49 protein-coding genes (2 of these 49 only partly in view) are annotated in these 57,671 nt (G+C 44.6%); 32 read left to right on the forward strand and 17 right to left on the reverse strand.

All coding sequences use genetic code 11. The features are described from left to right. The 5 genes from cyoB to J4N43_RS18750 all read left to right on the forward strand — a co-directional run. On the forward strand, window positions 1-1,154 hold the 3' portion of the coding sequence (cyoB, locus tag J4N43_RS18730) for a cytochrome o ubiquinol oxidase subunit I (protein ID WP_005375781.1). The gene continues 883 nt to the left of window position 1, outside the view; only the last 1,154 of its 2,037 coding nucleotides appear in the window; the start codon falls outside the window, past its left edge; its stop codon occupies window positions 1,152-1,154. Then, entirely contained in the window at window positions 1,144-1,746 is a 603-nt protein-coding gene (cyoC, locus tag J4N43_RS18735; RefSeq protein ID WP_062730957.1) for a cytochrome o ubiquinol oxidase subunit III, read from the forward strand. The genes cyoB and cyoC overlap by 11 nt, the downstream gene beginning before the upstream one ends. Next, the gene (cyoD, locus tag J4N43_RS18740; protein ID WP_012842490.1) at window positions 1,746-2,057 is read left to right on the forward strand and encodes a cytochrome o ubiquinol oxidase subunit IV; all 312 of its coding nucleotides are present in this window, start codon (window positions 1,746-1,748) and stop codon (window positions 2,055-2,057) included. The genes cyoC and cyoD overlap by 1 nt, the downstream gene beginning before the upstream one ends. After that, window positions 2,018-2,932 (forward strand): heme o synthase, encoded by a 915-nt coding sequence (gene cyoE, locus J4N43_RS18745; protein ID WP_033906955.1) that lies wholly within the window; start codon window positions 2,018-2,020, stop codon window positions 2,930-2,932. Before cyoD ends, cyoE begins: the two co-directional genes overlap by 40 nt. A 670-nt stretch (window positions 2,933-3,602) precedes the next feature. Continuing rightward, on the forward strand, window positions 3,603-4,709 hold the full coding sequence (locus J4N43_RS18750) for an NADH:flavin oxidoreductase (RefSeq protein WP_062730958.1): 1,107 nt from the start codon (window positions 3,603-3,605) through the stop codon (window positions 4,707-4,709). An 80-nt stretch (window positions 4,710-4,789) separates the two neighbouring features. Here the strand turns inward: J4N43_RS18750 and J4N43_RS18755 are convergent, their stop codons facing one another. After that, window positions 4,790-5,680 (reverse strand): LysR family transcriptional regulator, encoded by an 891-nt coding sequence (locus J4N43_RS18755; protein WP_005375788.1) that lies wholly within the window; start codon window positions 5,678-5,680, stop codon window positions 4,790-4,792. A gap of 155 nt (window positions 5,681-5,835) precedes the next feature. Here J4N43_RS18755 and J4N43_RS18760 point away from each other — a divergent pair, with 155 nt between their 5' ends. From J4N43_RS18760 to J4N43_RS18790, 7 genes are all read left to right on the forward strand, one after another. Next, window positions 5,836-6,234, forward strand: coding sequence for a RidA family protein (locus tag J4N43_RS18760; RefSeq protein ID WP_005375789.1), 399 nt, complete (start codon window positions 5,836-5,838; stop codon window positions 6,232-6,234). 73 nt (window positions 6,235-6,307) lie between these two features. After that, on the forward strand, window positions 6,308-7,768 hold the full coding sequence (locus J4N43_RS18765) for an aldehyde dehydrogenase family protein (protein WP_005375790.1): 1,461 nt from the start codon (window positions 6,308-6,310) through the stop codon (window positions 7,766-7,768). 69 nt (window positions 7,769-7,837) lie between these two features. Continuing rightward, a complete protein-coding gene (locus J4N43_RS18770; protein WP_053303711.1) occupies window positions 7,838-8,827 on the forward strand; it encodes a membrane dipeptidase in 990 nt (329 codons plus the stop codon). A 109-nt stretch (window positions 8,828-8,936) separates the two neighbouring features. Next, entirely contained in the window at window positions 8,937-10,538 is a 1,602-nt protein-coding gene (locus J4N43_RS18775) for a BCCT family transporter (RefSeq protein WP_062730959.1), read from the forward strand. A 101-nt stretch (window positions 10,539-10,639) separates the two neighbouring features. After that, on the forward strand, window positions 10,640-12,376 hold the full coding sequence (locus tag J4N43_RS18780) for a hypothetical protein (protein WP_053349977.1): 1,737 nt from the start codon (window positions 10,640-10,642) through the stop codon (window positions 12,374-12,376). Next, window positions 12,373-13,104 (forward strand): DUF3726 domain-containing protein, encoded by a 732-nt coding sequence (locus J4N43_RS18785; protein ID WP_025767672.1) that lies wholly within the window; start codon window positions 12,373-12,375, stop codon window positions 13,102-13,104. Before J4N43_RS18780 ends, J4N43_RS18785 begins: the two co-directional genes overlap by 4 nt. A 142-nt stretch (window positions 13,105-13,246) precedes the next feature. Next, on the forward strand, window positions 13,247-13,624 hold the full coding sequence (locus tag J4N43_RS18790) for a nuclear transport factor 2 family protein (protein ID WP_005390944.1): 378 nt from the start codon (window positions 13,247-13,249) through the stop codon (window positions 13,622-13,624). An 82-nt stretch (window positions 13,625-13,706) separates the two neighbouring features. Here J4N43_RS18790 and J4N43_RS18795 read toward each other — a convergent pair whose 3' ends face one another. Next, window positions 13,707-14,702: an ABC transporter substrate-binding protein gene (locus J4N43_RS18795; protein WP_053349976.1), complete on the reverse strand. Its 996-nt coding sequence runs from the start codon at window positions 14,700-14,702 to the stop codon at window positions 13,707-13,709. A gap of 141 nt (window positions 14,703-14,843) precedes the next feature. After that, the gene (locus J4N43_RS18800) at window positions 14,844-17,078 is read right to left on the reverse strand and encodes a hypothetical protein (protein ID WP_053349975.1); all 2,235 of its coding nucleotides are present in this window, start codon (window positions 17,076-17,078) and stop codon (window positions 14,844-14,846) included. A gap of 426 nt (window positions 17,079-17,504) precedes the next feature. On the opposite strand from J4N43_RS18800, the gene artP reads away from it, so the two are divergent. The 5 genes from artP to J4N43_RS18825 all read left to right on the forward strand — a co-directional run bounded on the left by artP (window position 17,505) and on the right by J4N43_RS18825 (window position 21,130). After that, on the forward strand, window positions 17,505-18,233 hold the full coding sequence (gene artP / locus J4N43_RS18805; protein WP_102970230.1) for an arginine ABC transporter ATP-binding protein ArtP: 729 nt from the start codon (window positions 17,505-17,507) through the stop codon (window positions 18,231-18,233). Between the two features lie 88 nt (window positions 18,234-18,321). Further along, entirely contained in the window at window positions 18,322-19,065 is a 744-nt protein-coding gene (locus tag J4N43_RS18810) for an arginine ABC transporter substrate-binding protein (RefSeq protein ID WP_053303704.1), read from the forward strand. Window position 19,066: 1 nt separating this feature from the next. Further along, the gene (artQ, locus tag J4N43_RS18815; protein ID WP_053349973.1) at window positions 19,067-19,756 is read left to right on the forward strand and encodes an arginine ABC transporter permease ArtQ; all 690 of its coding nucleotides are present in this window, start codon (window positions 19,067-19,069) and stop codon (window positions 19,754-19,756) included. After that, window positions 19,753-20,421: an arginine ABC transporter permease ArtM gene (artM, locus tag J4N43_RS18820; protein WP_005375809.1), complete on the forward strand. Its 669-nt coding sequence runs from the start codon at window positions 19,753-19,755 to the stop codon at window positions 20,419-20,421. Before artQ ends, artM begins: the two co-directional genes overlap by 4 nt. A gap of 136 nt (window positions 20,422-20,557) precedes the next feature. Beyond that, window positions 20,558-21,130: a dioxygenase family protein gene (locus J4N43_RS18825; RefSeq protein WP_031778904.1), complete on the forward strand. Its 573-nt coding sequence runs from the start codon at window positions 20,558-20,560 to the stop codon at window positions 21,128-21,130. Between the two features lie 9 nt (window positions 21,131-21,139). Here J4N43_RS18825 and J4N43_RS18830 read toward each other — a convergent pair whose 3' ends face one another. Further along, entirely contained in the window at window positions 21,140-21,970 is an 831-nt protein-coding gene (locus J4N43_RS18830; protein WP_005375813.1) for a LysR family transcriptional regulator, read from the reverse strand. Between the two features lie 118 nt (window positions 21,971-22,088). On the opposite strand from J4N43_RS18830, the gene J4N43_RS18835 reads away from it, so the two are divergent. Beyond that, the gene (locus tag J4N43_RS18835; RefSeq protein WP_005375815.1) at window positions 22,089-22,736 is read left to right on the forward strand and encodes a glutathione S-transferase family protein; all 648 of its coding nucleotides are present in this window, start codon (window positions 22,089-22,091) and stop codon (window positions 22,734-22,736) included. An 84-nt stretch (window positions 22,737-22,820) separates the two neighbouring features. On the opposite strand, the gene J4N43_RS18840 is transcribed toward J4N43_RS18835, so the two are convergent. Then, window positions 22,821-23,492, reverse strand: a complete 672-nt coding sequence (locus tag J4N43_RS18840; protein WP_005375824.1) for a type 1 glutamine amidotransferase domain-containing protein — start codon at window positions 23,490-23,492, stop codon at window positions 22,821-22,823. A gap of 117 nt (window positions 23,493-23,609) precedes the next feature. On the opposite strand from J4N43_RS18840, the gene J4N43_RS18845 reads away from it, so the two are divergent. After that, window positions 23,610-24,494 carry a LysR family transcriptional regulator gene (locus tag J4N43_RS18845; RefSeq protein WP_053349971.1) on the forward strand — a complete coding sequence of 295 codons (885 nt, stop codon included), beginning with the start codon at window positions 23,610-23,612 and terminating at the stop codon, window positions 24,492-24,494. 59 nt (window positions 24,495-24,553) lie between these two features. On the opposite strand, the gene J4N43_RS18850 is transcribed toward J4N43_RS18845, so the two are convergent. Continuing rightward, on the reverse strand, window positions 24,554-26,215 hold the full coding sequence (locus J4N43_RS18850) for an electron transfer flavoprotein-ubiquinone oxidoreductase (RefSeq protein WP_062730961.1): 1,662 nt from the start codon (window positions 26,213-26,215) through the stop codon (window positions 24,554-24,556). A 137-nt stretch (window positions 26,216-26,352) separates the two neighbouring features. Here J4N43_RS18850 and J4N43_RS18855 point away from each other — a divergent pair, with 137 nt between their 5' ends. Beyond that, a complete protein-coding gene (locus J4N43_RS18855) occupies window positions 26,353-27,318 on the forward strand; it encodes an electron transfer flavoprotein subunit alpha/FixB family protein (RefSeq protein WP_017821214.1) in 966 nt (321 codons plus the stop codon). Between the two features lie 67 nt (window positions 27,319-27,385). On the opposite strand, the gene J4N43_RS18860 is transcribed toward J4N43_RS18855, so the two are convergent. From J4N43_RS18860 to pdhA, 3 genes are read right to left on the reverse strand one after another with little or no spacing between them, the layout of a single operon-like run. Then, the gene (locus J4N43_RS18860; RefSeq protein WP_054701354.1) at window positions 27,386-28,534 is read right to left on the reverse strand and encodes a dihydrolipoamide acetyltransferase family protein; all 1,149 of its coding nucleotides are present in this window, start codon (window positions 28,532-28,534) and stop codon (window positions 27,386-27,388) included. Further along, window positions 28,531-29,514: an alpha-ketoacid dehydrogenase subunit beta gene (locus J4N43_RS18865; protein WP_017634235.1), complete on the reverse strand. Its 984-nt coding sequence runs from the start codon at window positions 29,512-29,514 to the stop codon at window positions 28,531-28,533. Before J4N43_RS18865 ends, J4N43_RS18860 begins: the two co-directional genes overlap by 4 nt. After that, on the reverse strand, window positions 29,507-30,601 hold the full coding sequence (gene pdhA, locus J4N43_RS18870) for a pyruvate dehydrogenase (acetyl-transferring) E1 component subunit alpha (protein ID WP_252094203.1): 1,095 nt from the start codon (window positions 30,599-30,601) through the stop codon (window positions 29,507-29,509). Before pdhA ends, J4N43_RS18865 begins: the two co-directional genes overlap by 8 nt. Before the next feature lie 65 nt (window positions 30,602-30,666). Here pdhA and J4N43_RS18875 point away from each other — a divergent pair, with 65 nt between their 5' ends. The 3 genes from J4N43_RS18875 to J4N43_RS18885 all read left to right on the forward strand — a co-directional run bounded on the left by J4N43_RS18875 (window position 30,667) and on the right by J4N43_RS18885 (window position 32,531). After that, on the forward strand, window positions 30,667-30,861 hold the full coding sequence (locus tag J4N43_RS18875) for a hypothetical protein (protein WP_127891143.1): 195 nt from the start codon (window positions 30,667-30,669) through the stop codon (window positions 30,859-30,861). Window positions 30,862-31,257: 396 nt separating this feature from the next. Continuing rightward, window positions 31,258-31,578, forward strand: a complete 321-nt coding sequence (locus J4N43_RS18880) for a DOPA 4,5-dioxygenase family protein (RefSeq protein ID WP_158159373.1) — start codon at window positions 31,258-31,260, stop codon at window positions 31,576-31,578. Window positions 31,579-31,904: 326 nt separating this feature from the next. Continuing rightward, window positions 31,905-32,531, forward strand: coding sequence for a hypothetical protein (locus J4N43_RS18885; protein WP_154203902.1), 627 nt, complete (start codon window positions 31,905-31,907; stop codon window positions 32,529-32,531). 350 nt (window positions 32,532-32,881) lie between these two features. On the opposite strand, the gene J4N43_RS18890 is transcribed toward J4N43_RS18885, so the two are convergent. The 4 genes from J4N43_RS18890 to J4N43_RS18905 all read right to left on the reverse strand — a co-directional run bounded on the left by J4N43_RS18890 (window position 32,882) and on the right by J4N43_RS18905 (window position 38,787). Continuing rightward, complete coding sequence (locus tag J4N43_RS18890; protein ID WP_031781211.1) at window positions 32,882-34,663, reverse strand: sodium:solute symporter family transporter; 1,782 nt, start codon at window positions 34,661-34,663, stop codon at window positions 32,882-32,884. A gap of 684 nt (window positions 34,664-35,347) precedes the next feature. After that, complete coding sequence (locus J4N43_RS18895; RefSeq protein WP_158159372.1) at window positions 35,348-36,064, reverse strand: 3'-5' exonuclease; 717 nt, start codon at window positions 36,062-36,064, stop codon at window positions 35,348-35,350. Then, complete coding sequence (locus J4N43_RS18900; RefSeq protein WP_017634232.1) at window positions 36,064-37,926, reverse strand: putative nucleotidyltransferase substrate binding domain-containing protein; 1,863 nt, start codon at window positions 37,924-37,926, stop codon at window positions 36,064-36,066. Before J4N43_RS18900 ends, J4N43_RS18895 begins: the two co-directional genes overlap by 1 nt. A gap of 141 nt (window positions 37,927-38,067) precedes the next feature. Further along, window positions 38,068-38,787 (reverse strand): FadR/GntR family transcriptional regulator, encoded by a 720-nt coding sequence (locus J4N43_RS18905; RefSeq protein ID WP_005388529.1) that lies wholly within the window; start codon window positions 38,785-38,787, stop codon window positions 38,068-38,070. 560 nt (window positions 38,788-39,347) lie between these two features. Here J4N43_RS18905 and J4N43_RS18910 point away from each other — a divergent pair. The 3 genes from J4N43_RS18910 (at window position 39,348) to J4N43_RS18920 (ending at window position 42,784) form a co-directional block, all read left to right on the forward strand. Further along, window positions 39,348-40,064 carry a FadR/GntR family transcriptional regulator gene (locus J4N43_RS18910; RefSeq protein ID WP_017634231.1) on the forward strand — a complete coding sequence of 239 codons (717 nt, stop codon included), beginning with the start codon at window positions 39,348-39,350 and terminating at the stop codon, window positions 40,062-40,064. 189 nt (window positions 40,065-40,253) lie between these two features. Beyond that, a complete protein-coding gene (locus tag J4N43_RS18915; RefSeq protein ID WP_025998585.1) occupies window positions 40,254-41,543 on the forward strand; it encodes an MATE family efflux transporter in 1,290 nt (429 codons plus the stop codon). 197 nt (window positions 41,544-41,740) lie between these two features. Beyond that, on the forward strand, window positions 41,741-42,784 hold the full coding sequence (locus J4N43_RS18920; RefSeq protein ID WP_054578992.1) for a polysaccharide lyase family 7 protein: 1,044 nt from the start codon (window positions 41,741-41,743) through the stop codon (window positions 42,782-42,784). Window positions 42,785-43,012: 228 nt separating this feature from the next. Here the strand turns inward: J4N43_RS18920 and J4N43_RS18925 are convergent, their stop codons facing one another. Then, the gene (locus J4N43_RS18925) at window positions 43,013-44,758 is read right to left on the reverse strand and encodes a LamG-like jellyroll fold domain-containing protein (RefSeq protein ID WP_062730962.1); all 1,746 of its coding nucleotides are present in this window, start codon (window positions 44,756-44,758) and stop codon (window positions 43,013-43,015) included. A 568-nt stretch (window positions 44,759-45,326) separates the two neighbouring features. Here J4N43_RS18925 and J4N43_RS18930 point away from each other — a divergent pair. Beyond that, window positions 45,327-46,100, forward strand: coding sequence for an oligogalacturonate-specific porin KdgM family protein (locus J4N43_RS18930; RefSeq protein ID WP_017634227.1), 774 nt, complete (start codon window positions 45,327-45,329; stop codon window positions 46,098-46,100). A gap of 76 nt (window positions 46,101-46,176) precedes the next feature. Then, window positions 46,177-47,742, forward strand: coding sequence for a polysaccharide lyase family 7 protein (locus tag J4N43_RS18935; protein WP_017821221.1), 1,566 nt, complete (start codon window positions 46,177-46,179; stop codon window positions 47,740-47,742). 471 nt (window positions 47,743-48,213) lie between these two features. Here J4N43_RS18935 and J4N43_RS18940 read toward each other — a convergent pair whose 3' ends face one another. The 3 genes from J4N43_RS18940 to J4N43_RS18950 all read right to left on the reverse strand — a co-directional run bounded on the left by J4N43_RS18940 (window position 48,214) and on the right by J4N43_RS18950 (window position 54,621). After that, entirely contained in the window at window positions 48,214-49,965 is a 1,752-nt protein-coding gene (locus tag J4N43_RS18940) for a polysaccharide lyase family 7 protein (protein ID WP_158159371.1), read from the reverse strand. A gap of 322 nt (window positions 49,966-50,287) precedes the next feature. After that, on the reverse strand, window positions 50,288-52,453 hold the full coding sequence (locus J4N43_RS18945; protein WP_158159370.1) for a heparinase II/III domain-containing protein: 2,166 nt from the start codon (window positions 52,451-52,453) through the stop codon (window positions 50,288-50,290). Between the two features lie 2 nt (window positions 52,454-52,455). After that, window positions 52,456-54,621: a heparinase II/III domain-containing protein gene (locus J4N43_RS18950; RefSeq protein WP_158159369.1), complete on the reverse strand. Its 2,166-nt coding sequence runs from the start codon at window positions 54,619-54,621 to the stop codon at window positions 52,456-52,458. A gap of 420 nt (window positions 54,622-55,041) precedes the next feature. Between J4N43_RS18950 and J4N43_RS18955 the strand changes: the two genes are divergently transcribed. The 4 genes from J4N43_RS18955 to J4N43_RS18970 form a co-directional block, all read left to right on the forward strand. Beyond that, window positions 55,042-55,377, forward strand: a complete 336-nt coding sequence (locus J4N43_RS18955) for a cupin domain-containing protein (protein WP_005450851.1) — start codon at window positions 55,042-55,044, stop codon at window positions 55,375-55,377. Window positions 55,378-55,411: 34 nt separating this feature from the next. After that, window positions 55,412-56,344: a 2-dehydro-3-deoxygluconokinase gene (gene kdgK, locus J4N43_RS18960; RefSeq protein ID WP_005437155.1), complete on the forward strand. Its 933-nt coding sequence runs from the start codon at window positions 55,412-55,414 to the stop codon at window positions 56,342-56,344. Between the two features lie 78 nt (window positions 56,345-56,422). Continuing rightward, a complete protein-coding gene (locus tag J4N43_RS18965; RefSeq protein WP_005388506.1) occupies window positions 56,423-57,046 on the forward strand; it encodes a bifunctional 4-hydroxy-2-oxoglutarate aldolase/2-dehydro-3-deoxy-phosphogluconate aldolase in 624 nt (207 codons plus the stop codon). A gap of 452 nt (window positions 57,047-57,498) precedes the next feature. Then, window positions 57,499-57,671 carry the 5' end (the start) of a sodium:solute symporter family protein gene (locus J4N43_RS18970; RefSeq protein WP_053349961.1) on the forward strand. Its footprint extends 1,585 nt past the window's final position, so only the first 173 of its 1,758 coding nucleotides appear in the window; it begins with the start codon at window positions 57,499-57,501; its stop codon lies beyond the right edge, outside the window.

Here is a 57,671-nt window from a genome sequence, read left to right on the forward strand (position 1 = left end):
TTGGTGTGTTCTCAGAAGTCACCGCAACCTTCTCACGTAAAAAGTTGTTCGGTTACACATCGCTAGTTTGGGCTACCGTAGTTATCACGATTCTTGCGTTTGTCGTTTGGCTACACCACTTCTTTACGATGGGGTCTGGCGCGAACGTAAATGCCTTCTTCGGTATTGCCACGATGATCATTTCTATCCCAACAGGGGTGAAGATCTTCAACTGGCTATTCACCATGTACAAAGGCCGCATCCGCTTTACGACGCCAATGATGTGGACGGTGGGCTTCCTTATCACCTTTACTGTTGGTGGTATGACGGGCGTACTAATGGCTGTTCCGGGTGCAGATTTCGTTCTGCATAACTCAGTATTCCTTATCGCTCACTTCCACAACGTTATCATCGGTGGTGTGGTGTTTGGATGTTTCGCTGCGATCACTTACTGGTTCCCGAAAGCGACCGGTTTCACCATGAATGAAACTTGGGGCAAACGTGCGTTCTATCTTTGGATTATTGGTTTCTTAATGGCGTTCCTGCCGCTTTACGCGCTGGGCTTTATGGGGATGACTCGTCGTTTAAGCCAAGACATCAACCCAGAATACTTCCCACTGTTGTCGATTGCCGCAGCAGGTACGGTTGTGATTGCGCTGGGCGTATTGTCTCAGTTCATCCAAATTTACGTGAGTATCCGTGACCGCGAGCAAAACCGTGATCTAACTGGTGACCCGTGGGGTGGTCGTACTCTTGAGTGGGCAACATCGTCTCCACCGCCGTTCTACAACTTTGCGCACCTACCAAAAGGTGATGTGCTAGATGCCTTCTGGTACCAGAAACAAAGTGGCGAGTTCGATCCAACTAAAGAAGTGGAATACGAACGTATTCATATGCCAAAAAACACGGCAACAGGCATCTACGTGTCGGCTTGGTCGCTCCTATTTGGCTTCGGCATGATTTGGTACATCTGGTGGCTAGCGGCGGCAAGTTTGGTCGGTATTATCGTGACGTGTATTCAGCATAGCTATAACGATGATGTGGATTACTACGTGGAAGTTGAAGAGATCAAAGCAATTGAGGCCGAACGTCGAGCTCAGCTTGAAGAAGCGAAGAAAAACTCAGTGAAAGACAGCGAAAGTAAAGATGATCTGGAGGTGACGTATGCAAACTAGTATCGCAGCACATCACGACCATGATCACCACCATGACACGAATGGCAACAAGCTATTTGGCTTCTGGGTTTACCTGATGAGTGACTGTGTACTGTTTGCGACCTTGTTCGCGACATACGCTGTGCTGTCGAGCAATTCAATTGCGGGCCCAACAGGTAAAGACATTTTCGAACTCCCATTCGTGTTTGTCGAAACCATGCTGCTGCTGTTTAGCAGTATCACATTTGGTTTTGGCATTATCGCGATGAAGCGCAACAACGTTGCTGGTCTCAAACGTTGGATGTTAGTCACGTTCGCGCTTGGTCTTGGCTTTATCTGTATGGAGGTCTATGAGTTCCATCACCTGATTGAAGAAGGCTATGGCCCACAAACCAGTGCATTCCTGTCGGCATTCTTTACGTTGGTTGGTACGCACGGCCTGCACGTAACCTTTGGTCTGATTTGGTTAGCGGTAGCATACCATCAACTGTCGACGAAAGGTCTGAACGACAATATGGCAATGCGCTTTAACTGCTTAAGCCTATTCTGGCACTTTCTAGATATCGTTTGGATTTGTGTCTTTACCATCGTTTACTTACTGGGGGTAATGTAATGGATCAACATGTAGAAACCAGTGCGTCAGATTACGTGAAAGGCTTTATTGCCTCACTGATTCTGACGGTAATTCCGTTCTACTTTGTTTGGACGAAATCATTACCAGATACAACGACCTATGCGATTCTATTTGGATGTGCATTAGTGCAGATATTTGTTCACTTTAAATACTTCTTGCACATGGAAACAAAAACATCCGACGGACGTTGGAACCTTGTATCACTGATGTTTACCGCCATTGTTGTACTTATCCTTATCGCTGGCTCGGTATGGATCATCTACAACATGAACGTCAACATGAAGTTGTAGGTCAAGGTATGCTGAAAAGTTATTTGTCTATCACTAAACCGGGCATTATTTTCGGCAACCTGATTTCTGTTGCGGCGGGGTTCTTCCTCGCCGCAAAAACAGAACCAGCCAGTCTAATGCTGTTCGTTACGACGTTAGTTGGTGTTGGGTTAGTCATCGCTTCAGGTTGTGTGGTGAATAATATTTTCGATCGTGATATCGACCAAAAGATGGCACGTACACGAAATCGTGAAACAGTGAAAGGCAACATCAATATCGATATTGCGTTTGTTTATGCACTTGCTTTATTGCTGGTAGGAACCGCACTGTTATTTATCCGAGTGAACCCACTATCCGCTGTCGTCGTGTTGCTTGGCTACGTGTATTACGTGTTCTTTTACACGATGTGGTACAAACGTAACTCGGTGTATGGAACCTTAGTGGGAAGTATCTCAGGCGCAGTTCCGCCATTGGTGGGTTACTTAGCGGTAACAAACTTCATTAGCTTGGAAGCGATTTTACTCTTTACCATGTTCTGTCTCTGGCAAATGCCGCACTCGTATGCCATTGCCATGTTCCGCATGCAAGACTACCGAGAAGCCGGGATTCCCGTATTGCCAGTTAAAGAGGGCATTCATAAAGCTCATCGACACATGAAAGCGTATGTCGTGGCGTTTGGAGCAGCATCATTGGGGTTATTTTTACTAGGTGAAGCCGGGTATGAATACTTAGCGGTTGCAGCGGTTGTTTGCTTTATGTGGACGAAAGTGACCTTTCGCAGCATTGATGACAACAACTATATCGCTTGGTCAAAGTCGGTGTTTAAAGTCTCACTGCTAGTGGTGATGGGGATCAGTGGTGTGCTTGGTGTCGAGTTGATTCCTCTAGCTCTGTAACAACCAAACCTAAGCGTTTGCTAAGCGCCAATATCTTTTGCTGCTGAATGCATGAATGGCCTTACCTAGAAGTAAGGTCATTTAACTTTCTATTGTTCTTTATTTTCCCTGTTTTTCCTGCTCCTCCTCTAGCTTCACTATCACGTATTCATATCTAAAAGCAAAAACAACCAGTGTGTAAAACATAGTGAAGCACGTTTTCGCTGACGCGTAATAATGCCAAGAAATAGTGACTATTAAGCTAAAAAGTATAAACAGCGCAATAACTCTATTTGCCATATGAAAATTCAATATCGATAGTTTGTAATGTAAACATTTGGGGAGAGTGCTAGTTCCCATAGCAGCATACAAACTAACAATGTGAATGTTTGAGTTGAATCACCAGCTAGCGAAATACAAAAGTTTTACGACTGAAAGTGGGTGAGGAAGCACCTTAGCTCCAGTGAAATGAACACGATTAAGAATCATCCTTTTACATAATCTAAAAACTCACCAAACCTTAACCCAGATTAAAGTTTTGTCGTCTCCGAGGCATTAAGGTGCGCCTGTAGTTTGCAGGTCTCAAGGATTCAGAGAAGGAACAGCCATACATCGTGTATCGCTGTTCCTTTTTCGTTCTTGTTTACTTGCGAAAAGATAAAACATAAAGACAACTTTAAGAGGACTGGTTTTGAGCATTTTGTTTTCCGAAGCCCGAATTGGCAACATGACCCTAAAGAACCGTTTTGTGAGAAGCGCAACGTGGGAGAACATGGCGACCGAAGATGGTCACATGACGGTAAAGCTTTACGATATTTACGAAACGCTTGCGAAAGGGGAAGTTGGGCTTATTGTTACGGGTTATGCCAATATCGTTGAAGAAGAGAAACCCAACGCAGGTATGATGGGGATCTACAACGACTCTTTTATTGAAGAATACAAAAAGCTAACAGAGCTAGTACATCAACAAGATTCTAAAATCGTGATGCAAATTGCTTACGGTGGCACCAAAACCACCCATAACGTCGGTGAGCGTGTCATCTTCGCTCCGAGTGACGTGCCTGAGCGTGGTACAAATACGCAAGGCAAAGCGATGACAAAGGACGAAATAGACTACATCGTAAAGGCATTCGCATTGGCGAGTAAACGTGCTCAAGACGCTGGTTTTGACGGCGTAGAGATTCATGCGGCGCACACTTATTTAATTAACCAGTTTTTAAGCCCGTACTATAATCGTCGAGAAGACGAATATGGTGGTGACTTAGAAAATCGCATGCGCTTTCTTTTAGAAATTTATTCTGAAACCAGAAAGCTGGTTGGAAGCGAATTTCCCATCCTCGTTAAACTGACGGCAACAGAGTTCTTTGACGGCGGTTTAACGTTCAACGAAACTCGCGTCGTCTGCAAGAAGCTTGAAGAAATAGGCGTTGATGCGATCATCGTATCTGGCAATGTTCACGGCAAAGCAAACGAACTTGTTGGTCAAACGTTCGATGGTTACACACTACAAGAAGAAGGTTACTTTCACGAATATGGTCACGTGATCAGTCAGGACGTTAGCATACCGGTGATTACTGTCGGCGGGCTGAGCGACATTGATGCGATTGAGAAAATTGCAGAAAACACAGGTATCCAATTTTTTGCTGTGTCACGCCCTTTATTGGCTGAGCCACAGTTGATCAAACGTTGGAAAGAAGGCAATCGCGCACCAGTAGATTGTGAACGTTGCTCAAAGTGTCGTACCAAGCGTGGTAACTTTTGCGTGGTGTATAAGAACCGAAATCGTCGCAAAAAATAGAACGAAGCGAATACACAAATACAAATTAGCCTCCACTCTGAATATGGAGGCTTTTAATTATCCGCATGTTAATCGAACCATTATTTATCTTCTTTTTGATAGTTTAAATAATGCACACAAAGATCGTGAAATGCTTTAGCTTGAGGCGAGATCGTGCGATCGGTTAACGTAAATATACCAATTTGCCTTTCAAGTGGTGGATCGATAAGCGGAATCCAAACCAAGCGTGTTTCATTGGTTGGGAAAGCAAGCTTCGGTAGTGTCGTGACACCAATCCCAAGTTCTAAGACAGAAAACAGCGAAGTAATATTTTCGACCGAATAGAGCGCTTGCTGACTCAGAGCTCTTGCTGGGGTTGGATCGAGAAGTGTACAAGTGCCGTTACGGATAAAGGGTTGTTCCAACAAAGTTTGCCACTCGATTCCTTCTGGATGACTCGCAATAGGGTTGTCCTTTAAACACACCACGCCTATTGGATCGGCTAACAGCGGCGTAAAGTCAATGCCGCCCTCATCGAGGTGAGAGGGGTTACCGAGCGCTAAGTCGACCTCACCGGAGAGTAGGCGAGCCTCGACGCCAGCGGCATTATCGTCTATCAAGCTTACTTCTACATTTGGATACTGTTCGCAAAAGGCGCCCAACACGCTAGGAATGAGCTTCGCTGCAACAGAAGGAACGCTCGCAATTCGCACTCTCCCTTGCTGTCCGGCAGCGGCTGCTTTGAGATCGTTGTCTAGTGCACTGTAGATATTGAGAAACTGAACCACTTTGGGAAGACAAATTTCACCAAACGGGGTCAATTTGGTTTTGTTTCCGGGTTCAAACAGCGTTTGCCCTAGAATTTTTTCAAGCTCTTTTATCGATGTTGACAGTGCCGCCTGAGAACGATTTGCACGATGTGAAGCGGCTCGAAAGCCTCCTTCCTCGACTACCATCACAAAATGCATTAATTGTTGAAGCTTAATACTCATCCCTAATGCCTCCTAATCCCTTTATTTACGTTATTTTAAACAGGGTGATAAGTTTAATTTATCAAATGTCAAAAATTTACCGTTAGATTTATCGCCTGTCAATGTGCATCATTTAACCATATTGAAACAAAGCTGTTACAAAGGTTGAAAGGCACGTGAATACTCCTACTAAAAAACACCCAGTTAAAACCAGTCTATTTGCTTCTAAAGCGCCGCTTGAATGGGCGATAGTCAACAACGGAACCCTGTATACGGCTCAAATTCCTATTGATGACACAGGCGCGGTTGTGGAAGGCGGTATCGAAGCACAAACACGTCAAACCTTTAACAATCTCATTCACACCCTGGAGTGTGCAGGGGAGTCTTTGGACTCGGTGTTGCAGGTCCTGATTTATGTGACTGACAGAGAATACTTAAAGACCGTTAACCAAGTGTACGCGGAATATTTTGAAGCACCGTACCCAAATCGCGCCGCCATGGTGGTTGCAGGGTTAGCGCGAGAAGAGATGTTGGTGGAGTTTGTCGTCTACGCGTCGGCAAGCCAACCAGAATAAATCCAATAAGAACAATTAGAGATCAGTGAGTGGGTGGCTTGCCATCACAAATCGGAAGAACAAGGAAAGAACCATGACTTTTATTAACAATGTTCAAGCAGAAAAATCCCTCTATATAGCGGGTGAGTGGCAATCGGGCATGGACACCATCGCCAATATTAACCCTTCTGATATCAGCGAAAACATTGGCGATTTCGCACAAGCGAGTGTGTCGCAAGTAGAGCAAGCGATTCAAGCGGCTAAATCAGCGCAGCCAGAGTGGGAAAAAACACCAATCGAGCGCAAGCAAGCAGTGCTACAAGCGATTGGTGATGAGCTCATTGCACGATGTGACGAATTGGGCACCTTACTTTCGCGTGAAGAAGGTAAGCCATTTGCTGAAGGTCGAGGTGAGATATACCGTGCTGGCCAATTCTTCCAATACTTTGCTGCTGAGGTTCTGCGTCAAATTGGCGATAACGCTGCTTCCGTCCGTCCAGGTGTCTCCGTTGAAGTTACTCGTGAAGCCGTCGGCGTTATCGCCATTATCTCTCCTTGGAACTTTCCAACAGCAACAGCGGCTTGGAAAATCGCGCCAGCACTTGCGTTTGGCAACAGCGTCGTCTGGAAGCCTGCCAACCTAACCCCAGCAAGTGCCGTTGCGCTGACAGAGATTATCCATCGCCAAGGTTTACCTGCCGGCACGTTTAACCTCGTTTTGGGTAGCGGTTCGCAAGTCGGTAATACCCTTATCAATTCGAAGGATGTGAACGGCGTGAGCTTCACTGGTTCTGTGGACACAGGCCGTAAAGTTGCAGCGGCAACGGCACCAAATTTTGTGCGTTGTCAGCTAGAGATGGGTAGCAAAAATGCGCTCGTAGTGGCAGATGATGCAGACATTCAAATTGCCGTTGAAGCGACAATCGCAGGCTCATTCTCGGGTGCAGGTCAAAAGTGCACCGCGTCTTCTCGTCTTGTGGTTATGGACGGAATTCACGACGCGTATGTTGAAGCGCTAATCCAACGCATGAGCGAACTTAAAGTGGGTCACGCACTGGAAGAGGGCGTGTTCATGGGCCCTGTGGTTGATGGTAACCAGCTGAATGCGAACTTTGAGTGGATCGAAAACGCACGCCAAGCAGGCGCGGAGCTGGCTTTCGGTGGTGAGCGTCTGAGCCTAGAGCATGACGGTTACTACATGTCACCAACTCTGTTTTTAAATACACAGAATGGCTGGGAAGTGAACCAAGAAGAAGTCTTTGCGCCAATGGCGAGCGTGATTCGCGTTTCTGATCTGGATGAGGCAATTGCAGTCGCGAACGATACGCGCTTTGGCCTGACAGGCGGCATTATCACGCAAAGCTTGCGTAATAGCGCGATCTTCAAACAGCAAGTCCAAACGGGCTGCGTCATGGTTAACTTGCCAACTGCGGGTACAGATTATCACGTTCCATTTGGTGGCCGTAAAGAATCTAGCTTTGGTCCTCGTGAGCAAGGTCAGTACGCCAAAGAGTTCTACACCGTAGTGAAAACCGCTTATCAGCGTCCTTACTAAGATCGGCAGGGTAACTGATGGTGTCAGTTGCCCGCACGAAAAGGCTAAGAAATTGTTTAAGGAGTGGTTATGTACCAACAACGGATTGTGATTGACGGATTGCAGTACTGCAATTGGGATCGAGAGTATTTCCAAACGCTTAAGGCGAGTGGCATTACCGCCGTTCATGCCACCATCGTCTACCACGAAACTGCGCGCGAAACCTTAACGCGTTTTGCTGAATGGAACTTGCGCTTCGAGCAAAATGCGGACCTCATCATGCCTATTTATTCAATGGCAGATGTAGAAAAAGCCAAAGCAGAAGGTAAAGTCGGCATCTTCTTCGGCGCGCAAAATTGCTCACCTATCGATGATGAAATTGGCCTGATTGAAGTGATGCGCCGCCAAGGTCTGCTGATCATGCAACTGACTTACAACAACCAAAGCTTACTGGCGACAGGTTGTTACGAACAAAACGATTCCGGCGTAACTCGCTTTGGTAAACAAGCGATTGAAGAGATGAACCGAGTCGGGATGATCATTGATATGTCCCACAGCGCGGAGCGTTCGACGTTGGAAGCTATCGAGCTCTCTTCGCGTCCAATTTGTATCAGCCATGCTAACCCGACATTTGCGCATGACGCACTGCGCAACAAGTCCAACACCGTGATCAAAGCACTGACGGAGCGCGGTGGTTTGATTGGATTCAGTTTATATCCATTCCATTTGCCAAATGGCAGCCAGTGCACGCTGGATGATTTCTGCCAGATGGTTGCGAAAACCGCAGACATGTTTGGCGTTGACCATTTAGGTATCGGTAGCGATTTGTGCCTAAATCAGCCGCAACAAGTGTTGGAGTGGATGCGCAACGGGCGTTGGTCAAAAGCGATGGATTACGGCGAAGGTTCTGCAAGTAACTCGGGATGGCCAGATGCGCTGCCATGGTTCTGCGGCAGCGCAGGGATGGAGAACATCTACAACGGATTAATGGGTCACGGATTCAGTGAATCTGAGGCTGGAAAAATATTGGGTGAAAACTGGTTCAACTTCCTTAAAGAAGGATTAGAGCCTATTTCATAGCATTCCCCAAAGTAGGAACCGCCTGCCCACATAATAACAATACGGCAGGCGTAAAACTCACATTTGTAGCCAGTCTTTGGCTGCTGCAAAGAACCTCTGGAGCCAGAGTATGTCTGATTTAACCAATAGCATGAAAGCTTCCACGATGAGCGTGTCATCGGGCAAGTCGAAAGCAAAACACAACACATCAACAACAGAAAACACGACGGACAAATTAGGACTGAGTAACCCGGCCTTTTGGTATAGCGGTGGTTTCATCGCGTTGTTCGTTGCTATTGCACTTTATGACGGCGAGCTGTTATCTACGATCGTTAACGCTGGCTTTGGCTGGGCAGTTCAGGTATTTGGTCCATACTGGCAGTTACTGCTGCTTCTCACTTTTCTTATTGGTCTTGGCTTGGCTGCAGGGCGAACAGGCAAGGTGATGTTGGGCGGGATTGCAAAACCAGAAATGGATTCTTTCCGCTGGATGGCGATTATTTTCTGTACCTTATTGGCTGGTGGTGGTGTTTTCTGGGCCGCGGCTGAGCCTATCGCGCATTACGTTAGCCCACCCCCTTTGTACGGCGCGCAAGATAACCCGCAGCAAGGTGCGGTGAATGCGTTGTCGCAATCCTTTATGCACTGGGGCTTTCTGGCTTGGGCGATTGTAGGTAGCTTAACTTCCATCGTGGTGATGCACCTACATTACGACAAAGGTTTACCACTAAAACCCCGTATTTTGCTTTACCCAGTCTTGGGCGAACGAGCACTTAAAGGCCAACTCGGTGCATTGATTGACGCGTGCTGCATTATCGCGGTAGCCGCAGGCACCATCGGGCCAATTGGGTTTCTAGGCTTACAGGTTAGCTACGCGTTAAATGCGCTGTTTGATATTCCTGATGGCTTTACCACTCAGCTTATCATCATTTTGTTTGCGATTGCGCTTTACACCTTGTCAGCGCTCAGTGGATTAAGCCGAGGCATGCAACTGCTTAGTCGTTACAACGTGATTCTGGCAATGGCATTGATGGTTTACATCCTGTTTTTTGGCCCTACGAATTCTATCTTTAACGGATACATTCAAGGTGTAGGGAGCATGCTGGATAACTTTATCCCAATGGCGACCTATCGCGGTGACGAAGGTTGGCTAAGTTGGTGGACAGTATTTTTCTGGGGCTGGTTCCTGGGTTATGGTCCGATGATGGCAATCTTTATTGCGCGTATTTCCCGTGGTCGCACTATTCGCCAAGTTATTTCAACCATCAGTATAGTGGCTCCGTTAACCACTTGTTTTTGGTTCACGATTGTGGGCGGCTCAGGCCTTGCGTTTGAAATTGCTGAACCGGGTAGTGTGAGTGCGGCGTTTGAAGGCTTTAACTTGCCAGGTGCTTTGCTTGCGGTGACTCAGCAACTACCAATGCCAATGCTGACTTCAATTCTATTTCTGATTTTAACCACGATCTTCATCGTCACGACGGGCGACTCAATGACCTACACAATCAGTGTCGTGATCAGTGGTGAAACGGAGCCGAATGCGATCATCCGTACCTTCTGGGGAGTAATGATGGGTGTGACGGCATTGATCCTAATTTCCCTTGGCTCTGGCGGCATCTCTGCTCTGCAATCTTTCATTGTTATTACCGCGGTTCCGGTTTCGTTGATTCTGTTACCGTCACTTTGGAATGCGCCACAAATTGCAATCAAAATGGCGAAAGAGCAAGGGCTATAACAATTATCCAATTCAAACAACGTGGAGCTTGTGCGGGTGTTTTCCTCCTGCATCCGCACAAACCCTAGTATTCTTACAATAACAAATAGGTGGTGAGCAAAATGGATGCACATCGTTCTACTTATACGGAAGCAACTATGCGCGATGCAGCGATTGTCATGGCAGCCGAAAGGCTTGGCGCAATGCACCAAAACCGAATCAGCTTTGTTCGCAGTCTGATTCGTAATATGGCAAGCCAAAACTGGCAAGTAACCAAGCATGAGTGGCAGCTTTGTCCTCGTGGTTATGGTCATGTGATTTACAAATTGACCACGCCAGAGCACGTTTATCATTTGGTGGTATTCTGTGATGAAATTGCCGACGACGAGCGTAATGATCGCGTAATTGCTGAAAAGTGGGATGTCACATTTGCACTGGTTCAAGGCGATGTTGATGTTACTTTGTTGGAAAGATTGCGAGAAAATGTACCGCTGCAAGAAGCGGGACGTAATCCAAACAACGTACTTGTTCTTGCTCGCGCAAACAAAAGTGTGCGCGTGTTTGAGCACATTGTTAGCGCGCTTTCTCAAGGCGAGCAGCCTGAGCCGAAAGAGTTAGCGGAAGTGGGTTATATCCTGCGTACCACAGCTGTTTATGGTAACGGAAAGTTTGGTATCGCCGATTTCAAACTGTTAGAGAACAACTCAGATTTCAGCCAGTCTTTTAGTGCGCAAATGTGTGCGGTATATATGTTGCGTGAATTCAGCCTAGATTGGGTGCACTATCTGGCACTTCAACAAGGTGGCGACAACGCGGTGGCTTTGCATCGTGGCTTGCAGCGCTACCTTGGTGTCGGCAATGCTACTGGCTTAGGCATGGCTCCATACTTGATTAATCACCCGTGTATTGTTGACCAATGGATGACCTCTCGCGAGCGTGCGGTAGCGCGAGTCTTTGCCATGCCGTGTGAAGCGTCGTTCCATGCTCCTTTGCAAGGATTGCTGCAAAAAGCACAGCGTCATTTAGAGCAAGTCATCACCATCAATGAACATCAAGACAGGCTCAATCATCAAGCGATAGCAGACATCAAACAACTGCTATCGGAGCTAACAACGTTAATGGCATTACATCCGAACTGGGCGAGTTTGGTCGAGCATAAGAAAACAATGAGTGTGGAAGCCCAAGAAATCCTCACCTCTTGCTTGATTGAACTCTACCCATCTTTAGTGGATGAATTTGCTAGCCAAATGAATACGGATGAAACGTTATCTATTCCGGGCGGGAAAAAGATCCAAGATTTACTGGAAGTGTTGCAAAGCAAGTACCGCTGGGCGATTTATGCGGATTACTCACTAGCCGAGAACAACTACTGGTTCTGGTATCGCTCACAAGACAAAGAAGAGCCAAGGCTTGGTGTCCGCGGGGAAGAGGCTGGAGAAGAAAAAGAATTGCCGCTTGATATCGGCAGACAAGTGAATCGCTTGTACCAGGCCTTGCTTGACTGTGATGTAGAAATGTCCGTAGCGGAGTTTCTATTGCAAAAACCGGCTTATCGTTCGATCACACGTCGCGTATGGACGTTAGGCAACCGTGCGATGGGGGATATTCAAATGAATGTGCTGCGTAAAGATGCGTTACCAATGCACTTACTGCGCTGTAAGTTGGCTATCTTTGGTGCGACTAAGTTTGATCCGCGCTCGGATCGTTGGGTTCGAGTAACTTTCTTCCAAGGTGCGCCATTGTTAGATGAAATTCACGACCCTAAACTGGCAGACACATGGATTTTCCCTAGCATGCCGCCGCGTGACGAAATTGCGCAAAGTGATAATCAAAAAATCAGTGGAGGATTTGAATTATGATCGTCTCTCACAACGAATTGGTGGCCGCCGTTAATAAGGCATTTCTTGGCATGCGCCGTCACTGTGGTGAGGCGGATGTCATTGCGAACATGGTGGCGGACTTGCAAATGGTTGGCTTACATGGAGTTCGCCATTTTAATAACGCCAGTCTGTTTCTTGGGTTAGATTCAGACTGCGCCGTATCGGTGACCAACAGCACGCCGTCAAGCATAGAGGTAGAACTGCACAACGGGAGTGTAGCGTGTCATTTACCCGCGGTGTTGGATTTCGCGCTCGAGAAAATGATTAACCGTAAGTCGATTACTATCACGTTGAAGCAGTGCCATAACCGTTGGCTAGGTTTCAGTGAGTTGTTGAAGCTCTCTGCGAAAGGCATCGCGTGTCGCGCACAATGGGTCAATGGTTCTAGTCCCAAGCGAACACTTTATGTGTTAAACCGTGGACGAATCGCACCAGAAGTCTTTTTCTCGGATCAGTTTGATGGGCATGATACGGATTTGCATAGTATGGTTATCGAGCTCTCCGTGAACGATTTCGATATCGAGAAAAGTGCACAAGGGTATACCACCCACATTGAAGGTGATGAGTTAAGCCGCACGCAACAAGCTTCTTGGCAAAATGGTATCTTTGTCGAAGACCAAGAATGGGAAACACTGAAACAAACCGCAACCGCGTTGCTGGTGGAGAACAGTGAGCGTTCTATGCTCGGTGCTGGCGGTGTGGTTTAAGCGATGAAAGGCGATGATTCCAAGTAGAAGTGATGAAGGCTGCTCTTTAGCGGCCTTTTTTGTGCGCGAAGTTTGGTCACTTCTGAAGTTCAAAGACTATGATTACCGTTATCCGCAAGATGGAGCAACACAGGTAAGAAAAATGGATCTGCAAGAGAATAAAAGAAATGCCATTGCGTTTTACGAAACCGCCTATAGAGGTAACCCAAGAAAGGCAGTTGAAGACTACGTAGGTGATGAGTACATCCAGCACAATCCATTAGTTGGAAATGGCCCCGAGGCTTTTATCGAGTATTTTGAGCGGATGCAAAACGAGTATCCCAATAAAGACATTACGTTTGTGCGAGCCATTGCTGAAGGGAATTTGGTGGCACTACACACTCACCAAACATGGCCTAATGATATTGAATACGTGACGATGGATTTCTTTCGTTTTGATCATAATGGGAAAATCGTCGAACACTGGGACGCTCTGCAAGAGATCCCTAAAGAAACATTGAATGGTCACACCATGTATTAACGAGTCGTTGATTAGTCTCCCATGCCGTTTATTCAAACGGTATGGGAGGTTAAATGATTTGTGGCACTCGAAGTATTAATCATCAAAGCGCTTTTTCGATTCTCACCGCGACGTCTTCAGATACCCAGCCTTTCCACAAGTCAGGGTAGGTATTAAAGAAGTAAAACATCGCTTCTTCACCGTCCGCGTAGTTATCTTCCATCCAGGCCAGCATTTCACTCATTTGCTCGTTGGTAAATCCGCGTTTCTGCAAGTACGCGAATGCTTGGGGTTCTTTGCTCGCAAACGCCTCAGTTGTTACTGTGCGAACTGGAGAAGGTGGGTACATTGTTACTTTTGGTGAAGCGCAATCAGGCTGAGTGGTACAGTTGCGATACTCTTCCAAATCTGTTCCGCTACCAAAATCCACTTTGACCATATCATACTTGCCCAATACGGGTGTTGGTGACCAGTAGTAACCAAACCAAGGCATTTTGCGATCATAGGCTTTGGCGATGGTACTAGCTAGTGCAGCGCCAGAGCCTGGGTCAACCATCTCAAAGCCGTGCTCACTTAACCCTAATGCATTAAACAAGTGACCGGAGGTGATTTGGCATGTCCAACCAGCAGGGCAGCTATAAAAGGCGAACTTGTCATCATCCTCTGGGTGTTCAAATAGTTTGGCGTGCTTGATGACGCCTTCTATCGTCGCGAGCTCTGGATACTGTTTTACCAGATAGGCGGGAACCCAAAACCCTTCTTCACCGCCATTGACAAGCGATTCACCAGCGATACGCAAGCGTTTATCCGCAATCCCTTTATCAAGTGCTTCTTTAATGCCGTTTGTCCATAACTCTGGCGCAACGTCAGGTTGCCCCTTTTCAATCATTGAGGTGCCTGTAGGAACGCTATCACCAGGGATCAATTCCGCATCACACTGGTAGCCTTCATTTAAGACAAATTGGTCGATGTGCGCCATTAAGCTGGCCGAATTCCAATTCATGTCTGCGATGGTTATTTTTCCGCATTCGTCCGCATTTGCATGAGTAGATAATGCTGATAGCAGCAGAACAGAGAGCATTGAAGGTGTCGTCTTCATGTGACTGAATTTCCTTGTCGTTGTCATTTACTTCAGTATATACATCGGTTTATAAAGATTCAGTGAACAAGTTTTTTTCAGTGACGTTAAGCATAAAAACGGTGATTTATGAAGCGTTTGGTGAGAGGGGTTTAAAGGGCGTTAATACAGCAAGAACACTCCTTCGTAGCCGCCAATCTCAATATGAGAAACATAGTCGCCGATGTTACCGTCTTGATCTACAGGTCGCATAGGCTCTGGAAGTGCGATAGTTATCTTCGGTGAGGAGAAGTAATCGATATTTTTGCCAAAGAAATCAGTCCGATACAGCACTCGGCCTTTGGTGAATTCGCGGGCTAACACCATCTCTGTAGGGCCATGCATCACTACCGTATCGTCTGAGTGATACGCAAAGTACGTATGGGTTGGTAACAAATCGATAGCGCCATTAGGCAAGTCAGGATGAGCCACTTTGCTCATAGAAGCATCTCCAATCACCGTGTAATCGGCGGAATAGGGCGTGCTGGTGGACATCATTAGCGGAGTCGCCTGATACCCATCTGGGATTTGATTGGTTGGCGTACCTAAATCGATGGCAAGCAAGGTGCTAGGTTGATAAGCAATATTCTTTGGTACGCCTGCCTTCCAGAAGTTGTCACTTGTTGTGTTATTACTTCCATATAAGTAGCCATTGTTCCACTGATTAAAGTAACTGCGCTCAGGGTGATAGTTTAAGTAGAACACCGCTAGTGCAGAGTATTGGTCCTGTTTCCAATTGTTTTCTGTGTTACCAAAGTATTGAACGCGACCATAACGCGTGGTCGCTTGATAAATCACTTTCTGGCCCGCTTTGGCGAGTGCAGAGTTATCCCAAAATGTAGCCAAGCCAGCATAGCCACTAAAGCCGGTAGCAGGGAAAAGGTAGTGCTCGCGCAAGTACAAGGAGCCAGCGTTAACCAAGTGGTTTTGCCCATTACGACCGAATAAGTTTGCCGTACCTATGTTGAGGCCAATTAACGCATCTTCATCCAGCGTTGCCAGTTTATTCAAGAACGCCGAGAATTGCGCTTTGTAAGCATCGTCAGCAGCTTGGCTACCCGCCACCAAACCAAGTTCATCCACTGTGCCTCCGGAATATATGTAGAACTGATTTGCACCGAGTAACTTATTCGTATCGTCGTTGTACGCACCATTTAAACCTTGTTTCGCCCATTCAGCTTGGTAATAGTGGCGCATTGTATTGGTAAAAACGGGATTACCGAGATTGGTCAATGCCCAAGAAGAGGTTTGATTCCACATACGACCAAATGGAATAACCCGTGACTCCCAACGAAATCGGGCCGTTGCATTCTTATTCGAACGGTTTTTGTATTCATTCCAAGAAAGATAATTGTCTTGGTTTCGATCTGCAGATTTGTCGAAGCCACGAATTTTACGCCAGCGTTGAATGGTTTGACCTTCCGGTGTCTCCGTTGGTGCTCCTGAGATATTGACGGCAGGGAAGCTATTTTTGAGTTGAATGTTTTCGAGACGTGGGCGGTTTTCTATGTTGTCGTCATGCCAAGTAATTTTCGCAAAGTAAAGGCGGCCGCCGTCGCGTAAAAAGGTGGAGCCAAAGTACTGACCGCCACCATAAGTTTTTCCGCTACCATCATGCGTTGTAGCGCGAACCCAATCCGAAGGAACAGACCAGTTTACTGTTTGGTTTTTAGTCATGTTCTCAGTTTTGTCTTTTTTAATCGCGAAGCGTTTCCATTCTGTTACCCGACCAAACGAGTCGATAGCAGAAGGGTATTCAATCGTGAAGCTGCCGCCTTGAGCAAACTGAGAAAACGTAAAAGTTAAGCGGTCGAACTTCTCTGAGTGATAAACATAGAGGGCACCACCATTATTCGCCTGACCGAATACATCAGCATCCCATGGCGGTGGTTGATATAGCCAAAAACCGGCGTGGTCAGCACTAGCCGTATAACCAACAATCATCGGTTTTCGATTGAGTAATGTATTTTCACCATGGCTTGAGTCGACTTCAGCTAGGATAGTGTCTTCAGAAAAGTGGAGAAAGAAATCTTCGTAGTCAATTCCATTCAGTTCTGCTTGGTTACGTATATCGTTTTCCAGCCAACCTGAGTTAAGTTCCAGCTTTTGGTTGTACATGTAACCAAGTGCTTGTACACGCTCATTATGACTTTTACTTTCGTAAGCGCCGAATAAGATATCAGCATAATCCAGTTCCCATTCACGTGTAGCCGCAGCAGAGATAGGCTTACCTTGAAGATCAATACCCTGTTCATGCAACCCAGGTAATACGATTGCTGTTCTACTCCAAACGTTGGGTACAGAAAGCAAGCTCAAAGAAATGAGTGTAACGAGAGAAAAACAATGCGACTTCAACATGGAGTTATCCCATTAATACTTAGATGACTCAAATTAAGAGTCAGATACAAAGAGAAATTATAGTCCATTCGCGAAGTCGTAATCAGGACCCTGCCATAGAGGACTTTACAGGAAAACTAACAGGGGATGCTGTGCAAAAATGAGCGGGTGTACTTGGAATAGATCATCCTCATAGACTCAAAACTTCCTCTACACGTCAGCACAAAAATAACCACCATTTTAACCTTGTTTCGATTGCCATCATATTGTTGGATTTTCATCAACAATTTCAGTTAAAACCAACTGATTAAACCAGTCATATTCTCTGTTGTATTGATTGCTTATCATACAAAAATTTAACAAAATTAATTTTTATACATTTTTATTGCATAAAAAATCCTTTTGAGTAATATAAATACCAAGTGACAATTAATGCGGTATGTCAGCATGACTATTCAGGTAAGCGGAATCAATAAATCCTACGGTGAGACACAAGTGCTTCACGATGTCAGCTTTAAGTGTGAAAGCGGGGAAACACTGGTGTTACTTGGTCCAAGTGGCGCAGGTAAGAGCTCTCTACTGCGTGTTCTTAACCTTCTCGAAGGGGCGGATAACGGCAAGCTAAACATCGCAAATGATGTTTTTGATTTCTCTACTGAAATCAAAGAGAAACAAGGTTTAGCACTTCGTCGTAAAGTGGGCATGGTGTTCCAACAGTACAACCTATGGCCGCATATGACAGTGATGGAGAACCTGATTGAGGCTCCGGTAAAAGTCGCTGGCATGGATAAAGAAGAAGCGAAGAAGCAGGCAATGCAAATTCTTGCGACGCTGCATTTGGCAGACAAAGCGGATGCATGGCCGATGCAACTTTCTGGTGGTCAGCAACAACGTGTGGCGATTGCTCGTGCATTGATGATGAAACCGGAAGTCTTGCTTTTTGATGAACCGACCGCTGCGCTTGATCCGGAAATTACTAACCAAGTCGTTAAGATTATTAAAGATTTAAGCGAAACCGGAATTACACAAGTAGTTGTGACGCACGAAGTGGATTTCGCCAAGAAAATCGCTAGCCACGTACTGTATTTAGAAAAAGGACACATCGTTGAGCACGGCACAAATGATTCGTTTTCTAACCCGCAAACCGCCCAGTTTGCTGACTACTTAAATCACTAAATCACGTTTTTAAAGTTCAGTCTATTTAACAGATAAGCTCGGCTGTCATTGCGAGTGTCAGCCCACTAAGTACACACGGAGTATTGCAATGAAAAAGATTCTACTAGCTTCACTAATCGGCCTTTCTTCTGCAACTATGGCAGCAAACGCAGCAGCACAAGAAGAGATCAAATTTGCGATGGAAGCGACGTACGCCCCATTCGAATACATGGATGAAAACAACCAAATCCAAGGTTTTGATGTGGATCTGGCGAACGCACTATGTAAAGAAATGGAAGCAAAATGCACCTTCCACAACCAATCTTTTGACAGCCTGATCCCTGCATTAAAATTCAAGCGCTACGATGCGGCAATCTCTGCAATGGACATTACTGAGGCGCGTTTGGAGCAAGTGAATTTCACGAATGCATACTATGACAACTCAGCAGCGTTTGTTTCTATCAAAGAAAAAGTGGCTGATCAAAAAGCACTAGAAGGTAAGCGTGTTGGTGTTCAAAACGGTTCAACACACCAAAGCTACCTGATTGAGCAAATGCCGGGCGTAACCGCGGTTCCTTACTCAAGCTACCAAGACGCGTTCATCGATATGAAAAATGGCCGTATTGATTCTGTATTCGGTGACACAGCAGTCGTAGCAGAATGGTTCAAGAAAGAAGACAACCTAGCTTACGTGGGTGAGCACATCACTAACCCTAAATACTTCGGTAACGGTTTCGGTATCGCAGTAAATAAAGGTAACGACGAGCTAGTGAACAAGCTGAACACAGCACTGAAAACAGTGAAAGCAAACGGCGAATACGACGTAATCTACAACAAATACTTCGGTAAGTAATATGGCACTAACGGGTTACTCTTTATCGCTTGTTCAAGCTAGTTGGATGACTGTCCAGCTAGCCTTCACAAGCCTCTTAGTCGGTTTGATTCTGGCAGTGGTATTCGCCAGTGGTGAAATGTCTCGCCGCGTTTTCGTTAAATGGCCAATGACGGCGTTTGTGACGATTGTACGTGGCTTGCCAGAAATCCTTGTCGTGTTGTTCATCTATTTTGGTTCGACGCAGGTTCTGTTTTTAATCACCGGCGACTTTATTGAAGTTAGCCCGTTCTTGTCTGGCGTGGTGGCGTTGTCATTGATCTTCGCTTCTTACGCTTCTCAAACTCTACGTGGCGCATTAAAAGCCGTTGGAAGAGGGCAGAGAGAAGCAGCAAGTGCACTCGGCATCAGTCAAGCACACGCTTTCGTTCGCATTGTTTTACCACAAGCAGTAAGACACGCACTACCAGGTTTAACTAACCAATGGTTGGTTCTGCTGAAAGACACCGCGCTTGTATCACTGATTGGCGTAACGGATTTGTTGAAACAAGCGCAGCTAACATCTGCAGCGACGCATGAAGCGTTTACATGGTACGCAACCGCTGCGGTGATTTACCTAGGCATTACTTTGATTACACAACGTGCCGTCAAACTGATTGATAAGAAGTTCTCAGTTCAAGGCATGAGCATGGGACAGGAGGCGACCGCATGAACGAACAACACGTTTGGCAAATGCTGGATGGCTTAGGCACTAGCCTCCAATTGACCGCCGCTTCCTTGGTTGTGGGCTGTCTTTTAGCTCTGATGATGACGCTGACTCTGATCCTACGTACTCCGGGTTTGCATTGGGTAAGTCGTGGCATCATCACCTTGTTCACAGGTACGCCTTTGCTGGTACAGATCTTCTTGGTGTACTACGGTCCGGGTCAGTTTGATGCCGTAAGAGAAAGTGTATTCTGGACATGGTTAAGCCAACCTTGGTTCTGTGCGATGTTGGCGCTAGCGTTGAATACCGCTGCATACAGCACTCAGTTGTTCAAAGGAGCGTTTAACGCGATTCCTTCCGGTCAATGGCAAGCGTGTCGTGCTCTGGGTATGAACAAAACCGCAACGCTGAAAGTGCTGCTACCATACGCTATTCGTCGTGCTGTTCCTGCTTACTCGAACGAAGTGATTTTGGTCTTCAAAGGCACGTCACTAGCAAGCACGATTACGATCATGGATCTGATGGGTTACGCGCAGCGTATTAACGCACAAACCTACGATACGTTGACGGTATTTGGTATTGCGGGCGCGTTCTACTTAGCAGTAAATGGTGTGCTAACTCTCATTTTCCGTCAGGTAGAGAAGAAAGCATTGGCGTTCGAAGCCGCATAAACCTTCAATCAACACTCAATTTAGTTCCACAGTGCCTCTGCAAATGACTCTCTTTCAGGGGCATTTTTTATATTCGTTATGGCAAATCCCTCAAGTTCCACCAAACTTAATTCAATGCAATTGTATTGGTGGCACCATGGAAAGAAGACACTTTTTAGCGCTGTGGACATTGTTGTTCGTACCCTCTTTAAAAGCGACGACACCAATGCGGCCGACGCCAGCACAAACAGAAGGGCCATTTTACCCAGTAGTGGATATTCCTCTTCGTCAAAACTTGATTCTACAATCAGAAGGCTTGGTCGGTGAACCTATCGTGTTGCAAGGCAGAGTAGTAGATACATCGGGAAACCCTGTCTCAGGCATCAAAGTAGAAATCTGGCAATGCGATGGGCAGGGGATTTACGATCATCCTAAGCAACCAAATAACGATAAGTTTGATGCTCACTTTGCAGGTTTTGGCGCGGTAGAAACTCAATCGGATGGTCGCTACTTATTCCAGACTCTGTATCCCGTGCCTTATGCCTCTCGTCCACCGCACATTCACGTTAAGTTGTGGCGGGATAACCAAGAGCTTCTGACCACTCAGTTGTACTTAAAAGGCAATACTGGTGATGAATGGTGGGGTGGCAAAGCCCGTGATTATCTACAGTTTGAAACCATACGAACCGACGGGCGGTTAACGGGCCAATTTAACTTTGTGATTGGCTAGCTAATCCGGTTAAGCCATTAATTCAACCAATTGCGCCAAGCATTCTTTATCCAGTATCGGATGAGGCTCAACGCCCGTGACCAGTACAATATCTACGGAAGGCAGCGATGGCATATTGCCTAAGATCTTAAGATCCTCGCTAACGCTAATACTGCCCATCGCACCGATAGCCATGCCCGAACGTACAATCGCTCGTTGTGCGGAGGCCGTATTGCAACACGCCAGTAGTTGATAAGGAGTACCACGTTTGGTTAATCCGTCTACTGCTGCCGCATGGTATTTGCAGTCGGTTTGGAATAGGGCGAGAGGGAGAGGTTGGGCTTGCTCGATGTCAAAATCAGGATGAGCAATCCACACGCCTTTGTCGCTTGCTAGCCAGTAACCTTCCTCACTGTCCGGTGCTCTTGTCACAATAGCGGCGTCTAGCTTTCCTTCATCAAGTTTTTCTCTCAAGGTGATGCTTGGCTCACTGAAGACTTGAATTGAACATGTGGGCTCAGATTGCTGTAATACGCGGATGACTTTAGGCAGGATATTGTCGTTGTAATCCTCGGGGCAACCTAAGCGAAGAGGGCGCTTGTTTTCATAGCGCTTCACTTGTTTCAGTGCTTGATTGTGCAAGTTAACCAATTGCTCGGCGTGAGAGCGCAGTGCCAGCCCTGCTTCACTCAATACTAGGTTGCGACCTTCTTTTTCAAACAAGCTGACGCTGAGTTCGTCTTCTAGCTTACGCATTTGTGCACTGAACGCTGATTGGGTACGATTAATCTGCTTGGCTGCACGAGTGAAACTGCCCGTTTCTACAAAAGCCAGAAAGCTGCGTAACGCATCGATATCCATATCTAAAACTCATCCATCGTTTTTGTTGAAGTGTTCCATCAAAACTATCCGTTAGTCCCCTTAAATACAATCAGATATTGTGAATGGGTAATCAAAACACGAACCGCATGGAGGCGTCATGAAACTGTTTATTGCTAATCAAAACTACTCAAGCTGGTCACTGCGCGCATGGTTGATCTTTTCTCAATTCAAACTAGATGTCGAAGTCACCAAGCTCAAATTATTCACAGAAGATTTTTATAAGACCTTGGAAGGTATTACACCAACCGCGAAAGTACCTACCTTGGTGGATGGTGACGCAACCGTGTGGGATTCATTAGCGATTTTGGAATACGTTAACGAGCAATATTTACAAGGTAAAGCTTGGCCAAGCAACTCCGCAGAACGAGCTAAAGCACGCGCCATTGCATCAGAAATGCATTCGGGTTTCTTTGATTTAAGAAACGAACTCCCAATGAACATCCGCGCACACAGAAAAGTCGACTTAGCGAAGGGTGCGCTTAAAGATATTGCTCGTATTGACGCCATTTGGGCAGAGCAAGCAGAACTGCATCCAAACGGTTGGCTATTTGGAGAATGGTCGATAGCGGATGCTATGTATGCACCTGTGGCATTGCGTTTCCAAACTTACGGCATCGAGTTATCGGAAGGTGCCAAAGCTTACCAACAAAAGGTGCTAGCAAGTGAATCTTTACAGCAATGGTTGGAAGAGGCGAACCAAGAAACGGATATCGTAGAAGAAGATGAAGCAGGGGTAGAAGTATAAGCGCATCTTGCGATCGCCTGTAGCAAGGGAAAGCATGACAAAGCACGCTTTCCTCTTCTAGGATGGTTGTACTTTCCGGCGCGTTTAAGCTAGGTGTTCAACAATCGCTCTGCCTACGCCGTGTGCGCTCGTTGGGTTTTGACCTGTGATGACACGATCATCCACAATTACAAACTCTTGCCATGGTTGCACTTTAGAGTAGCGCGCTGCGCTGCGTGCAAGAGATTCTTCCAATAGGAATGGGATATCGTTGATGGTGCCGAAGTCGATCTCTTCTTCACGAGTGAAGCCTGTTACTGATTTAGACGAAAGTAGCTTTTCGCCATTGCTAAGCGTGATAGGTAGAAGAGCGCCCGGACCATGACAAACTGCAGCCACAATACCGCCATCTTCATAGTGTTTTGCAGAAATCTTGGCAAAATCTTCGTTGCTCGCTAGGTCTGAAAGAAGACCAAAACCACCCGGATAGAAGATCGCATCGTAGTTGTCACCGTTGATTTGTGACACTGGAATCGTGTTGTTGATGCGGTTCTGGAAATCATCATCCGCCAAAATTTTCTCGTTGACTGCGTCGCCTTCGATGTCGGTTCCGTACAGTGGTGCTTGTCCACCTTTGATAGAGGCAATGTCGTAATCGAAGCCTGCACCTAGTAGCTCGCTAAGGGCATGAGTGAGCTCTGGCGCGTAAGTTCCGTTTGCTTGGTCAGTTTCACCAAGAGTCGCATGGTTCGTCACAATGATGAGTACTTTCTTCATGATGGTTTCCTTTTTGGCTTACGTGTATTTGTTGAACACCTTCATACTAATTGCTAAACAAATAAGTGATAATACGATTAATTGGCAAAACATTATTGCTATATAGCAAAGGTAAGTATGGACAGTTTTGAAGGCATCAATGAGTTTGTTACGGTTGCTGAGAGCTTAGGGTTTTCTGCAGCGGCAAAACAGTTAGGTTGCAGTACCAGTCATGTCAGTCGCCAAGTCACAAGATTAGAAGAGCGATTAGGTGTCGCTTTGTTAGCCCGTTCGACAAGAATGGTGAGTCTAACGGAAGCGGGGCAAGCGTATTATCAGCAGTGTAAAGAATTGGTGATTTGGCTTCAGCAAGCCAATGAACAGCTCACCACGCAGCAAACTCAGTTGAGTGGTACGTTACGCGTGAGTGCCGCTGGTGCGTTTTCTGAGAACCATGTAGCGCCTGCCTTGATGGCGTTTGCCAAGCAACATCCTAATCTCACGGTTGAAATTAACTTCAACACCAGCATGGTCAACTTTATTGAAGATGGCTTCGATTTCGCTATTCGTTACGGAAGGTTGAGTGATTCAGGCTTGGTTGCGAGAAAGCTGGTGGATCGTCCCATGGCAGCGGCAGCTAGTCAGCGTTATCTCGATGAACATGGTTTGCCAACGCACCCCGAGCAACTCAAGCGTCATAGCTGCATTATTGCCAACAAAGACGTTTGGTTGTTTGAAAAAGACGGCAAGCCTTTAGATGGCGTAAAAGTGCAGGGCAGATGGAAGAGCAATAACGCACACACGGTCTTGCAAGCCTGTGCAGAAGGATTAGGTGTGGCGTACTTACCGAAGAGCAGTTTCAACGATGCTATTTCGTCTGGTCGTTTGGTGCCAATCCTAGAGCCCTATTGGGGAAGTGGCAACAGCAGCTGGATTGTTTATCAGAATCGTCACTTTCTGCCACTACGAGCGCGATTGGCTATCGACTTCTTGCTTGATCATTTTGCCGATTGGCAGGAGTAATGAGGCTCTGCCAATCGGTTTGTTTATCCATTTGTTAGATCGTCAACATACTAACGTATCTACATGTTTTGATAGCTCGGTCCACCGCCGCCTTCTGGTGCTTTCCATGTGATGTTTTGTGAAGGATCTTTGATGTCACAGGTTTTGCAATGCACACAGTTGGCGGCATTTATCTGAAACTTCAACTTATTGTTCACTTCCACCACTTCATAAACCCCAGCGGGGCAATAGCGCTGACTTGGTTCGTCATACATACCTAAATTCACATCAATTGGAATGTGAGGGTAAGTCAGAACAAGGTGACAAGGTTGATTCTCTTCGTGCTGTGTTCCCGACAAAAATACCGACGAAGGCTTATCAAAACTGATTTCACCATCTGGTTTTGGGTATGCAATTGGGTGGCACTCTTGTTTAGGTTTTAACTGCTCATGATCGTGCGAATAGTCCTTGATAGACCAAGGTAGCGGCTTCTTAACCAGTGGTTGCCACAGGTTGTGTTCAAAAGTCGAAAGAGCACCGCCAAGTATGCTGCCCAACTTATGAATGTTCGCGCCAAAGTTACGCGTTTCGGCGAGTTCGTCATACAACCATGATGATTCAAACAACGACTGGTAGTCTGGCTCAGAAGCTCCAGTTTGTCGGGCCGTATGTACCGCTTCTGCTGCAATGATTCCGGATTTCATTGCTGTGTGGCTGCCTTTAATTTTTGCGACGTTCAAAGTCCCCGCATCACAACCAATCAATAAACCGCCAGGGAATTGCTGTCTCGGCAGAGAGGAAAGCCCACCTTTCGCAATGGCTCTTGCGCCGTAAGCGATGCGCTGAGCACCTTTCAAATGTGTTTCAATAGCAGGATGGTGCTTAAAGCGTTGAAATTCGTCAAACGGACTCAAGTAAGGATTGCTGTAATTCAAGTCGACAATAAGCCCGACGGCGATTTGGTTGTTCTCCATGTGATAGAGAAAACCGCCGCCTGTGGTATTTGTTTCACTCAAGGGCCAGCCAGCGGAGTGGATAACACTGCCAGATACATCCTTACTGTCAGTGGGTAACTCCCATATCTCTTTTAGGCCAAGCGCGTAGTGCTGTGGTTGCTTTCCTGCGTCTAGGTCGAACCTTTGAATAAGTTCTTTACCCAGATGTCCGCGACAACCTTCAGCAAAAAGGGTGTATTTTGCCCTTAGCTCGATACCTGGCTCAAAGTTAGGTTTGGCCTGGCCGTTCTTATCTAGTCCCATATCGCTTGTGTTAATGCCTGTCACTGCGCCAGTCTGATCATAATTGATGCTTGCAGCGGCAAAGCCCGGAAAAACTTCCACCCCAAGATTTTCTGCTTGGTTAGCGAGCCAACGGCAAAGGTTGGCAAGGCTAATTACGTAATTATTCTCGCCATTTATCATTGGACGCGGTGTAAGGATGTGAGGAACTCGAATATGGTTTTGTTCAGTAGTAAGATAAAGGAAATTATCTCGTTGAACCGAGGCTGCTAGCGGGGCCTCCATTTCTTTCCAGTCGGGGAAAAGCTCATCTAAGGCACTAGTTTCAAAAACAGCGCCAGATAAAATATGTGCGCCCACTTCTGAGCCTTTTTCTACAACGCAAATTGAAAGTGCGTCACCTTCACTGTCTTGGTTGAGTTGAGCTAGCCGACAAGCGGCGCTTAAGCCTGCGGGTCCGGCCCCCACGATCACGACATCAAACTCCATGCATTCTCGTTCCATCTTTATGCTTCCTTTCTATTATCGTCATCTGCGTGACAGGTTTTGGTTTCTATACAGAAAACTATAGCTCAGTTGACGTTAACGTGAAGTGGACTAAGCTCAAGTAATGGATCTGACGTGTTATATGAGGCATGACCATGGAAGACCGACCATTAGCAACACTTGTGCTCGCAGAGCATGACAACCAATCGTTGGCTGTAGGGACGCTGTGTGCAATTAAAGCGGCATTTGAGATTAAGGATGATGATAAATCGCTTCCTGTTTCTGTGTTGCTTATTGGTTATCAGTGCCAATCAGTTTTGGATGAGTTGAATTGTGTTCAAGGTGTTGCAGAAATTATCTGGGTTGATGCGAAGGGATATGAACATGGATTAGCGGAAAATATCGCACCTTTGATCTCACAAGTAGCCAAAAACTACTCACACATTCTTTCTCCTGCCAGTACATTTGGTAAGAATGTGATGCCTCGTGTGGCGGCGTTGCTTAATGTTGGTCAACTTTCTGACGTGATGACAATCGAGTCTATCGATACGGTGATTCGTCCAATTTATGCTGGAAATGCATTGGCGAGAGTCACGTCGAATGATCCCTATAAAGTGATGACCATAAGAAGTACGGCTTTTGATGCCGCAGAGCTATCTGACACGCCAGTTGTCCCTAAGCTTACTCAAGTCGACACGGTGATTATCAATAAACTTAGTGAGTTTGTTTCGCAACAAACGCCAGAAAGTGAGCGACCAGAATTGCCAGCGGCTAGAGTAGTAGTGTCGGGTGGTCGTGCATTCGGGAGTAAAGAGAAGTTTGTTTTAGTAGAACAATTGGCTGACAAGCTAGGTGGAGCGGTAGGGGCGTCACGAGCGGCGGTCGATGCGGGCTATGTGTCTAATGACCATCAAGTTGGGCAAACCGGCAAAATTGTTGCACCGGAGTTATACATTGCCGTCGGAATTTCTGGCGCGATCCAGCATTTGGCGGGAATGAAAGATTCCAAGGTGATTGTTGCAATTAATAGCGACCCTGATGCGCCTATTTTTGACATTGCAGATTATGGATTGGTCGACGATTTGTTTGTGGTAATGCCTGAGCTGTTAGAGAAGCTGTAGATATAGTCTTGCTTCCTAAAACAAAAGGCTTCCGGACTGGAAGCCTTTATCATTTGATTTTTATAAGTTACTTTTCGCTCGGACGTTGCAGGTGCTCTGCAAGTACTTTTGTAAACCTTGCAGCTTCACCACCAGTACAAGCGCGATGATCAAACGTTACGGATAGCGGCATTGCTTTCACCGAAATTGCTTGACCATTTCTTATCACAACTCGGTCGAGTATTCGGCCCGCGCCGACAATAGCGACTTGTGGCGGTGTGACGACAGGTGTCGCGTAAATACCGGCAATCGCGCCGAAGTTGGAAAGCGTAATCGTCGCGTGTTGCAATTGCTCACGACCGATTTTTCTCTCTCTGATCCCTTCAACGGTTTGATCGAGCCAACGACGAACATCTTGTGGCTCGTATTCATCTGCGTGGCGCAAGACTGGCACGTACAATCCATGACGGCTATCTACTGCAATTCCTACATTGACCGTTGTGTGTACACAGCGTGTCATGGTTTCGGCATCAAACCAAGCGTTTAAAGCAGGCTCTTCTTGACACGCATGAACAATAGCTTGAACAAGGCGGATACTGATATCTTCGTTTGGCAGCCAATCTTCCAACAACGCTTCTTCCGTAATGGTTACGGCTGCAACATGTTCATGCGATTCGGTCATAGACGACACCATGGTACGTCGAGCGCCTTTCAAAACTTCGGTGCCTGGACGCTGTTTTCCGGCTTCGTCGTAAATATCGGCATCAACGATAAGTCCGTTCGGGCCACTACCTGACACGAGGTTAAGATCTACCCCAAGTTTTTGTGCCAACAAGCGAGCCGAAGGCAGGGCGGTAACGAGGTTGCTTTCTGTCGTGTTGTGGTTGCCACCAATCCAGAAATCATCAACGTTAACATGATGCGCTTGGTGAGAAACGCTACCGACGACGGTTGCGGCGTCAGCAGTGGCTTTTTTCTCTGCCATTACTTCTCTCCCGGCACCTGTTTCATCAATCTCTAGCAGTAATGCACCAATATTGACGATTTCACCTTCCTCACCATGACGGCTGACCACACGGCCCGAATAGGGGGCAGGGACGTCTACCGTCGCTTTTGCTGTCTCTACGGTTAAGATCACTTGATCTAATTTAACCATGTCTCCGACATTAACGTGCCATTTGACAATTTCTGACTCAGCGAGACCTTCACCGAGATCGGGTAAATTAAACGTCTTCATTTCCAATCCTCCACGAGTTCGCGCGCCGCGGTCACAATGTCTTCTTCCTGAACCATGAAATAATCTTCGTTACGGTAATAAGGCATAATGGTGTCCATTCCAGTTACTCGTTTAGGTGGGGCTTTAAGTAAGCACATGGCATGTTCAGCGGTTCGAGCTAATAGCTCAGAGCCCACACCACAAGTTTTACTCGCTTCATGAACAACGAGTAAACGTCCAGTTTTTTCTAGTGAGCTGAAAATCGTCGCGGTATCAATTGGCTTAATACTCGCCAAATCAATCACCTCGACTTCAATCCCCTGACTAGACAAGGTTTGCGCGGCCTGAAGTGACTCTACGACGCATGCGCCCCAAGTAACGAGCGTGATATCTCGCCCCTTACGCAAGGTGAAGCAGGTGTCGAGTGGGAGTGCTTCGCCGTTATCAACGACTTCAGATTTAACGGTGCGATATATGCGCTTCGGTTCGAAGAACATGACGGGATCATTGCTTCTAATTGCAGCGAGAAGTAAGCCGTATGCGCGTTGTGGAGAAGAAGGAATCACCACTTTAAATCCAGCAGTGTGAGCAAATAGCGCTTCCACGCTTTCTGAGTGGTGTTCCGGAGCGTGGATACCGCCGCCAAATGGCGCACGAAAAACCGCGGGACAAGTGAGCCGACCGCGAGTTCTGTTACGCATTCGAGCCGCGTGGCACATTAAGTGCTCCATCGCAGGAAAAACGAAACCTTGAAACTGAAATTCGGCGACAGGTCGTAATCCTTGCGTTGCCATACCGACCGCAACCCCGCCGATTAAGGCTTCAGCGAGTGGCGTATCGATGACTCGTTTAAGACCAAACTCTTGCTTGAGTCCAACAGTGGCACGAAATACACCACCATTATCGCCCACGTCTTCACCTAATACGACAACATTGGGGTCTTGTTGCATTTCGTGGTGCAGGGCAAGGTTTACTGCTTCAACCAACGTTAGCTCAGCCATGTCTGCCTCCCTGCATTCTCATTGCCTTGTTGATGAGTTCATCTTTTTGTGCATGAAGCTCTTGAGGTAGCGATTCATACAAATAATCGAAACCGGTTTCTGGTGCTTGTGGCGGTAAGCTCAGATAGCGTTCAACAGCTAACTCTACTTGCTCTTTACAGTAATCTAGCCATTGCTGTTCTTGTTCGTCGCTCCATGCGCCTTGATTAAGGAGGTACGTTTTAAGACGTGCGATAGGTTCGTATTGCCATGCAGTTTGAACATCATCTTCTTTACGATAACGAGTCGCATCATCGGCCGTAGTGTGGTCACTCAGTCGGTAACTCACCGCTTCGATGAGTGTTGCGCCTTTCCCTTTTCTTGCTCTCTCAAGGGCGGTTTTAGTTGCATCATAAACGGCGACGACATCGTTACCATCGACAGTAATACCCGGTATACCTGCACCTTGCGCTTTTTCTGATAAGAAATCGGCGGCACATTGGAGACTACGCGGCACTGAAATTGCCCACTGGTTATTGTTTACGACGAAAACAAGTGGAATATTCCAAGTACCTGCGCAGTTTATTGACTCAAGAAAGTCCCCTTTGGATGTACCACCATCGCCGCACATGACTAGCGCAGCTTCATGGTTACCTTGAATTTTTAGTGCGGAAGCCACCCCGACAGCATGCGTACATTGCGTCGCTATGGGTACACAGTAGGGAAGGTCTCGGCTAGGAACCGGACTGCCCTCAGGAGCAAAATCACTCCCGCGCTCATCGCCACCCCAGTATTGAAGGTTCTTTTCCATGCCAATGCCACGACACCACATCGCAGGCATATCGCGGTAGTAAGGGACAAACACATCATCGGCTTTAAGTGCTCTGCCGACCGCAATGCCTATGGCTTCCGCGCCTAAGTGTGAGGGATAGGTCCCTAGCTTACCGGTGCGTTGCAAGGCAACTGCTTTGTTGTCGTAAGTGCGAGTTAATACCATATCTCGGTAAAACCCGACCAATGTTTCAGTGTCAGCCCAGTTGGGTAGTTGGCCGACTAGGTCCCCACGATGGTCGATAAACCGATGCATGGGTAATGCCTGAACGTTCATCTCAAGCTCCTTTTGACGCTGCGGGTCTTTTGGACTGCAGCTGTTCATACAAAACCAGAGTTTGTATGGGTACTCAAACTCTGATATCAGCGCAAAGGCCATACCTAAGGTTGCGTGTGCTTTCGATAGCGGTAGGCATCTGTTCGTCCCTTAAACTATTTGTCGATAACATCGCTGCGACTATTTCACCGCAAGATACAGAGAAAGGCTTTTCTGTATCTAACCCTCTAACTAAATCGTGGTATAGCCAGATACAATAAGTGTAAACAAATTGTTAAATTATGCTTCATTTTGACTTTCGCTCAGTAGTAAAGTTTTGCTTACACCCTGATTTTGCAGAGTAATATGCTGCTATTTTGTTGGTGGTATTTTTAAACTCGAATTTAATTACTGGCTAATGAAACATATTTGCAACAAAATTTGGCTGTAAAATTTGACAAAGTGAGTCATTATTAATGAATCAACTCAAACAGTTGCTATATGATGAATTGCAAATTTTTGTTGTGCTCGAAGCCTCGACCTTATGAGAATGCATAACTTCTTCCCAACTGAGTGGAATCAAGGTAGGGTGACGGCATTACAAATGTATACCCTCGGCAGTCCTTGAGCTTATCCAAAGTAGGTGGTGCTCAAGCGGAAGTGATTATGGAGAAGTTATGTACCACGCTCATGTTTATTTTCCCCTAAGAGAACAAGATAAAGCGCAAGCCTTGAACGAGATCATCCGTCAAGAGCGTCAAGATGTGCTGCGTGTGTTTCCATTAGTTGGAAGGTTAGTTGGCCCACACAAGATGCCGATGTTTGAAATTCACCTAGAATCATTGAGTGAAGAGTTCTTGGCGTGGCTTAATACGATTCGAGGCGATTTTTCTGTGCTTATTCACCCAGTAAGCGAAGAAGAGTTGCTCGATCACACAGAACGCGCGATTTGGTTGGGCAGAGAGATTGGTGTATTTGAAGAAAAGTTAGAGAAATAGTTGCTCTTCTCGCCCATGCATGACCGCTTTGAATCCTTCTCTTCTCATTGCGGTCGCAGCTTCTGCTTAACGCCTCATCTTCATTGATGGGTGCGGAATCCCTCTCTTACGCTTTGCTGTAGTTATTTTTGTGCTAAACCTAAAAGTAGGCTTTCGAACTTCACGCACAAAGCGTGAAAATGTTGCTGTTTAGCATGCCATTAAATGAGTTTTGGTGGTAATAAAATAATAAGTCTTTGATAAATCAAATAGGTATAGCAGGGAAGTGCAGTTTACGACCCCAACGCCATTGGCAGTGGCGCCGATAATTTATGAGGGGGAAGGGTATGTTTTCAATACTCTTGGTTATACTTGCACTCTATATATTTTGGCTGTTGTTTCGCAACGGGCCTGCGTTTGCCGGGCGTACCGCTCAAAAAAAACGTGACTGGGTTGGGCCTACCGCCAACAAAGAAGAGTGGCGAGGATTTTGTACGGATGTATTTCAGCCGTTCAGTTCTCAAACGACTTTCTACGCCATTGCTTATTTTGCCAATTACGTAGCAGCAGCGAACGCAATATCTTGGTCAACGATATACGAAGGCGATTATCCGGTCATCATAAGCCGATTTGGTAGCTACTTCATTTTAAGCACGCATGATGCACTGGTCGTAGCTGGGTTTATTGCGCTTGCTTTCTTTATCATTAATTGGCAACTTGCCATGCGCTGCTCTGGTATTCTTAGCCAGTATCTAGTGCGGATTCTTATTATTAATCAAAAGCGCTTTGTCGCGATTAGCTTGGTGTTTTGCAGCTACTTTTCGTACCTACTGACGCTTGGTATATTCTGGCTGTTCCATGATGGGTATTCAATCTGGCATGGATTAATGCTTAGCCCCGTGTTCCTGTTGTTAGCTTTATTGGTAGCGGTTGTTGTGCCATCTGCAAAAAGAGAAAATAGTGTACCTAAGTAATCCCGAGATGGTTTGTTCAGCGGGAATAGTTTGGCTTGTAGACTAGGTGGTGATGTAAAGGACTAGCGAGTCTAAATCACGAAGCGGTAACAAAGTATACGAGCCGAGATCTTTACTTCATCAGATATTTGGATGGCTTTGGGGCGTTTACTTAAGCAAGGTAGGCTGCACTTTTAACTCGATCAGATTATCACGTTCTGGTTTAGCCTTATCGAATGACAAAATAAAGCTGCAATTCGATAACCCTAGACAAGATGATATGTCTTCGTAAAAGGGTGAAGTGTTCGTACTGGGAACTTAGAATTAAAAAACGCAGCCAAAGAATAGCCGCGTTTATTAGAATAAGAGATTTAACTTTCTGTCACAGGTTCAGAGGCTTGTTCAGCGCTTGAATCCACAGCTTTTACAAGTAGTAGACCAACACCTCCGACGATGGCACCACATAGAATAAACACTAAGCGCCCCCATACTGGGTTAGGTAGCAGAGCCATAAACATGACACCTATACCTGCGACCGCGATAAGTTTACCCAGCATTTGACGTTGCTTGTTATCGAGTTTTCTCTGTGCCACTGATTCCGCTACAAGAGGCGTTGATAGGTTTTCAAAGAACTTATCGACATCTGCTTGGCGTTTGTCAGTTAGAGGCTTGTAGAATAGAGTCGACAACATGAAGAAGCCACCAGTTAGCGTCATGTGTCCGATTAGACCTATTGCTACTTTCACATCAGACCATTCTCGGCTAGTCAACTCCTCAAGGCCAAACGCCGATGACACCATATCAGCTGTGATAACAAACCCAACAAGGTAGGAAACGATGCCACCCACGACTAGAGTTCCCCAACCGGCCCAGTCTGGAGTTTTCTTGATAAAGAAGCCTAAAAACGCTGGAATTGTCATTGGGAACCCGATGAGCGCACCAACGTACATCATAGTGTCGAATAGACTCAGACCTTTTAGAGAGTTTATAAACTGCGCGATTAGAATAATTGCAACGCCAAATACCGCCGATGTTGCTTTAGAAACTGCGACTAGCTCTTTCTCTGATGCTTGGCCTTTACGAACGATCGGTTCATAAAAGTTCTTTACGAAAATACCTGAATTGCGGTTAAGACCAGAGTCCATAGAGGACATCGTAGCAGCAAACATTGCAGCGACCAGAAGTCCAACCATACCTGCTGGCATGTATTCTTGAACGAAGTATAGGTACGCGAAGTCGCCTGCTTTGTTACCAGCATCTGGATAAGCTGCCGCTAAATCAACACCTTGGCCTGCAATATACCAAGAAGGCATGAACCAAATGAAAACTCCACCCAACATCAATACACATGCTAGCAAAGCTGCTTTTTTTGCATTTTTAGAGTCTTTTGCAGCTAGGTAACGGTAAGAGTTCAACATATTGTTTGTAATAGAGAACTGCTTAACGAAGATAAAGAACGCCCAAATACTAAAGATGCTTAAGTAGTTCAGGTTGTTACCTGCAACAAAGCTGCCACTTTCTGCGACTGGGAAGTTAGAGATAATTTCAGTAACTCCACCACCTTGAACAATAGCAACGGCTGCACATGTGATCGTTACCGCCATGATGATGACCATTTGCATGAAATCGGAGGCGATAACCGCCCAAGAGCCGCCAGTTACCGACATCGCAAGTACAACTAAACCGGTAATCCAGATGGTTGCTGTCATATCAAAACCAAAAATACCTGAAGCTATAATAGCGAGGGCGTTAAGCCATACACCTGCAGAGACAACACTGTTTGGCATCGAAGACCAAGTAAATACTTGTTCGTTTGTTGTACCAAAACGCATACGAATGGCTTCTATGACAGTTACGACGCGTAACTGACGAAATTTCGGTGCAAAGTAAGCGAAGTTCATGAAGTAACCAAACGCGTTTGCAAGGAAAATAATAGCGACAGCAAAACCATCATTGTAGGCTTTACCAGCGGCGCCAGTAAATGTCCAAGCAGAGAATTGAGTCATAAACGCCGTTGCTCCAACCATCCACCAAAGCATGTTGCCGCCACCTCGGAAGTAGTCGCTTGTAGTACTAGTAAAAGTTCTGAACATCCAACCTATTGCGATTAAGAATAGAAAATAGATGCCCACAATGAGAGTATTGAGTTCCATCTTTAGACCTTTGAAGTAGTTTATTGTCCTAAGTAATAGTAACGTTCGCCTCTCTTATTTGTAGTACAATAACTCAAAATCGTGACCAGTAAGGCGTAATAAACCCTTTAATTAATCATACAAGTGATCGGTGTCAGATATTGCTTTTCTCTGAAGCTGCTAAAAGTGTCGAGTTTAGGCATGGGTTCTATGAATATACTTATAGAGAATCTTAAGTCCTCTAATAAGAATGGACGCGGATTTGCATATCTGGCAGAGGGATATAACATCGATTGATGTAGGATTGTTAAAAAAAAGCCCATGCAAGCCTGTACTGCATGGGCCAAACGGTACTAGTACCGCGAGCTGTCGGCTGAAGTTCGCAACAGCGGCTTTACATGATTACTAACCACTGAAGATGACGTTCGAGGGGACATCACCTGAATTCGGTTGTTTATGTAACACTGCTAGATCTTCGACAATCATTGCGCACATGCAATGCTAAGCTCTCTAAAATGTAGTTATGATATGGAGCAACTAATCAGTTTACACTCGCTCTGATGCTGGCAAGTGACAATGGCTATTCGCTGCATTTTGCTAACGTCGCCTACATTAATGATATTGTATTATTAATTAAGGTAAATGCTGATGATACCAAATTGTGACAGAGAACATGTTTAGCAAATAGGCCTGTGATCTGGATGATTACAGGCTAAGCCGGTAAAGGGGCCCGACTGTCGCTTTTTTCTGAGGTGCGATACGGGTTTGTTGAACTAATAGTAACTCTGCAGTTGCAATTGCATCTGCAAGTGCATTATGGCCGTTGTAAGCGGGTAACCCGTAACGTTCCCTTGTCGCTGCTAGAGTCACATCTGATTCATCGGAAGCATTGATAGCTCTTTGTAACCTTTTTTCTATTCGCAAGGTGTCTATCCAAATGAGCGGCAACTCTTTTATGTTGAAAACTCGCTGTAAATATTGATTAATAAAGCTAGTTTCGACTATACATCCGTGCGCAACAATAACTTTGTTTTCTGCTGCTTTAAAGAATGTCCGCATTGCTTCATGAATAGAGATTCCATCAGTCAGCATTTGTTGGGTAATATGGTTAACAACTATGGTTTCGGGCTTAATTTTTGAGTCGCTATGTACATAAAGGTGTTGGCTTGTTGCTAAGTCAATATGGCCTTGTCGAATCTCTACCCAGCCCATAGAAAGAATGACTTCTTCCTCACTGTCTAAGCCAGTTGTTTCAAGATCAAGAACGATGAACTCAGTGTCAAAAGCTCGTTGATTTACGTCCAGATTTGGCGAGCGAAGCAGCTTTTTAAGATAAAGAGGGATGTGCTTCTTTTTACAGTGCTTTTGTCTCTGACGATTTTTTCGTGTCAATGGATGAAAGTACTCAAGTAAGCGCTTCATTATCGGCTCCCAAAACGGAGTTTGGCGACTTCTTGTAGATCTGCAATGATGCGGAACGCGTCTTTTAAATGTTGACGTTCAAAACTACCGAACGTATTGGGGTCAATGTGGTTATTTGGCTCATCTCCACTTTTTAGTGCTTCTAATTGATGGGCAAATCGAAACGACAAGATGAATTGATATGCGTTTATTATATTTTTGTACGCGTCATGGCTGAGCAGCCCTTTTTCGTTGGCTGCTTTAAAACGCTCATCAGTTGCAGTGAGGTCACATTCAACTGCAAGACCATAAATCCTTGCAAGATCAATGATTAGATTAATCGCGTATTTTTTTACGTCGAGCGTTTTCTTGTTCTCTCCCGATTTTTGTAATACTAGGCTATTGAATATTCCTAGCGGTGGGTTTGTTTTCACTGCATCGTTAACTAACATCGTAAGGAATTCTCTATTAGCGTTGATGTTAGAGTGAAGCTCATCGCGAAGTATCTGTTCAAAGTCTTTGTTTCCATAAACGGTTCGGATTTCTAAAAAGACACTGATATTGAGGAGGCGCTCGTATTCAGGATTTGCCACCCATTTCTTATAGTACTTTTTCCAAACAGAGAGAGGCTGGCACCATTTAGGGGTCGCTGCCATAAATTTCCCTGGACACAATGGATAGTTACATTTATTCAGACCATTACTTACTATCATTGCTAAATGTTTGAAGTAGATACGGTCGTTATCTGTTGCCGAATCATCTAATACGATGGCGCTATCTTGATCTGACAGCATATGTACTTCTTGGCGAGCATGAGAGCCTGCCACAATCCAAGAGAAGTCACAGGGAGGTGTTCCCAACTTATCAATGGCTATTTGTATTAACCTACGAGTGTACGCATCCATAATCATGGTCATCACTTTACCAATGATTTCTGGTGAAACCCGTCCTTCGACTAATGCTTCAAAAATAGCTTGGCGCTCGGACGTAAAACTAGACAACGCTTTGACACTGCCAGCATATTTGATCTTTTCAATTAAAAATATAGCTTGGACTCGATGGTTTTGAACCAAGTGCGTTGTGGTCAAAACGCCAACGACGTTATTGTCTCTGACTAAGGGTAAGTTTCTTATATTGTGCTGCATCATAATGGAGGCTGCGTGCAGAACTAAATCGTCAGGATGAATTGTTTTAGGATCAGGCGACATGACTTCGACGACTGGTGTTGAGATGCTTAATCCTTTGGCGATGACTCGCTTTGTCATATCTCGGTCGGTAATCAGTCCAACTATTTTATTATCACGATAAACGACAGCGCAGGGAGAGCACTTATCGATCATCTCGTTGGCGACTGACTGAATGGATTGCTCAGCGGTTACAATTGCAACTCGACCACTAGCGACTTCCTCTACACGCCGAATAAACAACCCTTTTTCTTTGTTAGACCACACGACATCTAATGCTGACTTTAGCCGTACCTGAGCTTGTGATGCAAAATGTTCAGCACATTCAGGATGAGAAGTGCACAACTTTTTCAGCGCAGCATTTGGAATTACATAAACTAATGAATTTTCGATTGCAATTGCTTTGTATTCTTTTCCGCTTTCGACTTCGTTACCAAGAAAAGTGAAGCCAAACAAATCTTCCGGACCAAGTTTAGCTCTCAATATGCCATCAGATTTACGCTGTTCGATAGAGCCAGTTCTAATAATATAAAGTGACTTTTCGTTCTTAGAAGAATACTGATCAACAACATCCCCCTTGCTTAAATAAGTGATCTTAACAGATGAAGCAAGCTCGCGAAGTGCACCTTTAGGTACCTTGTCAAACGGATCAATCTGGCTGATAAACTGTATGATATTTGGCAGTAGCGAGTCGGTCATAACACAACATTCTCAAAATACATTTGTATTACTATATATCAAAATATTGATGGTGTGCCATAAAGAATTGGAGGAAACGAAATTAAAAAAGCACGCGAGATGCGTGCTTTTGCCTAGTTATTAGATCGCCCAAGCCCAAGCTTAACTGGCTTCGGGTAAGCGATGTTTTGACTCCAACAAGTGGTTAGCCGAAGCTTGACGTGCTTTTTCAGCATTGCCTGCCATTATTGCTTCATAAATCTCACGATGTTCTTCGATGCACGTATTGCCTTCCTCAGATGAGTGTGCAATAAAGTTAATGAACATTGTAGTCAGAACATGCCCAAACGGTAAGAAAAAGTCGTTTCCGGTTGAGTTAAAAATAATGCTATGGAAACGAATATCTACATCCATCCAACGCGCTTTGTCCAGTTCGTCTGCTTTAGCGACTTCCAACATATCTTGGAATGCTTCTGATAGCTGAATTCGCTGTTCCGCAGTGGCATTTTTCGCTGCGAGTGCACAAGCTTCAGGCTCTATCGCGCGTCGTAACCCCAAAAATTGATGACAGAACTGATCTATCTCTGTTAGACCGTCCATCCATTCAATTAATTGTGGGTCTAAAAAGTTCCAGTACGCTCGGTTGATGACTCGAGTACCAACTTTTGGACGTGACTCGAGTAAACCTTTTGATGTTAAAAGTTTTACGGCTTCACGCAAAGCTGTGCGACTGATACCAAACTGTTCACACAGGGACATTTCTCCTGGAAGAATGGACCCTTGAGGGATCTTGCCTGACAAAATGCTACGAGCAATTTCGCGAGCTACTTGTACATGTAAGCTGCGCTTGGAACCGGAGATAGAATGAAATTCACCAGACATAAAATCACTTATCGTTAAAATTGTATTATTTAAGCTTGGACTATATCATCCAAAGTGTAGCTCACCAAGAAGATGTTTACGTAATAACAGTTGTCTTCACAAATCCATTTTGAATCTCCGACTGCTTTATGAAGCCTTCATGATTATGATACTTAGCGTATAACAGATGAGGCCACCGATTCTTACATCATTCCTTATTTATTTGTTAGCTCAATATGTTAGTTAACTCTAGTCGCGCCTACTTATTGTACTCACTGATTTTCAATACACAGCACACAATTTGAATAGAAGGTCAGGTTTCTTGTTAAATAAAGTGATATTGTATTATTATATACCAAAGATCGGTGTGCATGATGTTACTACTCGACCATTCAATATTGAGTTTGGCCAATATACCTCGCGAGTAAAAATCATATTCATAAGATCGTTAGATTTTAGACGCTAAATAACAGTGCTTTACATTTACACAGAAAGTCTCCGCCTTCAAAGCGTGTTTCATTTGGCCTTTTCTAATTATTAGCTAAACAAGTCGTTTAGGCTGCTGGCAATGAGGAATATAGATGGCAGAGTTTTCACTTCTCGGGAATTCAAATCACAAGATACATGTACAAGTAGCAAGACAGATTTCTCGCAAAATATTGTCAGGAGAATTAAGTCAAAATGAGAAGCTCCCGAGTGAAATAGAACTGTGTAAGTTGTTTGGTGTTAGTCGGACAGCACTACGAGAGTCGACGAAGTTGCTGTCTGCTAAAGGCTTAATTATCTCTAAACCAAAAGTTGGAACTACGGTACTACCAAGAAACTATTGGCATTTTCTTGATCCTCAACTCTTAGAGTGGATCCAAGATTTAGAAGATACTAAGCCGTTTCTATCTCAGTTTTTAGGATTGCGTAAAGCCATAGAACCAGAGGCGTGTGCGCTGGCAGCCCAAAATGCCAATGCTGAGCAAAGAAAGCTGTTGTCAATTGTATTTCAAAGAATGACGATGGCAGCACGATGTCACGATTATGATGAGTGGATTGCTAACGATCATTTGTTTCATCAAACGATATTCCTTTGTACCGATAATCAATTCTACGTTCCCTTCAGCAATATACTTTCGACCATATTTAAGGTGTTTATTGACAAGTCAGTTGAAGGAGGGAGGTTCTGCCTTAATGAGCACCGTGCAATTTATGATGCAATTATGGTCGGAAACTCATTTCAAGCTCGTTTAGCCTCTCAAACGCTGTTAAATGATGAGAATCAGAGGCTTTCCGACGCCGTGAATAGTTAAGAGCTTGCGTACATTTTTATTGACTAAAAAGAGTTTTCTGTCGTTTCTTTTTGTCATGAACTTTGCCTAATGACCGAGCTCTTTAGTTTAAACGTTTAACCTCATTACAAAGGTTTACTAATGTTTTCCCAACCATATATAAAGAAAAACTTATCTCTTGCTTGGCCGCTTGCTCTTAATGCTTTGTTGATGCAATCAATGCTTATGATTGATACGCTGCTTGTTACGCCATTAGGTGAAGTTTCACTTGCTGCTATGGGGATTGCTACAACAATAGTTTCTTTTGTTTTAGGTATCCAAATGGCTCTAGCAAATGGGTCTCAATTGGTACTTAGCCGTGCGGTAGGCTCTGGTCATTATCTATCGTTAAATAAAGGTTTCTGGGCAGCTTTAGTTATCAACGTTCTAGTCGCATCGTTATTCTGGCTGTTGATTACTGTCTTTGATGAAGCGTTAATCAGTAAGTTGACGGATAACGTTGATCTCTATGCGGAGACAAAATGCTACCTTGCAATTGCTAAGTTCATCGTCATATTCAATGCCATTACTCAGGTTATGATTGCGGTGTTCAATGCGCTTGGACGGACCAAAGTTCCATTTAAAGGCTATTTGATTGAATTGCCAGTCAACGTGGCGATGTCTTATGTTCTGATTCACGGCCTGACTAATTTTGAAGGTATTGGCGTTCAAGGCGCCGCGGCGGGTAGTTTGGTTGCTATTAGTATTCGGCTGTTATATTTAACCATGTGCATTAAGCTTGATGATTCTATCATCTTGTCTATTAAGAAGCTTGATGCGTCATTGAAAAGCAATATACATAAGCATTTTAAAGAGATTTTCCCCGTCGCGGCGAACGTCACAATGTTACAAACTGGCGCAACGATATACATGTTGCTGTACTCGCAACTGACCTTAAATGCTTATGTCGCTATGACTATCGTGATGCCTTGGATCAAAGCGGGTACTCAGTTCATTACTGCTTGGGCGCATTCATCGGCAATCACGATTAGCCAAGCAATTGGATCAAGAAAAATGGATGAGCTGCGTAACAATGTCGATATTAGTATTGATATGGCCGTGATGATCTCGTTCGTTTCAGCATTTTTCTTTTTTGCACTTAGTTTCGTTCTTCCTGATTTGTATCCCGACTTAGACCCGAGTACTTACAAAGCGTTATCCGCGATTGCTCCACTTTACATACTGCTACCGATAGTACGTGGCTATAACACCGTTCATGGTCATATTTTGAGAGCGTTAGGTAAAACAACGGAGGTGTTTAAGATTAACTTTACCGGTCAGTGGGTAATCTCAATACCGTTATGTGCTTTGATGATTTTATACTTGGACCTTTCAGTGTTTTGGGTGTTTGCAATCATGCCGTTTGAAGAAATTGTTAAGGCATGGCCATTTAGGCATTTAGCACGTAAGTCTCTGAAAGATTTCGATATTAATAAGGCAGACAAGCTAATGTACGATTGATTCTATGACTATTGGATTAGGTCGAAAATATTCGTAGATGCTATGGACTAAAGAGGAGTATGTCTAGCTTATCATTTTGGGGTTTATCGAGTTTATAAATTGTGATCAATAGAGCACATCATAACTTCTTTCCTCGAATCATTCCGTTGCAAACCTTATTATATGTATGACAATATTACATATAATAAGGTTTGAACATGAAACTCAATCTACTCGTAGCCGCAATGGCTGTTACCTTACCAACTCTTGCTATCGCTTCTGATTTAAATAATGGCGTTGATTATCCAGTCCCTGCCGATAAATTTGATATGCGAAACTGGAAGATCACTATTCCTTCCGATATCAATGAAGACGGAAAAGTGGACGAAATCGAGGGTGTGGCGATGCTGAGTTATTCACACAAAGACTTCTTCTTCTTGAACGAAGAAGGCAACTTGGTGTTTGAAGTGCAGAATAAAGCGGTAACGACAAAAAACTCGAAGAATGCTCGCTCTGAACTACGTGAAATGCCTCGTGGCGCTGACTTTTCTATTCAAACCGATGATTTAGCAAACCATTGGGCTTTATCGAGCCACCCTCAGGCTGCTAAACACAGTCGCGTAGGTGGAACGTTGGAAGCGACCTTGAAAGTGAACCATGTTTCTGAACACGCCAAATTTCCAGAAAAAGGGCCTGCTCATTCTGTTGTTGTCGGTCAAATCCACGCGAAAAAAATTGATGCAAGAATAAAAGAGGGTAAAGGCTATGGACATGGAAATGAACCCATTAAAATCTTCTATAAAAAATTCCCAGAACACAAAATGGGCTCTGTATTTTGGAACTACGAGCGTAACCTAGCGAAGGAAGATCCAAATCGTATTGATATTGCATATCCAGTATGGGGAAATACTTGGGATAACCTTGAAGAACCAGGCCAAGCAGGTATCGCTCTTGGTGAAGAGTTCAGCTACAAGATAGAAGTTCAAGGAACTATGATGAACTTGACGTTTGAAACAGAACGCCACGAGACAGTGACTTATTCCATAGATCTCAGTAAGGGGATTGATAGTAAGGACTTTGAGCATGGCTACGCAGAAGACATGTTCTATTTTAAAGCAGGAGCTTATGGTCAATGTAGCGTCAGTGAGTCTCACCCTGTGTGGGGTACAGGATGTGCGGGCACCGGTGATTTTTCAGTCGACAAGAAAAACGGTGACTATAACAGCGTGACATTTTCTAAGCTCAAGCTAAATCAAAATTGAAACTAATAGAAAGCTAAGAGCTACTCGATTTCTACTTAAGCCTCATCGATTTGATGAGGCTTTTGTTTTCAGTGGAATTCTTTAAAAGGTAAGAAACAAGATAGAGCAAGCAATCACTGGGACTGGCTTGAATTTAGAGTATTGTGTTGAATTTTGTTCTTCTGAAGAGGTAAAAAAATAAAGCCAGGCTCGAAAGCCTGGCCTAGTATCAAGTGCTACAAAATAACACTAGAGTTGCTTTGAATCGATGTTATCGAAATATGCTTTTGTTGAAGCACCACTTGTGTCCCCTACATAAATAGTCAGTTGTGATGGTGTATTCGTTGCGTCTAAGCCTGTTTCGGACTGACTTGGCGCATCAACCGTTTTTCCATTAATAGAAACGTTAATCTCATCACCATCCCAAGCTAGGGACATTGAGTTCCAAGCGTCAGTCGTAATAGTGCCTATTTCTACGTCATCTGATCCTGCTTCGGCTTCAACTTTACCACTGCCCGAAATTCTCAATTCGTAGTAACGATCTGAGTTGTTTTTACCTGAGCCAACATTAATGTATGTAGTTTTTTCGTTGTCTGACGGAATGTAAACATCGAATGACACGCTACCGTTTGATGTTGCTCCGTTTGAAAACTCGCGCGTAACGTATGGTTTGTTGGTCGTATCTGTGTCGGATATTAGCAGAGAGTTAGTGCCGCTCTTTGATACGTCATCACTTACTACAGCCACGGAGGTCAAGGTGGAGGAGTCATCAGCAACCGTATTGTATTCTTTCCAACTAGAGTTTGCTGAACTGATATTTGTTCCTACTGGGTATGAGTCAAAGTTTTCACTCACGTCTTCTGACGGTTTATCAGGATTAGAACTTCCGTCTGAAATGACAACCGCTTCGCTTGATGCACTGTTGTAAATTGTCGCAAGGTCTAAGCCTGGAATGTAGTTGTCAAAATCCTCTTCTAGAACCAACACTTCAGAGCCCGAATCACTAGAGTAAATCTTCAAGTTGTCTGCATTTAATTCAAAGTTTGTAGTGTTGCCATTATCACCTAGTCTCAGTGATACATAAGTTACAGCGGTGCCATCAGCGACAGGTAACATTTCACCTATTTGTTTACCGTTAACCGAAAAAGAGAAGAAGTTTTCTATCCAACTGACTTCTATCGCGAGGTTTTCACCTAACTCAAACGTGTCGCCTGTTTCCGTCAAGTTTCCACTTGCATCGCGGTATTTGATTTTGCCGTTTTCAAATGCCACTTCGCCATGCAAGTTGGAATTCGAGGTTTTTGCTGCATAAAATGAGATGTAAGCATTGTCACCAGAACCGTCGGCTTCCTGTTCTGTTTCTTCATGATGCTGGTAAGTTAGATCTACAGTTAGTCGGCCTGTTGAAATTTCTGAAACACTCGTTGAATCAGACAGCTTGATTCGTAACTCACCGGTGTCTTCTTCTGTTCCACCTTTATTGGTATCCAAAATTTGTACGACGTTGTTATCGCCAGCGTCATTATTTGCCGCTGCAACTGCATCTTTCACCGCATCGTTTTCTGATTCATCGTTACCGGTGAAGTTTCCGTCATTTGTTCCTGAAATGGTTAACATGCCGTTTGAAACTTCATAAGTCCCTGTTAACTCGGTAGGGTTACCTAGATCGCTCTCGTCATAAAGGTTGAATGTAAGCGTCTCTGTATCTTTATCTTCGGTATAAGTTGAAGTGTAGATTGTGTAAGTACCGAAGTTATCATCATCGCTATAATACTTTTGCGTACCGTCTTCAAAGACATAGACGTTTGGCAGGTCGTGCTCATCATCGGATTTCGCCACAGTGGCTGGTGTTGAAATATCCCACATACCTTGGCTCAACTCAGACTCAGTTTCTGTTGGTGGGGGAGCCGATGGTGCATCCCTTAAATCAGTGTTACATCCGGTTAACAAACCTGTGGAAATAGCAATTGCTGCTGCAATTTTTGTTACTTGCATGGTAGGTACTCACTTCTATGTGTTTTTATTTATGTAATATTGTTAGACAAATAATTTCTGTCATCTAGATGGTTTTATCAATAGAATGATCCGACTCACACTAGATACAATGATTGCTCACTGAAGTGATGAATAAGTCACACAAAATAGTTGAATATCAACATCAATAAGAGCTGAACGTTTATGAGGTTGAGGGCTTTCTTTATAGAGAAACAGCAAAAACTAAAGGTGATTTAGGAAAGAAATTTGATTTTACATCAAGATTTTTTATTTTAAGTCATTGAATTTATTGTTGTTTATATTTTTAATCTTCTTATTTATCATATGAAACGAGTTAAAACATTTCTCTGTAAGTGATGTCTACAAAGGTCGTTTTAGAATCAGACATAGCTAACACTTTTGAATATATAATAATACAAATTGTCAGTTGAGGGGCACTTACATGATTAATATCACAGAACTCTCATGATGAATTAACTAGTATTTGTCATACATTAATTCAATAGTGTTGAATCAAATCCAGGGATTTAAGTGGTATCCCAAAAAATATATACAGAGAGATATAATCATGAAAGCAGTTACAACAATGTCCCTATTCGTTGCTTCCACATTAATGGCGGGAGCGGTTTCCGCAGCAACTTTAGACTATCGCGCAGAATATAAGCATGAGAGTGAAACTTATGCCCAACGTATCAAAATTAGTGGTAGTTCTAAAATTAACGATCAGACCAAACTGAACTTTGGTGTTGAACAAAAATTCCATAGTTACGACAACTCGCATTTTTGGGATCAACTCGTTGCTGGTGATTCTGAGTTTGATTGGGGAGTTCGCTACCAAATAAATAAACAATGGTTTATCCAACCAGGGATGCCTATTACTTTTGGCGATGATGACGAAAAAACCACTTATAAACCACAAGTTCGTGTTGGTTACAAATCCTCTTTTGGCTTAAGTACCGCTTTACGTTACCGACACGAATTTCAAGTTTATTCAGATGGTGCAGGTAACAAAACACTAACGGATGGTACTTCGGTAAGCGTTGCTGGGAAAACAGTTGAACAAGGTAAGTGGACACTGACAGGCTCTTACGATATGCGTCAGTTTGATAACGAGTACCTTGATAACGTCAAGCTGAGCTATGAGATCAACTACAACAAAAACTATGACGAAGTGCGTTTATCTGATTGGAAAGATTCTGAGTGGGATGCTGGTTTAATTGTTGGTTACCAAATGGGAGATTTCCGTCCTTACTTTGAATTGTGGAATGTCAAAGGTAAGGATGGTTCAACCACGGATGACCGCCAATTGAGAACACGCCTTGGCCTTAAATACAGCTTTTAACCCGAGTGTTATTGCCTAATTGTTGTTACAGCAAAAGAGCTGTTAATTCATTTTTATATTGTAGGTGTTAGATTACATGAAGCATATTTTCTTCAAAAGCTTGTTAGCTTCTTCTATTTTACTTGCTGTGGGCTGTAATAGTACGGCGACCATGGTAGATCCATTTCCAAACAACCAAGAAACTGGTGCTGATATTCTGACTCCCGTTACGATAACGGCGAGTAGTCATGATGGTAATGTTCCAGAGCAGTTGTTTGACCAAGATATTATGACACGTTGGTCAGCAAATGGTGATGGTGAGTGGGCGATGTTGGATTACGGCTCGGTTTATGAGTTCGACGCAATTCAAGCCTCGTTCAGCAAAGGTAACGAACGCGTCAGCAAATTTGATGTTCAGTTTAGTACTGATGGTGAAAACTGGGTGACGGTTATTGAGGGTGCGCAAAGCTCTGGTCGCGCACTTGGCTTAGAGCGCTTCCAGTTTGAGCCTGCAGTAAAAGCACGCTATGTTCGTTACGTTGGCCACGGTAATAGCAAAAACCAATGGAACTCAGTTACTGAGTTAGCTGCAGTTAATTGCGGAATTAATGCCTGTCCGGCAAGTCACATCATTACTGATGACGTCGTTAACGCTGAAGCGGCTATGATTGCGCAAATGAAAGCGGAGCAAAAGGCACAAAAGGATTTACTCAAAAAGAATCGTAAAGGCGACTTTGGAGCACCAATCGTCCGTCCTTGTGAAACGACTGTGACGTGTGATCTTTCTAAAGCGATGCCTTACCCTACGTTACCGAAAGAGCCACTCGCTACAAATGCACCGGGTGAAAACTTTGACTTAACACGTTGGAAACTGACGACACCTTTCGACCATGACAAAGATGGTCGTGCTGATGATATTGATGAGTGGGACTTGGCTAACGGCTTCCAACACTCTGATATATTCTACACAGCTGATGATGGCGGAATGGTATTCAAGAGCTATGTGAAAGGCGCTCGAACTTCTGAAAACACTAAATACGCGCGAACTGAGTTACGTACCATGCTTCGTGCTGGTGATAAGTCTTACAGCACAAAAGGTGTAAATCCTAATAACTGGGTATTCAGTTCTGCACCAGTTGAAGATCAAAAAGAAGCGGGTGGTGTAGACGGTACGCTTGAAGCGACTCTGAAGATTGACCACGCAACCACAACTGGTCAGTCGCATGAAGTTGGCCGCTTTATTATCGGCCAGATTCATGACAAAGATGATGAGCCAATTCGTCTTTATTATCGTAAGCTACCAGACCAACCAACAGGTACAGTTTACTTTGCTCACGAAAAAACCAAAACTGGAACAGAGGATTACTACAGCTTAGTGGGTGATATGACTGGTGAAATTGGTGACGATGGCATCGCGCTAGGTGAAAAATTCAGCTACATCATTGATGTGAAAGGCAACACAATGACAGTTACGGTAAAACGTGATGGTAAAGATGATGTTGTTCAAGTCGTAGATATGAGTGACAGTGGCTATGACGAAGGTGGCAGATATATGTACTTTAAAGCCGGTGTCTATAACCAGAATATGTACGGTAATCCAGATGATTACGCACAAGCTACTTTCTATAAATTAAAACAATCTTTTGGTAAGTACCAAGGCTAGTTCTATCACTTTTAGTTGATTGAAGTCCTTTGCCCTCAGCTTTGTAGCTGAGGGCTTTTTTTTCTATAGAAGAATAAAACAGCTCAAATATTATTTTAATTGACATAGATAAATTAATTTAAAAATTTATCACCATAGATAGGTAATAATTATTGATTGCTTTTATCTTCTGACAATGTTTATTTTTAAGTGCGAATGTATATTAGAGTAGTTTAATTGGTTAAATTTAAAATAACTCAGCGTTAGGGTAGATAAATATCTCATGAAACTATAGAAGCTGTTTTTAAGCTGCCTAAGTGGAGGTTGATTTATATATTTATCGTAGAAGGAAACACTATGCGTGAAGCGATTTGAATTGTGGTGTTCTAAAAGAAGAGGCCACGAGAAAATAAATTTCCCGTGGCGGCAGTATGAGCTTTGTTCGTTGCTTTAGAGCAAAGTAGCAAGCCTATTGCTAAGAGATTGAAATGACTATTGATGAAGAGTGCTCAAAGCACTAAAGCTCACATCAAAGATTTCTCCTCGATATGCATTATCAGGTTTAAACTGAGGGTAAATTCCGGCTTTGAAGTAAAACGCAATATCAGGCGACGCCCATCTTTCAGTAAGAGTATAGGACTTGTTGTTAGCGGTGTCTGAGTATGCTTCTCCCCACTTCAGTGTGTGCGAGACCATATTACTGCCATCTGCATCGTAGGTGGCTAAAAACAGTCCTTCCTTATCGGCACGGATCGTATATTGCCAGTCTTCGTTTACCGCGTAGGTACCAAGCTTAACGCTGAATGCGTTGCAATCAGTACAGTCTTTGTTGTTATCAAGTTTGTAGTTATCGTTCAGAATAACTCGGACTGGCTTATTGTCACCTTCCCAAAGTAGCTTCACGAGTGCTTGGCTGATTTTCCAACCATGTATCTGGCCTACCACGACTTTTGGTAATTGACCGTCGATTTTAGGGTATTCGTTGATTCTTAGTGTGGCGTTTAGCGTATGCGAAGTTGCACCGGTACGACTATCTTCAATATACCAACTTGTCTCTTCATCGCTGGTGCTGCAATCCGGGGAGTTAGTACTGATGTCGAGCTCTCGCAATTCTGAACGGATGTAACTGGAGTTGGCCGTTGACGTGCCGTAACCCATATCGGCACGGAAATGCATGCTACCGTCAATAACATTGAAGTATGATAAATCAATCTCGCGTTGGTAAACGCTCTCTTCGTTAGACAGAGGATCTTTACTTGAATTACAACGCTCAGGCTCTAATTCAGCCGCGCTGTCACCGCCAAAACCATACCAATCATTTTTGCTTGCAGGAATGGTTAATTTCCAATCGTCAATATTCCAGGCTATTGAATCAGTATGGTCAGTTTTGGTTAGTCCTAGCTGCTTAAATTGTACCTTTGCTTCACCGTTTTCAAACTGGTTGTAAACTCCGGCTTTAAAGTAGCTCAGGAGGTGCTGCCAGTAGGATACATCTACATTTACCTTTTGCTCATCGTTCACTTTAATGGTTAATGTGTTTTCTCCGATTTTTACTTCGAATCGCGTGAATGCGTTGAGATCGGCTTTTCCTAAATCATAACGATCATATGATGTTGCATAACAATCTGATGCGCTAGAAGGTAGACTGCAATCTATGGCATTGTTCTTTACTACCGCCCAGTAATGACCAGTGATACTGTTTCGTTCTTGTTCCCAAACGATTCGTAACAAAGGGTGTGGGATAGCACCTATACCAGAAGTATCTGTGCCTTTGTTATGAATTTGCAGGAAAGTGACTTCATCGTGGTTTGCAGGGGAGCTAGCCATTGCAAGGTTAATCTCTGGTAATCGAACATCTGCATACAAAGTTCTAAAGACGCCTTGTTCTGAAATGTTAAAGTTTTCTCGTTCACGAACTTCTGAGCGCATTTTGTAGTTCGACATTTTAAAGACAAGGTAATTGGAATCCTTTTCTGCGTAAAAGTGGTCACTCTTATAATCCGAGAATGCTCCATTTTTGACGTCACTGTTTTTGTTTCCCTCCTCCCCATTGGGATCTGATACTTGTAAATCTGAATTACTCAATATGTTTTGAAATTTTGCTATTGAGTATGGTGCTACATGTTCTTGGTGTGGAATATTTGGTTTATCATCTTGGCTTGTAGGGGAGGTATTTCCTCCACACCCTATTAATCCAAGCCCAGAGAAGCTTATTAGAAGCAATTTAGTTGATTTTATAAACACAGTAGTACGTCTCTTACACCATTTAATATTTGTAATACAATATCATTTTAGTGTTGTTGGGGAGTAGTTTAGTCATAAGTTAAATAGTAAAAGTGTTAATTAAATCTCAGAAGAGTTCTATATTTATAAGTGGTGTCTTTGATAAGGCGTAAGGTTAAGTTATGTCTGTTTTTCCTAAGAGTTATTAACGGTTTTACTATGATTAAACGCTAATTGATAAGCTCATGTAGAGTCATGTAAACAATCAAAAAAAGCCGAACATGACGTCCGGCTTTGAATTAGTTCCCGATTTTTACATTAATTTTTAGTGACTAGCTAAAGATTAAATTGGTGCGAATGCGCCTTCCCAAGTGTAAGTCACACCGTCGAACTCAACGCGATGTGCTGCGTTCTGTTTGTCTTCGTCTAGGTTGCAGATAGCGAAGTGGTAAGCGTTGCCTGTTGTGGTTTGCAGACGAATCACGGTACCCACTTCGTTGTTGCCAACGACGGTTACTGACTCTACTAGGCCACGAGCACCAACCGATGCTTCGATAGACTCGTTGAAGTAACCGTGTGTCTCTAGCACAGAAGCAAACACGTGGTTCTGACCAGATTGACGTAGGATCAGTGCTGGTTCGCTCTTCAAGTTGAAGTCTGGATCATTTGCGCCAGTGCGAGTGAAGAACACTTTGCCGCCGTTTGTTGCGCTTGTGATTAGCGAGTAGTAGCTGTTGTCGTGCAACCAACTTACCAGTGAGCTGTCTTCAACTTGGCCTGAACCCACATTCCATAGGTGTTGGTAGCCGTTGTTTTCGCCCATTGGGCGCAGCGTGCTTTCTACGTCGTATTCAAAATCCGTACGGATGATTTGACCAGAGTAGTGCACTGGCAGGTCGTATTGGTGCTCTTGCTCTGCTTCGATGCGGTAAACATCAATCACAAGTGGTTTTTCGAATTCTGGCAATTCAGCAAGAATAATGCTGCGTTGCATGTCTACGCCGTTGTAGTAACCAGAAATACGACCGCTCATGCCTTGCAGTTTTTCGTTATCAGCTTTGAAGAAGTGCTTAGAACCGAACTTGGTTTCTGCTAGCGCTGTGTCGAAGTTGTTTTGTGTCTTTTGGTCAACCGTTACTGTGTTGTGCGCGACCGTTTGCTTACAGTAAGACTTGTTCTCTGGAATGTAACGACCGCCAAATTTAGGCTCAACGTTTACCCAGCGACCAAAGCCGTAATCGTGCAGCACTTCATGACCGCGGTTAAATACGCTCAGGTGCAGACCATCGTAGTGACCGTGGTCGAGCGCTGAGTGGTATTGGTGATCGCTGCCGTGTTGACCAAACCAGATAAGCGCCATGGTGTCGTCGTCTTGTCCGTCACGGTGACGAAGAATGCTTACGCCGCCTTTTTCGCCTTCTGGGCCGTCTGTTACGAATAGGCTGCCCCAGTTGAATGGTTTGATGTTATCTGCGGCTGCAACCGCGTCAGACAATGTTTTACCTGAGATATGAACCCAAACGTCTTGCTGGTGGTCTGCCATGCCAAGTAGCGTTTCAGACTGCTCGTAACGGTGGAAACATACTGACGTTGCCATGATTACGCCTTCATCGTTGATCGAAATCGTCTTCGATGAATCGTTCAATGCTGGCAAAGTACCATCTGGGAATGCCGTCTTAAATACTGCGTAAGACGTGGTCTTGATTACCGAATCGTTGAACTCGTAAATACCAAGCTCCGGCTGACGACGTTCAATCGCTTCTGCAAATAGGTAGATTGGACGCAGCGAGAAACGGTGGTAGTAAGGACCTTCCATGTAGTAGCCGTCTGGCGAGAACAGTTGGTCTAACTGAGCTAGGAAGCCGCCGCTTACTTTGTCCAGTTTCAAGCCGTAAAGCGCTTTGTCTACCGCATCTTGATCGTTAATTGCGTAACCACAGATACCGACTGCTGCTACTGCCCACAGACCGTGGTTGTGTACGATGTCGAAGTCGTGACCGTAAGTGACTACGAATAGCTCAATCATTTGTTTGAACAGGTCGTTTTCAATCAGTGTTTTTTGCTCTTCTTCCAACGTGTGGTAAATGCAGCTATACGCACAAGACGCGTATAGCATCCACATGTTCTCGTTCAGAGTTTGGTGGAAGATTTTACCCGGAGGGTTAGAGTCACGGCTGGTGTTGCTCTCTAGCGTCGGGTATACCTTCGCGTAAGCCGTTAGCATGTCCACGATGTAATCGCGGTACTTCTGTTCGCCAGTGATAAGGAATAGGCGACCCGCTAGATCAATGTGGATGTAGTTTTGCTTGTGGCGGTTGTGCTCGTAACCGCCGCCTTCGCCGTGACCTGGTACTTCAATACCGACCTCAGCCATGTAAGCGTCAGTTTGTTTGATGTCACGTGCTAGTGCATTTCCTAATAGGCTATCCGTGCCAAGTGCTTTGCTTAGTTCTGCCGCTTCTTCAAAGTTCATTAATAGCGGTTGGTAAGACTGGGTTTGGTAGCTCATTATTATTTCTCCTGCCCGAATGCGTTTACTTCTAGAGAGTAGAAGCCATTCCAGCTGTAGGTTTTACCGTTCATTTCTACTTGGTGTGGGGTTTGGTCGTCAGCGCCTAGCACATTGCTGATCATCACAGTAACCAGTGATTTTTCAGTCGTGATTTCTACGATGCTGCCAACGGCGTTGTAACCCACGACGCGGATATCTTTCACCTGACCACGTGCATTCACAGACTGCTCAAACTCTTCGTTGAAGTAGCCGTGTGTTTCTAGCACAGAAGCAAATAGTGTCGATTCGCCCTTGCTGCGCAGAATGAATGCTGGTTCGCTACGTAGGTTAAAGCTCGGGTCATTGGCGCCAGTGCGAGTGAAGATCACTTCATTATCGCCGTTCTGTTTCGCGCTGCTGCTTGTGCCTAACCAAGTGTAGTAGGTGTTGTTTTGTAGCCAGCTAACCAGCGCCGTATCTTGCACTTTGCCGCTTGCTACTTTCCAAAGGTGTTGGTAACCGAAGTCATCGCCAAGCGTGTTCAGTTCACCAAAGCTTTGGTAATCGAAGTTAGTACGTACGATTTGACCATCGTATTGATGAGAGTAGTCGTACTGATGCTCGCCTTCACCTTCGATGCGGTAAAGGTCTAGCAATAGCGGTGCTTCAAGCTCATCGAGGTTAAGCATGAACACACTGCGCTGCATGTCTGTATTCGGGTAGTGGTCGTTCGCAAACGCACTCATACCGTTGATTTCAGTTCCTTCTACTTTGAAGAAGTGAGGCAAACCGTGTACTGAATCAGCGCGGTCTACATCGAAACCATTCTGACATTGCTCATCAATCGTTACCGCGTTATGCGCGATAGTTTGACGTGCGTACGATTTGTTTTCGTCTAGGTAACGACCGCCGAATTTAGGCTCTACGTTTACCCAGCGACAGAAGCCGTATTCACGCAGCACTTCTTGACCACGGTTGAAGAAGGTAATGCCAAGCGTATCGAAGTTACCATGTCCCATGCCATGTTGACCGTAGTTCATCACAAGCTGTGACACATCACCGGTTTTATCCTGCATACGGATAAAGCCTTGTGCTCCGTTGTTACCAGTTGGACCTTCGTTGAGCTCCACACTTGGCCAGAAAGGCATGCCGATTTCACGGTCTGCGATGGCTTTATCGTAGGCTTGAGAAAGCTCTAGACCGCATGGGTGCATCCAAACCGCATTTTGAATCTTCGCCATGCCTAGAATGTTGTCATCCATACCGTAGTGCTTGCTGTAAACGCTTACTGCAACTTGAACACCCATGTCGGTAATGCTCATGGTACGAGATGCGTCGTTTAGGGCAGGGAACTCACCATTCGGGTAAGCCGTTGCCAGCATCGCTTGTACTGTGTTGCCAATCACTTTGTCTTTGTAGTTGTAGATGTCTACTTCAGGCATGTGACGGTGTACTACTTCTGCAAATACACAAGTTGGACGAATCGCATAACGATGGTAGTACGGACCTTCCATGTAGTAACCAGAAGGGGCGAACAGTTGCGAGATTTGCGCTAGGAAGCCACCGGAATCATCACGGTCTTGACCGTATACCGACATCTCTAGATATTCAGGTTTACCAATAGCTAGACCACAAATACCAACAGCCGCAACTGCCCAGATACCGTGGTTGTGAATACGGTCGAAATCGTGCGCGTATTTTACTGTGAACATGTCTAGCATTGGTTCGAAAATGCGCTCAACAACGGCTGTGCGCTCTTCTTCCGTCATCACTGATGCCACGCAAGAGTAAGCAAGGCTAGTAAACATTAACCAACAGTGTTCATTAAGGATCTGGTGGAAAAGACGACCTGTTGGGTTAGTGTTTTTCTGTACGTGGAAATCAAAAGTGAGGTACTTCTCTGCGTAAATAGCGAGAAGATCTTTAACGAACTGCGCGTACTTTTCTTCTTGAGTGATCAAGAACAAACGACCCGCTAAGTTCATGTAGGTATAGTTTTGTTTGTGGCGGTTGTGCTCGTAGCCACCTGCTTCGCCGTGACCTGGTACGTCTAGAGGCAGACGCATGAAGGCTTCAAGTTCCTTGCGATTCGCTTCAATGGATTTGCCCATCAAGCTCGGCTTTCCGACTTCCTTTCTTAGTAGTTCGACTTCTGCTTCAGTCAACAAAATCGGTTGTGTAGTCATTTCTTTACCACCCTCAGATGAAGTGTGTTGTTTTCTTAAACTCTCTATAAAGTAATACAATATTAAGTTTGGGTGTAGTTTTTGTGGCAAAAAGGGAGAGTGAAATCACGCGAATTTAGCTAACCCATTGATTTGTATTGTTGTGGTAATCCTTGTTGTGACTGATGTTTCGGCGTTATCAATCGTTAAGTGGAATGCTTTAGCGAGCACCATTTGATGAATATCACATATTTTTAGATATATTGTATGACAATTAAAATAGATCGGATATGCTCGTTACCAATTCGACAGCAGACCCTTTCGCTGCGCGTTTCACTTTTATCAATACGACGCTTTTTAAGAGAACCTTTTAATAAAAGCATGGTTAAGAATGAAGTGCCGTAGGGTTCGCTTTAATAGAGACTTTTTAGGAGTATGACGATGAATTCTTTCTTTGTATTAGATGAGAACCCGTGGGAAGAGCTAGGCGGCGGTATCAAACGTAAAATTGTTGCTTACACAGATGACCTAATGGCGGTTCACCTATGTTTTGATAAAGGCGCGATTGGCGCTCCGCATACTCACGAAATCCATGATCAAATCGGTTACGTAGTACGTGGCAGCTTTGAAGCGGAAATCGAAGGCGAGAAGAAAGTACTAAAAGAAGGCGACGCATACTTTGCTCGTAAGCACATGATGCACGGTGCGGTTGCACTAGAGCAAGACAGCATTCTTCTAGACATCTTCAACCCAGCTCGTGAAGACTTCTTAAAATAATCTATAGCGCAACCTCAGTTGCTAAGGTGACAACATGAAATCATTAAACATCGCGGTCATTGGCGAATGTATGGTTGAGCTACAGAAAAAGGAAGGTCAGCTAAAGCAGTCATTCGGTGGTGATACGTTGAATACCGCACTGTATTTATCTCGTTTGACCAAAGCTCACGATATTAAAACCAGCTATGTAACGGCTCTGGGTAACGATCCTTTTAGCCAAGAAATGCTATCAGCATGGCAAGAAGAGGGCATCGATACTAGTCTGGTTCTTTCCGTTAAAGAAAAGCAACCAGGTATCTACTACATCGAAACCGATGAAACTGGCGAGCGTTACTTCCACTACTGGCGTAACGAGGCGGCCGCTAAATTCCTATTCGAACAAAACGAGTCTCCGCTATTAGTCGACAAACTTTACTCGTACGATGCGGTTTACTTGAGCGGTATTACACTAGCGATCCTTACTGAAGAAGGTAAGACGCAACTGTTTGGCTTCCTTGAGCGCTTCAAGGCACAAGGTGGTAAGGTTATTTTCGATAACAACTACCGTCCTAAATTGTGGGAAAGCCGCGAGAATGCCATGTCTTGGTACCTTAAGATCCTTAAGCACACAGATATCGCACTGCTCACATTTGAAGATGAGCAAATGCTTTACGGTGACGAGCATCTAGAACAGTGCATCGAGAGAACCTCTGCACTGGGCGTGGATGAAATCATCATCAAACGTGGTAGCAAAGATTGCTTGGTTGTGGCGAATGGCGAAGCGCAATACGTGGCGCCAAACAAAGTCGACAACGTGATTGATACAACAGCGGCTGGTGATTCTTTCAGTGCAGGCTTCTTGGCGAAGCGTTTGACTGGCGGTAACGCGGCTGAATCGGCTTACTCTGGTCACTGTATGGCTGGCGCGGTAATTCAACATAAAGGTGCCATCATTCCACGTGAAGTGATGCCAGATCTTCCTTTGTAATTCTTTTGCGGAGCGTTGAGTAATCGGCGCTCTGCAGTGATTTATTGAACTCAAGTTAACGACGACGAGTACACTCTTATGACGACATTAAACGAACAACTAGCAAACCTAAAAGTAATTCCTGTTATTGCCATCAACAAAGCAGAAGATGCGATTCCTCTAGGTCGCACTTTGGTTGAAAACGGTATGCCTTGCGCAGAAATCACGTTCCGCACAGAGTGTGCTGCAGAAGCGATTCGTGCTATGCGCGCTGAGTTCCCAGAAATGCTGATCGGTGCAGGTACGATCCTAACTAACGAGCAAGTTGACCAAGCGATCGAAGCTGGTGTGGACTTTATCGTAAGCCCAGGTTTTAACCCTCGTACGGTTCAATACTGCCTAGACAAAGGCGTAGCTATCGTACCTGGCGTAAACAATCCAAGCCTTGTTGAGCAAGCGATGGAAATGGGTCTGCGTACACTTAAGTTCTTCCCTGCTGAGCCATCTGGCGGTGTGGGTATGCTTAAAGCGCTTACGGCGGTTTACCCAGTGAAATTCATGCCAACAGGTGGTGTGAGCCTAGGCAACGTAGACGAGTACTTGTCTATCCCTTCAGTACTGGCATGTGGCGGTACTTGGATGGTTCCAACAAAACTTATCGATGAAGGTAAGTGGGATGAACTAGGTACATTGGTTCGCGACGCAGTAGCTCACGTAGCATAAGTGTCGTAACACCCCGATAAAACTAGCGAAAAGAATGAAAAGCGAGCCTCAGAGCTCGCTTTTTTGTGTTTGAAAGTTTGAAAAAGGCGAGAGTTAAAAATCGCATTCATATAAATCCTACTTTCTATCCAATTTTTTCGAAACATCTCATTACGTTTCCTTCAAAGAAATGCCGCGCATTTTTGATCTTCAGACAAAGCGCGAAGAAGAAAAATATTACATACTCTAATAAATTTCAATTAGATAATTTGTATTACAATATATTGAGGTGTTCTGAGTGGCAATTATCTCCTAGAAAGCCATTGGTCTAGGAAAGTAAGGGGTTTGACGTGTTTTTTTTCGTTGAATAACTTATGCTTTAGATCACAATTAAAGCTTATTGTAGTACAAATGGCGTTGTGAGGAGAGTAGTCTAGACATTAGAAAATGATCAAACTTGAAAGGCTGAAAAAATGACTATTGATACTCTTGTTGTTCTTGCCTACTTCTTCTTCTTAGTTGCAATTGGTTGGATGTTCCGTAAGTTCACTACCTCAACCAGTGACTACTTCCGAGGGGGCGGTAAGATGTTATGGTGGATGGTAGGTGCTACCGCCTTCATGACGCAATTTTCAGCATGGACGTT

The organism is Vibrio sp. SCSIO 43009 (genome assembly GCF_023716525.1).
Lineage (GTDB): Bacteria > Pseudomonadota > Gammaproteobacteria > Enterobacterales > Vibrionaceae > Vibrio > Vibrio alginolyticus.

What these genes read in the sequence shown, in the direction of transcription:
- J4N43_RS18840 (WP_005375824.1), bottom strand. Translation starts at nt 23,492, where the DNA reads ATGAAGAAAGTACTCATCATTGTGACGAACCATGCGACTCTTGGTGAA.
- J4N43_RS18935 (WP_017821221.1), top strand. Translation starts at nt 46,177, where the DNA reads ATGAAGCATATTTTCTTCAAAAGCTTGTTAGCTTCTTCTATTTTACTT.
- J4N43_RS18915 (WP_025998585.1), top strand. Translation starts at nt 40,254, where the DNA reads ATGCAATCAATGCTTATGATTGATACGCTGCTTGTTACGCCATTAGGT.
- pdhA (WP_252094203.1), bottom strand. Translation starts at nt 30,601, where the DNA reads ATGAACGTTCAGGCATTACCCATGCATCGGTTTATCGACCATCGTGGG.
- cyoC (WP_062730957.1), top strand. Translation starts at nt 1,144, where the DNA reads ATGCAAACTAGTATCGCAGCACATCACGACCATGATCACCACCATGAC.
- artQ (WP_053349973.1), top strand. Translation starts at nt 19,067, where the DNA reads ATGGCACTAACGGGTTACTCTTTATCGCTTGTTCAAGCTAGTTGGATG.
- cyoE (WP_033906955.1), top strand. Translation starts at nt 2,018, where the DNA reads ATGGATCATCTACAACATGAACGTCAACATGAAGTTGTAGGTCAAGGT.
- J4N43_RS18885 (WP_154203902.1), top strand. Translation starts at nt 31,905, where the DNA reads ATGTTTTCAATACTCTTGGTTATACTTGCACTCTATATATTTTGGCTG.
- J4N43_RS18835 (WP_005375815.1), top strand. Translation starts at nt 22,089, where the DNA reads ATGAAACTGTTTATTGCTAATCAAAACTACTCAAGCTGGTCACTGCGC.
- J4N43_RS18795 (WP_053349976.1), bottom strand. Translation starts at nt 14,702, where the DNA reads ATGAAGACGACACCTTCAATGCTCTCTGTTCTGCTGCTATCAGCATTA.
- J4N43_RS18860 (WP_054701354.1), bottom strand. Translation starts at nt 28,534, where the DNA reads ATGAAGACGTTTAATTTACCCGATCTCGGTGAAGGTCTCGCTGAGTCA.
- J4N43_RS18965 (WP_005388506.1), top strand. Translation starts at nt 56,423, where the DNA reads ATGACGACATTAAACGAACAACTAGCAAACCTAAAAGTAATTCCTGTT.
- J4N43_RS18825 (WP_031778904.1), top strand. Translation starts at nt 20,558, where the DNA reads ATGGAAAGAAGACACTTTTTAGCGCTGTGGACATTGTTGTTCGTACCC.
- J4N43_RS18930 (WP_017634227.1), top strand. Translation starts at nt 45,327, where the DNA reads ATGAAAGCAGTTACAACAATGTCCCTATTCGTTGCTTCCACATTAATG.
- J4N43_RS18830 (WP_005375813.1), bottom strand. Translation starts at nt 21,970, where the DNA reads ATGGATATCGATGCGTTACGCAGCTTTCTGGCTTTTGTAGAAACGGGC.
- J4N43_RS18900 (WP_017634232.1), bottom strand. Translation starts at nt 37,926, where the DNA reads ATGACCGACTCGCTACTGCCAAATATCATACAGTTTATCAGCCAGATT.
- J4N43_RS18790 (WP_005390944.1), top strand. Translation starts at nt 13,247, where the DNA reads ATGGATCTGCAAGAGAATAAAAGAAATGCCATTGCGTTTTACGAAACC.
- J4N43_RS18845 (WP_053349971.1), top strand. Translation starts at nt 23,610, where the DNA reads ATGGACAGTTTTGAAGGCATCAATGAGTTTGTTACGGTTGCTGAGAGC.
- J4N43_RS18950 (WP_158159369.1), bottom strand. Translation starts at nt 54,621, where the DNA reads ATGACTACACAACCGATTTTGTTGACTGAAGCAGAAGTCGAACTACTA.
- J4N43_RS18800 (WP_053349975.1), bottom strand. Translation starts at nt 17,078, where the DNA reads ATGTTGAAGTCGCATTGTTTTTCTCTCGTTACACTCATTTCTTTGAGC.
- artM (WP_005375809.1), top strand. Translation starts at nt 19,753, where the DNA reads ATGAACGAACAACACGTTTGGCAAATGCTGGATGGCTTAGGCACTAGC.
- J4N43_RS18910 (WP_017634231.1), top strand. Translation starts at nt 39,348, where the DNA reads ATGGCAGAGTTTTCACTTCTCGGGAATTCAAATCACAAGATACATGTA.
- J4N43_RS18890 (WP_031781211.1), bottom strand. Translation starts at nt 34,663, where the DNA reads ATGGAACTCAATACTCTCATTGTGGGCATCTATTTTCTATTCTTAATC.
- J4N43_RS18925 (WP_062730962.1), bottom strand. Translation starts at nt 44,758, where the DNA reads ATGCAAGTAACAAAAATTGCAGCAGCAATTGCTATTTCCACAGGTTTG.
- J4N43_RS18875 (WP_127891143.1), top strand. Translation starts at nt 30,667, where the DNA reads ATGGGTACTCAAACTCTGATATCAGCGCAAAGGCCATACCTAAGGTTG.
- J4N43_RS18775 (WP_062730959.1), top strand. Translation starts at nt 8,937, where the DNA reads ATGTCTGATTTAACCAATAGCATGAAAGCTTCCACGATGAGCGTGTCA.
- artP (WP_102970230.1), top strand. Translation starts at nt 17,505, where the DNA reads ATGACTATTCAGGTAAGCGGAATCAATAAATCCTACGGTGAGACACAA.
- J4N43_RS18850 (WP_062730961.1), bottom strand. Translation starts at nt 26,215, where the DNA reads ATGGAACGAGAATGCATGGAGTTTGATGTCGTGATCGTGGGGGCCGGA.
- J4N43_RS18780 (WP_053349977.1), top strand. Translation starts at nt 10,640, where the DNA reads ATGGATGCACATCGTTCTACTTATACGGAAGCAACTATGCGCGATGCA.
- kdgK (WP_005437155.1), top strand. Translation starts at nt 55,412, where the DNA reads ATGAAATCATTAAACATCGCGGTCATTGGCGAATGTATGGTTGAGCTA.
- J4N43_RS18895 (WP_158159372.1), bottom strand. Translation starts at nt 36,064, where the DNA reads ATGAAGCGCTTACTTGAGTACTTTCATCCATTGACACGAAAAAATCGT.
- J4N43_RS18755 (WP_005375788.1), bottom strand. Translation starts at nt 5,680, where the DNA reads ATGAGTATTAAGCTTCAACAATTAATGCATTTTGTGATGGTAGTCGAG.
- J4N43_RS18865 (WP_017634235.1), bottom strand. Translation starts at nt 29,514, where the DNA reads ATGGCTGAGCTAACGTTGGTTGAAGCAGTAAACCTTGCCCTGCACCAC.
- J4N43_RS18770 (WP_053303711.1), top strand. Translation starts at nt 7,838, where the DNA reads ATGTACCAACAACGGATTGTGATTGACGGATTGCAGTACTGCAATTGG.
- J4N43_RS18905 (WP_005388529.1), bottom strand. Translation starts at nt 38,787, where the DNA reads ATGTCTGGTGAATTTCATTCTATCTCCGGTTCCAAGCGCAGCTTACAT.
- J4N43_RS18955 (WP_005450851.1), top strand. Translation starts at nt 55,042, where the DNA reads ATGAATTCTTTCTTTGTATTAGATGAGAACCCGTGGGAAGAGCTAGGC.
- J4N43_RS18945 (WP_158159370.1), bottom strand. Translation starts at nt 52,453, where the DNA reads ATGAGCTACCAAACCCAGTCTTACCAACCGCTATTAATGAACTTTGAA.
- cyoD (WP_012842490.1), top strand. Translation starts at nt 1,746, where the DNA reads ATGGATCAACATGTAGAAACCAGTGCGTCAGATTACGTGAAAGGCTTT.
- J4N43_RS18920 (WP_054578992.1), top strand. Translation starts at nt 41,741, where the DNA reads ATGAAACTCAATCTACTCGTAGCCGCAATGGCTGTTACCTTACCAACT.
- J4N43_RS18880 (WP_158159373.1), top strand. Translation starts at nt 31,258, where the DNA reads ATGTACCACGCTCATGTTTATTTTCCCCTAAGAGAACAAGATAAAGCG.
- J4N43_RS18810 (WP_053303704.1), top strand. Translation starts at nt 18,322, where the DNA reads ATGAAAAAGATTCTACTAGCTTCACTAATCGGCCTTTCTTCTGCAACT.
- J4N43_RS18765 (WP_005375790.1), top strand. Translation starts at nt 6,308, where the DNA reads ATGACTTTTATTAACAATGTTCAAGCAGAAAAATCCCTCTATATAGCG.
- J4N43_RS18785 (WP_025767672.1), top strand. Translation starts at nt 12,373, where the DNA reads ATGATCGTCTCTCACAACGAATTGGTGGCCGCCGTTAATAAGGCATTT.
- J4N43_RS18855 (WP_017821214.1), top strand. Translation starts at nt 26,353, where the DNA reads ATGGAAGACCGACCATTAGCAACACTTGTGCTCGCAGAGCATGACAAC.